Origin of the sequence: uncultured Thiohalocapsa sp. (genome assembly GCF_913062725.1) — a bacterium.
Classification (GTDB): domain Bacteria; phylum Pseudomonadota; class Gammaproteobacteria; order Chromatiales; family Chromatiaceae; genus Thiohalocapsa.
Window position 1 is genome coordinate 1 of the sequence record NZ_CAJXWY010000014.1, and the last position, 57,671, is coordinate 57,671.

46 protein-coding genes and 1 other RNA gene (1 of these 47 running past the window's edge) are annotated in these 57,671 nt (G+C 67.9%); 21 read left to right on the plus strand and 26 right to left on the minus strand.

The window, feature by feature from the left end:
• Positions 1-279 precede the first annotated feature (279 nt).
• Both QZ588_RS05445 and QZ588_RS05450 read left to right on the plus strand, forming a co-directional pair.
• Positions 280-891, plus strand: a complete 612-nt coding sequence (locus QZ588_RS05445) for an Hpt domain-containing protein (protein ID WP_295540658.1) — start codon at positions 280-282, stop codon at positions 889-891.
• Complete coding sequence (locus QZ588_RS05450; RefSeq protein WP_295540660.1) at positions 888-1,874, plus strand: diguanylate cyclase; 987 nt, start codon at positions 888-890, stop codon at positions 1,872-1,874. The genes QZ588_RS05445 and QZ588_RS05450 overlap by 4 nt, the downstream gene beginning before the upstream one ends.
• 3 nt (positions 1,875-1,877) lie before the next feature.
• On the opposite strand, the gene minE is transcribed toward QZ588_RS05450, so the two are convergent.
• The 8 genes from minE to ffs form a co-directional block, all read right to left on the minus strand.
• The gene (minE, locus tag QZ588_RS05455; RefSeq protein ID WP_295540662.1) at positions 1,878-2,141 is read right to left on the minus strand and encodes a cell division topological specificity factor MinE; all 264 of its coding nucleotides are present in this window, start codon (positions 2,139-2,141) and stop codon (positions 1,878-1,880) included.
• Between the two features lie 3 nt (positions 2,142-2,144).
• A complete protein-coding gene (gene minD, locus QZ588_RS05460) occupies positions 2,145-2,954 on the minus strand; it encodes a septum site-determining protein MinD (RefSeq protein ID WP_295540664.1) in 810 nt (269 codons plus the stop codon).
• An 82-nt stretch (positions 2,955-3,036) separates the two neighbouring features.
• Positions 3,037-3,834 (minus strand): septum site-determining protein MinC, encoded by a 798-nt coding sequence (minC, locus tag QZ588_RS05465; RefSeq protein ID WP_295540666.1) that lies wholly within the window; start codon positions 3,832-3,834, stop codon positions 3,037-3,039.
• Between the two features lie 208 nt (positions 3,835-4,042).
• Positions 4,043-4,390: a histidine triad nucleotide-binding protein gene (locus QZ588_RS05470; RefSeq protein WP_295540668.1), complete on the minus strand. Its 348-nt coding sequence runs from the start codon at positions 4,388-4,390 to the stop codon at positions 4,043-4,045.
• A gap of 45 nt (positions 4,391-4,435) precedes the next feature.
• A complete protein-coding gene (gene recR, locus QZ588_RS05475) occupies positions 4,436-5,032 on the minus strand; it encodes a recombination mediator RecR (protein ID WP_295540669.1) in 597 nt (198 codons plus the stop codon).
• A 34-nt stretch (positions 5,033-5,066) separates the two neighbouring features.
• Positions 5,067-5,390 (minus strand): YbaB/EbfC family nucleoid-associated protein, encoded by a 324-nt coding sequence (locus QZ588_RS05480; protein WP_295540670.1) that lies wholly within the window; start codon positions 5,388-5,390, stop codon positions 5,067-5,069.
• Positions 5,391-5,523: 133 nt separating this feature from the next.
• Positions 5,524-7,356, minus strand: a complete 1,833-nt coding sequence (gene dnaX / locus QZ588_RS05485) for a DNA polymerase III subunit gamma/tau (protein WP_366929534.1) — start codon at positions 7,354-7,356, stop codon at positions 5,524-5,526.
• Between the two features lie 190 nt (positions 7,357-7,546).
• Positions 7,547-7,643: signal recognition particle sRNA small type (ffs, locus tag QZ588_RS05490), an RNA gene on the minus strand.
• A 195-nt stretch (positions 7,644-7,838) separates the two neighbouring features.
• On the opposite strand from ffs, the gene QZ588_RS05495 reads away from it, so the two are divergent.
• Positions 7,839-9,146 carry a hypothetical protein gene (locus tag QZ588_RS05495; protein ID WP_295540671.1) on the plus strand — a complete coding sequence of 436 codons (1,308 nt, stop codon included), beginning with the start codon at positions 7,839-7,841 and terminating at the stop codon, positions 9,144-9,146.
• Between the two features lie 83 nt (positions 9,147-9,229).
• Here QZ588_RS05495 and QZ588_RS05500 read toward each other — a convergent pair whose 3' ends face one another.
• Positions 9,230-9,979: an SDR family NAD(P)-dependent oxidoreductase gene (locus QZ588_RS05500; RefSeq protein WP_295540673.1), complete on the minus strand. Its 750-nt coding sequence runs from the start codon at positions 9,977-9,979 to the stop codon at positions 9,230-9,232.
• A gap of 228 nt (positions 9,980-10,207) precedes the next feature.
• Here QZ588_RS05500 and QZ588_RS05505 point away from each other — a divergent pair, with 228 nt between their 5' ends.
• Positions 10,208-10,984 carry a protein-L-isoaspartate(D-aspartate) O-methyltransferase gene (locus QZ588_RS05505; RefSeq protein WP_295540675.1) on the plus strand — a complete coding sequence of 259 codons (777 nt, stop codon included), beginning with the start codon at positions 10,208-10,210 and terminating at the stop codon, positions 10,982-10,984.
• A gap of 3 nt (positions 10,985-10,987) precedes the next feature.
• Positions 10,988-12,289, plus strand: a complete 1,302-nt coding sequence (manA, locus tag QZ588_RS05510) for a mannose-6-phosphate isomerase, class I (RefSeq protein WP_295540676.1) — start codon at positions 10,988-10,990, stop codon at positions 12,287-12,289.
• Positions 12,290-12,327: 38 nt separating this feature from the next.
• On the opposite strand, the gene QZ588_RS05515 is transcribed toward manA, so the two are convergent.
• Positions 12,328-14,904, minus strand: coding sequence for a penicillin-binding protein 1A (locus QZ588_RS05515; RefSeq protein WP_295540677.1), 2,577 nt, complete (start codon positions 14,902-14,904; stop codon positions 12,328-12,330).
• Between the two features lie 198 nt (positions 14,905-15,102).
• On the opposite strand from QZ588_RS05515, the gene QZ588_RS05520 reads away from it, so the two are divergent.
• Positions 15,103-15,774, plus strand: coding sequence for a CerR family C-terminal domain-containing protein (locus QZ588_RS05520; protein WP_295540679.1), 672 nt, complete (start codon positions 15,103-15,105; stop codon positions 15,772-15,774).
• A 167-nt stretch (positions 15,775-15,941) separates the two neighbouring features.
• Here the strand turns inward: QZ588_RS05520 and QZ588_RS05525 are convergent, their stop codons facing one another.
• The 5 genes from QZ588_RS05525 to QZ588_RS05545 all read right to left on the minus strand — a co-directional run bounded on the left by QZ588_RS05525 (position 15,942) and on the right by QZ588_RS05545 (position 20,863).
• Positions 15,942-16,373: a DUF971 domain-containing protein gene (locus QZ588_RS05525; RefSeq protein ID WP_295540680.1), complete on the minus strand. Its 432-nt coding sequence runs from the start codon at positions 16,371-16,373 to the stop codon at positions 15,942-15,944.
• A 150-nt stretch (positions 16,374-16,523) separates the two neighbouring features.
• Positions 16,524-17,573, minus strand: a complete 1,050-nt coding sequence (hemH, locus tag QZ588_RS05530; protein ID WP_295540681.1) for a ferrochelatase — start codon at positions 17,571-17,573, stop codon at positions 16,524-16,526.
• A gap of 367 nt (positions 17,574-17,940) precedes the next feature.
• Positions 17,941-18,492, minus strand: coding sequence for a hemerythrin domain-containing protein (locus QZ588_RS05535; RefSeq protein ID WP_295540682.1), 552 nt, complete (start codon positions 18,490-18,492; stop codon positions 17,941-17,943).
• A gap of 144 nt (positions 18,493-18,636) precedes the next feature.
• Positions 18,637-20,421 (minus strand): TrkA family potassium uptake protein, encoded by a 1,785-nt coding sequence (locus QZ588_RS05540; RefSeq protein WP_295540684.1) that lies wholly within the window; start codon positions 20,419-20,421, stop codon positions 18,637-18,639.
• Positions 20,422-20,479: 58 nt separating this feature from the next.
• Positions 20,480-20,863, minus strand: coding sequence for a DUF6394 family protein (locus tag QZ588_RS05545; RefSeq protein WP_295540685.1), 384 nt, complete (start codon positions 20,861-20,863; stop codon positions 20,480-20,482).
• 202 nt (positions 20,864-21,065) lie between these two features.
• Here QZ588_RS05545 and QZ588_RS05550 point away from each other — a divergent pair, with 202 nt between their 5' ends.
• Complete coding sequence (locus QZ588_RS05550) at positions 21,066-22,043, plus strand: alpha/beta hydrolase (protein ID WP_295540687.1); 978 nt, start codon at positions 21,066-21,068, stop codon at positions 22,041-22,043.
• Here QZ588_RS05550 and QZ588_RS05555 read toward each other — a convergent pair.
• The 3 genes from QZ588_RS05555 to thrC all read right to left on the minus strand — a co-directional run bounded on the left by QZ588_RS05555 (position 21,995) and on the right by thrC (position 25,773).
• The gene (locus tag QZ588_RS05555; RefSeq protein WP_295540689.1) at positions 21,995-22,258 is read right to left on the minus strand and encodes a hypothetical protein; all 264 of its coding nucleotides are present in this window, start codon (positions 22,256-22,258) and stop codon (positions 21,995-21,997) included. The two genes, QZ588_RS05550 and QZ588_RS05555, sit on opposite strands and share 49 nt — an antisense overlap.
• 134 nt (positions 22,259-22,392) lie before the next feature.
• Positions 22,393-24,102 carry an alpha-isopropylmalate synthase regulatory domain-containing protein gene (locus QZ588_RS05560; protein WP_295540691.1) on the minus strand — a complete coding sequence of 570 codons (1,710 nt, stop codon included), beginning with the start codon at positions 24,100-24,102 and terminating at the stop codon, positions 22,393-22,395.
• A gap of 285 nt (positions 24,103-24,387) precedes the next feature.
• Positions 24,388-25,773, minus strand: coding sequence for a threonine synthase (thrC, locus tag QZ588_RS05565; protein ID WP_295540693.1), 1,386 nt, complete (start codon positions 25,771-25,773; stop codon positions 24,388-24,390).
• Positions 25,774-26,451: 678 nt separating this feature from the next.
• Here thrC and QZ588_RS05570 point away from each other — a divergent pair.
• The 7 genes from QZ588_RS05570 (at position 26,452) to QZ588_RS05600 (ending at position 35,593) form a co-directional block, all read left to right on the plus strand.
• Positions 26,452-26,706, plus strand: a complete 255-nt coding sequence (locus QZ588_RS05570; protein WP_295540695.1) for a DUF4212 domain-containing protein — start codon at positions 26,452-26,454, stop codon at positions 26,704-26,706.
• A 14-nt stretch (positions 26,707-26,720) separates the two neighbouring features.
• Positions 26,721-28,526, plus strand: coding sequence for a sodium:solute symporter family protein (locus QZ588_RS05575; protein WP_295540696.1), 1,806 nt, complete (start codon positions 26,721-26,723; stop codon positions 28,524-28,526).
• Between the two features lie 294 nt (positions 28,527-28,820).
• Positions 28,821-30,686: a putative nucleotidyltransferase substrate binding domain-containing protein gene (locus QZ588_RS05580; RefSeq protein WP_295540699.1), complete on the plus strand. Its 1,866-nt coding sequence runs from the start codon at positions 28,821-28,823 to the stop codon at positions 30,684-30,686.
• A 58-nt stretch (positions 30,687-30,744) separates the two neighbouring features.
• Positions 30,745-31,422, plus strand: coding sequence for a 3'-5' exonuclease (locus QZ588_RS05585; protein WP_295540701.1), 678 nt, complete (start codon positions 30,745-30,747; stop codon positions 31,420-31,422).
• Positions 31,423-31,629: 207 nt separating this feature from the next.
• Positions 31,630-33,075 (plus strand): Asp-tRNA(Asn)/Glu-tRNA(Gln) amidotransferase subunit GatB, encoded by a 1,446-nt coding sequence (gene gatB, locus QZ588_RS05590; RefSeq protein WP_295540703.1) that lies wholly within the window; start codon positions 31,630-31,632, stop codon positions 33,073-33,075.
• Between the two features lie 205 nt (positions 33,076-33,280).
• On the plus strand, positions 33,281-34,885 hold the full coding sequence (locus QZ588_RS05595) for a multiheme c-type cytochrome (protein WP_295540705.1): 1,605 nt from the start codon (positions 33,281-33,283) through the stop codon (positions 34,883-34,885).
• Between the two features lie 12 nt (positions 34,886-34,897).
• Positions 34,898-35,593 carry a c-type cytochrome gene (locus QZ588_RS05600; protein ID WP_295540707.1) on the plus strand — a complete coding sequence of 232 codons (696 nt, stop codon included), beginning with the start codon at positions 34,898-34,900 and terminating at the stop codon, positions 35,591-35,593.
• A 13-nt stretch (positions 35,594-35,606) separates the two neighbouring features.
• Here the strand turns inward: QZ588_RS05600 and QZ588_RS05605 are convergent, their stop codons facing one another.
• The 4 genes from QZ588_RS05605 to QZ588_RS05620 all read right to left on the minus strand — a co-directional run bounded on the left by QZ588_RS05605 (position 35,607) and on the right by QZ588_RS05620 (position 44,903).
• The gene (locus tag QZ588_RS05605) at positions 35,607-40,826 is read right to left on the minus strand and encodes a DEAD/DEAH box helicase (protein ID WP_295540709.1); all 5,220 of its coding nucleotides are present in this window, start codon (positions 40,824-40,826) and stop codon (positions 35,607-35,609) included.
• Between the two features lie 240 nt (positions 40,827-41,066).
• Entirely contained in the window at positions 41,067-42,605 is a 1,539-nt protein-coding gene (locus QZ588_RS05610) for an AbgT family transporter (protein ID WP_295540711.1), read from the minus strand.
• On the minus strand, positions 42,602-42,835 hold the full coding sequence (locus QZ588_RS05615; RefSeq protein WP_295540713.1) for a hypothetical protein: 234 nt from the start codon (positions 42,833-42,835) through the stop codon (positions 42,602-42,604). The genes QZ588_RS05610 and QZ588_RS05615 overlap by 4 nt, the downstream gene beginning before the upstream one ends.
• A gap of 79 nt (positions 42,836-42,914) precedes the next feature.
• A complete protein-coding gene (locus QZ588_RS05620; protein ID WP_295540715.1) occupies positions 42,915-44,903 on the minus strand; it encodes a sigma 54-interacting transcriptional regulator in 1,989 nt (662 codons plus the stop codon).
• A 586-nt stretch (positions 44,904-45,489) separates the two neighbouring features.
• Here QZ588_RS05620 and QZ588_RS05625 point away from each other — a divergent pair.
• The 7 genes from QZ588_RS05625 to QZ588_RS05655 all read left to right on the plus strand — a co-directional run bounded on the left by QZ588_RS05625 (position 45,490) and on the right by QZ588_RS05655 (position 53,505).
• On the plus strand, positions 45,490-46,989 hold the full coding sequence (locus QZ588_RS05625; protein WP_295540717.1) for a CmpA/NrtA family ABC transporter substrate-binding protein: 1,500 nt from the start codon (positions 45,490-45,492) through the stop codon (positions 46,987-46,989).
• A 75-nt stretch (positions 46,990-47,064) separates the two neighbouring features.
• Positions 47,065-47,895 (plus strand): nitrate ABC transporter permease, encoded by an 831-nt coding sequence (ntrB, locus tag QZ588_RS05630; RefSeq protein ID WP_295540718.1) that lies wholly within the window; start codon positions 47,065-47,067, stop codon positions 47,893-47,895.
• Between the two features lie 5 nt (positions 47,896-47,900).
• Positions 47,901-48,881, plus strand: a complete 981-nt coding sequence (locus QZ588_RS05635; protein WP_295540719.1) for an ABC transporter ATP-binding protein — start codon at positions 47,901-47,903, stop codon at positions 48,879-48,881.
• A gap of 43 nt (positions 48,882-48,924) precedes the next feature.
• Positions 48,925-50,349: a GTP-binding protein gene (locus tag QZ588_RS05640; RefSeq protein WP_295540721.1), complete on the plus strand. Its 1,425-nt coding sequence runs from the start codon at positions 48,925-48,927 to the stop codon at positions 50,347-50,349.
• Positions 50,350-50,357: 8 nt separating this feature from the next.
• Positions 50,358-51,479 carry a hypothetical protein gene (locus QZ588_RS05645; protein WP_295540724.1) on the plus strand — a complete coding sequence of 374 codons (1,122 nt, stop codon included), beginning with the start codon at positions 50,358-50,360 and terminating at the stop codon, positions 51,477-51,479.
• A gap of 321 nt (positions 51,480-51,800) precedes the next feature.
• Positions 51,801-52,454: a HupE/UreJ family protein gene (locus QZ588_RS05650; protein WP_295540725.1), complete on the plus strand. Its 654-nt coding sequence runs from the start codon at positions 51,801-51,803 to the stop codon at positions 52,452-52,454.
• 190 nt (positions 52,455-52,644) lie between these two features.
• The gene (locus QZ588_RS05655; RefSeq protein ID WP_295540727.1) at positions 52,645-53,505 is read left to right on the plus strand and encodes a sulfurtransferase; all 861 of its coding nucleotides are present in this window, start codon (positions 52,645-52,647) and stop codon (positions 53,503-53,505) included.
• A gap of 126 nt (positions 53,506-53,631) precedes the next feature.
• Here QZ588_RS05655 and QZ588_RS05660 read toward each other — a convergent pair whose 3' ends face one another.
• The 4 genes in view from QZ588_RS05660 to QZ588_RS05675 are tightly spaced (at most 11 nt apart) and all read right to left on the minus strand, a layout consistent with a single transcriptional unit that may run on beyond the window.
• Positions 53,632-55,323 carry a Na(+)/H(+) antiporter subunit D gene (locus QZ588_RS05660; protein WP_295540729.1) on the minus strand — a complete coding sequence of 564 codons (1,692 nt, stop codon included), beginning with the start codon at positions 55,321-55,323 and terminating at the stop codon, positions 53,632-53,634.
• The gene (locus QZ588_RS05665) at positions 55,316-55,576 is read right to left on the minus strand and encodes a hypothetical protein (RefSeq protein WP_295540731.1); all 261 of its coding nucleotides are present in this window, start codon (positions 55,574-55,576) and stop codon (positions 55,316-55,318) included. The genes QZ588_RS05660 and QZ588_RS05665 overlap by 8 nt, the downstream gene beginning before the upstream one ends.
• Positions 55,577-55,587: 11 nt before the next feature.
• On the minus strand, positions 55,588-57,087 hold the full coding sequence (locus tag QZ588_RS05670) for a monovalent cation/H+ antiporter subunit D family protein (protein ID WP_295540732.1): 1,500 nt from the start codon (positions 57,085-57,087) through the stop codon (positions 55,588-55,590).
• A protein-coding gene (locus QZ588_RS05675) for a monovalent cation/H+ antiporter subunit D family protein (RefSeq protein ID WP_295540734.1) crosses the window boundary here: on the minus strand, positions 57,084-57,671 show its 3' end. 912 nt of this gene lie beyond the right edge of the window; 588 of the gene's 1,500 nt are visible here — the last part of the coding sequence; its start codon lies off the right edge, out of view; its stop codon occupies positions 57,084-57,086. The genes QZ588_RS05670 and QZ588_RS05675 overlap by 4 nt, the downstream gene beginning before the upstream one ends.

Genomic DNA, 57,671 nt, shown 5'->3' on the forward strand with positions numbered 1-57,671 from the left:
GCGGTTGATCGGCGCATCGCACAGATGGACATCCGGCATCACCAACGACGTAAGGACATCGAGCGATATTACAGGGATAATGATCCTGACGGCGCGAATGATACTGGTTGAGTCAGGGGAGCGGAATTAATCTAACAAAGTAGTACTAGCAAGGTCTTCAGAGCCAGGCTGCCCGCAAACGGCTTGCGACCCCTGAACTGAAGATCGGTCCGTCGTCTGACAGCCGCTGACCTCGATCCATCACAACAAGGATTGAAACCTCCAACGTCGAAAGACGCCATGCACGGGCCCGCGGCCGCCATGACACCACCCCACCCCTTTGACCTGGAGACAACCCGGCGGCGACTGGGCAACGACGAGGCGCTGCTGCGAGCGCTGTTGAGATCGTTCCGGCAATTCGCCTGCGACTGGCCCGCCGAGTTTGCCGCCGCCCACGCCCAGGGCGATCACGACGCCGGCGTGCGCTTGGCCCACACCCTGAAGGGCGCCGCGGCCAATGTCGGCGCGGTGCAGGTTCAGGCCGCTGCGGCTATGCTGGAAGCAGCCCTGGTCGCGGGGCCGAGCCGGCGCGCCTGGATGGCCGGGTGGCCGACTGCCTGGCCGCACTCGAGACCGCGCGTGCCGCCTTGGATGACGATGGCCACGCAGAAACCAGTGCAGGCGGCGCGGGGCGGTAGCCCCGATCTGGCGGGGGCACGCGCCGACCTGGCCGAGCTGGAAGCGCTGCTGCGCCACCACCGTCTGGTGTACGACCCGTTGCTCGTACGCCTGCGCAGTCATCTCAGCGGCTATACTATGGGCGATCTCGAACGGCTGTGCGCCCAGATCCAGGCCTTCGACGACAAGCGCGCATTGGCGACGCTGATTGTGATGCGAGAACGACTGCGATGATCGATTTCGACGCCGACGGCGTCGACTGCAGGCTGTCTTTGGTGGGCGCCACGCCGGGTCGGCCGCGCCTGCTGCTGGTGGATGACGACCCAACCAGCCTGCGTCTGGCCGCCGGCATCCTGGATGCGGACTACGCTCTGCGCGTGGCCACCTGCGGTGGCGACGCCCTGGCACTGATCGTCGACAGGCCTGAGCTGATCCTGCTCGATCACCATCTGCCGGATATCGACGGCCTGGAGGTCTGTCGCCGGCTCAAGGCCGATCCACGCAGTGCGAATATCCCGGTGATCTTCATCACCGGCAACCAGGATCCGGTGCTGGAGGCGGCGGCACTGGAAGCCGGCGCCGTCGACTTTGTCACCAAGCCCTATTCGACTGCAGTGCTGCGTGCGCGCGTGCGTACCCACATCGCCCTCAAGCGCAAGACCGACCTCCTTGCCCAGTTGGCCTGGCACGATGGCCTCACGGGCGTGGCCAACCGGCGCACCTTCGACCAGCGGTTTCAACAGGAGTGGCGCCTGGCCCAGCGCCACCAGACACCCCTGTCGCTGGTCATGATCGATGCCGATCACTTCAAGGCCATCAATGATGACTTCGGCCATCAGGCGGGTGACCAATGCCTGCGTGACATTGCCCGTTGTGTCGCCACCCAGCTCAGGCGTCCGGGTGATCTGATCGCGCGCTATGGTGGCGAGGAGTTCGTGCTCTTGCTGCCAAAAACCGACGCCGCCGGTGCCAGCCATGTCGCTGAGGCGATCCGCGTCGCCGTCGAGGGCGCCTTCGCGCGGGCCGCCGACGCGGGTGGCGACGCTCCACGTCTGACCGTGAGTGGTGGTTGTGCCACCCACACGCCCGCGGTGGGCGATGCGCCGGAGGTCTTGCTACAGCTGGCCGATCGCAACCTGTATCGCGCCAAGGCCGCCGGGCGCAATCGTGTGGAGCCCCCGCCGACGACCGCCGGCCCAACGCCGGCGCCTTGGTGACAACTAACTGCGGCTGCCGTCCGGCAGCACGATGTTGAGCTCCAGAAATTCTTGCTCGTCGTCCTGCTCGTAATTGACCGATACGGCATCGAGGTCGACTTCCACGTATTTGCGGATGACCTCAAGGATTTCCTGCTGGAGCTCGGGCAGGTAGGACGGGCGGTTACGAAACGCCCGGTCGTGCGCCACCAGAATTTGCAGCCGCTCTTTGGCAACGGACGCCGAGCCTCTGGGGCGGTTGGAGCGGAAAACGTCGAGTAGACCCACGGTTTACCCCCGGAAGAGTCGGCTGAAGATGCCCTTTCGCTCCGTTGCAAGGAACCGCATCGGCAGATCCTCGCCGAGATAGCGTGCCACCATGTCGTTGTAGGCCTGTCCGGCATTGGATGCGTTGTCGAGCACCACCGGGATGCCGGCGTTCGAGGCGTTCAGCACCGCCTGCGATTCCGGAATCACGCCGAGCAGGTTGAGCGACAAGATCTCCTGCACGTCGTCGACGCCCAGCATTTCACCGCGCTCCACCCGATCCGCGGAGTAGCGCGTCAGCAGCAGATGCTCTTTGATGGGCTCGTCGCCCTGCTTGGCACGCCGCGATTTGCTGGAGAGGATGCCGAGCATGCGATCGGAGTCCCGCACCGAGGAGACTTCCGGGTTGGTGACCACCACGGCGTCGTCGGCGAAGTACATGGCCATGGTGGCGCCATGCTCGATGCCCGCCGGTGAATCACAGACGATGTAATCGTGTCCCTTGCTCAGTTCTTCAAGCACCTTACCGACACCTTCGGGCGTCAGGGCTTCTTTGTCGCGGGTCTGCGACGCGGGCAGGACGTAGAGGCTGTCGCAGCGCTTGTCACGAATCAGGGCCTGGTTCAGATTCGCCTCACCGTTGATGACATTGACGAAATCGTAGACGACGCGCCGCTCGCAGCCCATGATGAGGTCCAGATTGCGCAGGCCGACGTCGAAGTCGATGACCACGGTGCGATGACCCCGCTGTGCGAGGCCCATGGCCATCGCGGCGGCGGTGGTGGTCTTGCCAACCCCGCCCTTGCCCGATGTGATGACGATAGTTCTGGCCAAAGAGATTCTCCAAAGCGCTGATTTGAAGATGATTATTACGATTCAATCGACGCGGCTTCCGGCATGCCCGGCAACTGCCGTCTCAGCCCATCGGCTCGATACGCAGTACGTCATGATCCAGGAACACCTGGACGCTGTGGCCCTTTAACTCCGCCGGAATATTTTCACTGACCCGGTAATGGCCGGCGACGGAGACCAGCTCCGCCTGAAGATCACGGCAAAAGATGCGCGCACTGAGATCGCCCTGCAGACCGGCAATCACTCGCCCGCGCAGCGGGCCATAGACATGAATGTTGCCGTCCGCCATCAGCTCGGCGCCGGAGCTCACGGGTCCGACCACCGTCAGGTCGCCGCCCGCGGCATAGATGCGTTGTCCAGAGCGCACGGGTCGGTCGATCAGCAGCGAGCCGACATGGCCCGGCGCCTCCGCCGGCTGTGCCTGGACTTCGGCGGCCGGCGGGCTCGCCGCCGGTGCGGCTCGTTCGGCCCAGGGCTCCGCCGCCGCGCGGGACGTGCGGCCGTTATCGCCGAGGATGGCCAGTTCCATGGCGCGGGCGGCCTCGTTTTGCTGCGTGCTGCCCCCGCGCACGCCGACGGGGATCATGCCGAGCCCGCGCAGCACGCCCACCAGCTGTGGAAAGGCAACGCTGCCTCCCTGCGGCGGCAGCGCGCCCAGCTCGATGACCACGGGCGCGTTTTGGAAAAAACCGGGCGCCTGCTCCACCTTCGGGGCCAGTTCGGCTTCCACGGCGTCGATGTCGAGCGCCAACAGCCGGATCACCGGCAGGGTAAAGCTCGAGGCCCTAAGCTCGAAGGCGGGGGCTTTCTGGGTACCAGGGTTGCTGTGGTCGACGCTGTCGGGGACTGTTTGCACGGCCATCGGCGGGGGTTTGGACTCCTTGGGCTCTCCTTGAGACAGGCACCGAGCGGCGCCCCAGCGTAAATCGGCGCATGCTAACCCCTGGCGCAGAAACCTGGAAGCCACAACGGCTGTCCGGCGGTTAGCATGCGGCGCGATGTCGGTCTTCGACCGGCATTGCACGGCCGTCGGCGGCCGTGCGGGCGTTGGCTACGGGGGTGGCCCGCCGTCAGCCCGGCGGCCACTGCAGCGGCCGGCCACCCAGCAGATGGACGTGGAGGTGATACACCGTCTGACCACCATCGGCGTTACAGTTGATGACGGTGCGATAGCCGTCTTCGGCGAAGCCCTCCTGGGCGGCGACTTTGGCGGCGGCCAGGAACAGCCGGCCGATGAGCTCGGCATCGTCGGGGCCGGCATCGTTCAGTGTCGCAATGGGCCGGCGCGGGATCACCAACACATGGGTGGGCGCCTGGGGGTTCAGATCGCGGAAGGCCACCACATGCTCATCCTCGTAGACGAGGTCTGCGGGGACCTCGCCGCGGGCGATCTTGCCGAAAATGGTGTCGTTGGACATGGCGAATACACTTTTAATTAAGGTGAGAGCACGCAGCGCTACGAATCAGAAGCCTGTGCGTCCGGCGAATGCGTGCGCCAGGGTGCCACCATCGACGAACTCCAGCGCCCCGCCCAGGGGTACGCCGTGCGCGATGCGGGTGATACGCACCCCGCTGCCGGCGGCGAGGTCGTTGATGTAGTGCGCCGTGGCGCTGCCTTCCACGGTGGGGCTGATGGCGAGGATGGCCTCGCGCACCTCGCCACCGTGCAGGCGCTCACCGAGCAGTTCCAGGCCCAGTGCTTCGGGGCCGATGCCGTCGAGGGGCGATAACCGTCCGCCGAGCACGAAGTAGCGCCCGCGGTAGTCGGTGGCCTGCTCGATGGCGGCGATGTCCGATGGCTGCTCGACGATGCAGAGGATGGCGGCATCACGCACGGGGCTGGCGCACAGGGCACAAAGCTCGCGCTCGGTCAGCGTGCGGCACTCCCGGCAATGACCAATGCGCGCCATGGTTTCGGCCAGCACCCGGGCCAAGTGCCGACCGGCGTCGCGATCGTGCTCGAGCAGATGAAAGACCATCCGCTGGGCTGACTTGGGACCAACACCCGGCAGACAGCGCAGGGCCTCCACCAATTGCTCCAGCAGACTCGACTCGGACATTGCTCGGTACCGCAAACCCCATCGGGGTGCAGGCTCAGAACGGCAGCTTCATCCCCGGCGGCAGGGGCAGACCACTGGTGATATCCGCCATCTGCTCTTTGGTGCGCTCGCCGACACGGCGCACCGCGTCGTTGGCGGCTGCGGCCACCAGATCCTCCAGCATCTCTTTGTCGTCGCCCATGAGCGTCGGGTCGATCTGCACCCGCTTGATCTCGTGTTGGCAGGTCATGGTGACCTGCACCATACCGCCGCCGGCCTCGCCGGTGACCTCTTCTTTTGCGAGCCGCTCCTGCGCTTCCTTGAGCTCGGTTTGCATCTTTTGCGCCTGCTTCAGCATGTCGCCCAATGCGCCTTTCATTTCACTACCTCTCGGTTGTTCGTCGTCGGGGGCGCAGGCCGCGCCGGCGCCCGTTGCTCACCGCACCTTATCCGCTCAAATGGCCGTCGCGTCCAGCGCGGCTCCGCACCCACGGCTGCCGGGTAGCGCTGTTTCAGGCGCAGTCGTTGGGGCGGATGCTGCCCGGCACCCAGTCGGCGCCGAAACGGCGTTTCAGCGCCGAGGCGACGGCATCGGTGTCCATGGTGGCTTCCGCCGCCGCGACACGCTCCGCCGCGCTGCGGGCCTCGCGCCCGGCCGGGGTCTCGGCCAGCAGTTGTGCGCCGGTTGGTTGCTGTGCCGGCGCCGCGCCGGCGTCGCCATCGGCCTGGGTCACATCGATGCGGAGTGCCACCTCGCCGCCCAACCCCGCCGCGAGGGCGGCGGCGAGTCGCTGTTCGGCACCGCTGGCACGCAGATTCGCCAGGGAAGCGGCCAAGCTCAGGCGCAGTGTCCTGCCGTCCCAGGACGCCAGCGCGCAGTGCGTCGCCAATTGCCGGGTGAGCCCTTCCAGCGGCAGGGATGCCACCAGCCGATGCCAATCATCGGCGTCGCGCAGCGCCGGCGCTGGCATGGCGCCCGCGGCGGTGCGTGGTGCGCTCTGAGCACGCGTCGCCGCCACAGCGGGCTGCGACGCGCCGGCCTGCCCAGCGGCGGGGTCGATGCCCGCGGCGGCATTGGCGACGGCGGCGTTGGCGGCGGGCCTGGCCCCGTGCACCGGCGCCGCGCGGGTCTCGGCGCGCGGCGACGTGACGGTTGTGGATACCGCGGGGCCGTCGCCTGCGGGGCCGCCGCCGCCACCAGCGCCGCCAGCGCCGCCAGCGCCGCCACCGGCGTCGTCATCGGCACGCGCAGGCCGGAAGGCCAGCGCCCGCAGTAGCACCATCTCGAAGCCGGTGCGCGGGTCCGGCGCCAGCGGCAGATCCCGCTGCCCCGTCAGCAGCACCTGATAGAACAGTTGCACGTCCTCGGCGGGAAGCGCGGCGGCGAGTCGACGCAGTGTCTCGGCGTCCGGGTGGTCAGCGGCCACCGACGTCGGCACCTGCTGGGCCAGGGCGATGCGATGCAGCAGCGTGATGAGCTCCGTCAGCACCGCGGCGAAGTCCGGCGTCAGTTCCATGAGCCGATCCACTTCCGCCAGCACGCGCTCGCCGTCGCCGGCCGCCAGCGCCGCCACCAATGCCGGCACCAGGTCTCCCGTGTGGGTGCCGAGCATCCGGCGCACATCGTCGGCCTGCAGCCTGCCGCCACCGAAGGCGATGGCCTGGTCCAGCAGACTCAGGCCATCGCGCATGCTGCCGTCGGCGGCGCGGGCCAGGAGCCCCAGGGAGGCATCGTCGCAATCGATCCCCTCGGCGGCCAGCACCTGGCGAAAGCGGCCCTCGATCTGCTCGGGCAGCAGGCGCTTGAGGTGGAGCTGCAAACAGCGCGAGAGCACCGTCGCCGGCAGCTTCTGCGGGTCCGTGGTGGCGAGCACGAACTTCACATGCTCCGGCGGCTCTTCCAGCGTTTTCAGCAGCGCGTTGAAGCTGCTGGCGGAGAACATGTGCACTTCGTCGATGAGATAGACCTTGTAGCGCCCGCGCACCGGCGCGAAGGGCACGTTATCCAGCAGTTCCCGGGTCTGGTCGACCTTGGTGCGCGAGGCGGCATCCACCTCGATGAGGTCCACGAAGCGCCCGCCGTCGATCTCCTGGCAGGTGGCACAGGTGCCACAGGGGGTCGGCCCCACACCCTGCTCGCAGTTCAGGGTCTTGGCGAGGATGCGTGCCAGCGTCGTCTTGCCGACGCCGCGGGTGCCGGTGAAGAGGTAGGCGTGATGCAGCTGGCCGCGCTCGAGGCCGTTGGAGAGGGCCTGGACCACATGGCCCTGCCCCACCAAGTCGGCGAAGGCGCGGGGGCGCCATTTGCGGGCGAGCACCTGATAGGTCATGGGCTGGTCGGGCACGCGTGCGCCCGCTCGAAGAAGATCCGCAACATGGTCGCAGTGTAACCCAGCGGTGGCGGTTGCTCAGCCAAACTCTGACTTGGGGAATCAGCGGAGGCACGTGCCATGCGAGCCGTCGCCCGTTGTTGCATTTGGACGGCGGCGAGGCCCGGTGCCTTGTAAGAATGCGCGAATCATAAGGGGCGGCGGGCGCCACCAGCCACACCCCGGCACACACTGCCACCGCTGCGGCTGCTCCCTTCCGGGCCTGACCGGATTCACGGTTTCGCGTTGCGGGGGGACCGGTGGTGCCCACCATTGATCAGCCGTGCGGACAGCGCCGCACGCAATGGTGCAAGGTATCAGAGCATACCGAGGTCCACAAGCAGCGGCGTCGCGGGCAACGCTTTCGAGTCGGGGCGACGCCGGGGGTATCCAGTAGAATCTGCAAGCCCAAACCGCGAAGACCCCCGACCCTAGCGTCCAAACGATCCATGCTTCGAATGCCGTTGCTCCTGCTCGCCTTATTGCCGCTGCCCGCCGTCGTGCCCGCACAGGACCGGGCCGCCGACGTCGGCGCTGAGACCGCGGATACAGCCACCGCAGACCTCACCGACAGGGCGCTCGAGCTCTGGCAGCGATCGACCCAGCAGGCGGACGCCTGGTGGGAGCGCTCCCGCGACACCGCCGGCGAGTGGTGGCAGCGCTCGCGCCAGGTCTGGGACAGCGCCCGGGACTCTTTGACACCCCAAGAACGCGACGCCTTCGGCGAGGTCTGGATCAACGTCGTGCCCAAGCTGGAGGAGACGGTCGCCCTGCAGGAGGCGCAACGGGACTTGCCCGAGAGGGCATGGTTCCGACGCGACCAAGACGATGCCCAGACGGAGATCGACGCCTTGCTCGACGCCGCCGTCGGCATTCTGTCCACCTCCCCGGTGCAGCGCTACCGCGAGCGCATCGGCGCCTTGGAGCAGACCATCGCGAACGCGCGCGCCGATATGGACCGCTTCCGCAAGGCGCGGGTGGCGGCCCCCGAGCAATCCGTGATGGAGCGCAGCGTGAGCGATTACGACCGGCTCATCGACGAGCGGGCGCAGACCATCGCCCGTGCCGAACAAGCGCTCGCGGCCATCAAGCAGCAATTCGCGGCGGAGCTGCGCGGCATGGGGCTTGAGCTCTCGGACGAGCAGCTGGAGTTCCTGCTGTCGACGGTGGTGGGCGACAACATCGTCGACCTGGGTATCGTCTTCGACAACGTCAAGGCCGTCACCGCGCAGCTGGAGGCCTTGATGGCCGAGAGCGGCGAGGATCTCGACAGCGCCCGGCGCTACTACGGCATGTACCTGGTGCTGCTGCGCGCCCTCAACCAAATGCACCTGGACGTGGAGCAGGCCATCGATCAGCGCTACGTTCCCGAGATCAACGACATCGCCGGCCGTGCCCGACAGCTGTCGGCGGAAACCCGCGCGCTCAAGCGCGAGCACCCGCAGAAAGCGGCCATCCTGGACGCCAATCTGGAGGCCCAGCAGCTGACCCTGCGGGCCGCCGATGTCTATCGCCGTTATCTCAAGGAGCAGGGCCAGCAAGTCGCCGCCGCCCGTGAAGCGCTGCAGCGGGACATCGCCGCCGCATGGAACACCTACGAGACCGTGCGTGTCTCCGGCGAGCTGGTGGACCTGGTGCAGTCCAGCCAGCAATTGCTCGACGGCCTATTGCGCCGACAGGTGCCGGCGCTGCAGCCGTTTCAGAACCTGCAGATGCAGCGCGAGCTCTCCAAGCTGACCGAGCAGCTGCGTGCCAGCGGCGGGTGACCGGCGCTACACCGATGTTGCCGGGCGCATCGGCGCCGTCGGCGCCGTCACGGACTCACGCCGGCCGCACCGGCGACGACATGCTAGCCGTGCTCCAATGGCAGGGTCGTCAGCACCGGCGCGTCGGCGGCGGTGACGGGATCGAAGGCGAGCTCCAGCATGCGGTCGGCGACGAACGCCGGCGAGCTGAAGGCGTCCCTGGCCTTGAAGTCCAGGAACTTCTGTACCCGCGGAAACTGCTGCGGGGAGCAGCTGCGGATCAGTGCCTGCATCTCGGTGTCGATGATGCCGGGGGCGACGGCGTGCACGCGCACACCGCCGTCGGCCTGTTCCAGCGCGATGACCTCGCTCATGCGCTCGACGGCGGCCTTGCCGGCGCAGTAGGCGGACCAGCCGGCGTAGGCATTGCGTGCGGCGCCAGAGCTGATATTCAGCAGCACGCCGTCACCGCCACGCGCGTGCACATGGCGGATGAAGGCGCGGCTGCCGTTGAAAACGCCCGTCACGTTCACCTGGAGATGCAGCGCGACCTGCGCCGGATCATTCTCGTGCAGCGGACCGATGGGCACCAGCAGTCCGGCGTTGTTGATCCACAGATCCACCCGGCCGAACCGGGCGACGGCTTCGGCACAGAGCTGCGCCATGGCCTCGGCGTCGGTCACGTCGGCGGCCTGGGTGAGGAGACTGGCGGCGTCGCCCGCCAGCTGCGGGCGATGGCGGGCGCAGGCGGCCACCCGCAGCCCCCGCTGCAGGAACCGCGTCGCCAGCCCCGCACCCAGCCCGCGGCTGGCGCCGGTGATCACCGCCGTCTTGTCGGTCAGATCCATCGTCATCGCCCCCTCGTCGTCAGGTAGAAGTACAGCAGGGCCGGGCGAGCTATGCGGGCCCTGGCCAACAGCATACGGGTGCGGCTGCGTGGGCGCATCATCGGGCGCAGCGGTGCACGTTGGTGCGACGGCTGTGGGCGGTGCTACTATTCAAGCGTGCCCCGCCAGGGCTCCGTCTGCAATGACCGTTGCGCAGCCGTTGCGCAAGGGCGCTTTCGACCGACGGCCGCCGCCATGCACACATCTCGCCGCCCACAGCGTCCGTCAGCCCTGCTCGCGCCGGTGCTGCTGCTCGGCATCGTCGGCATGGGCCTCGCCGCCGGCCTGCTCCCCGCCGACGACGGTCCCTCCGAGGCCGCCCGCCAGCGCATGGTGGACGCCATCGAACAGCATGTCGCCACCACTGCGGCGTCTCTGGGCACCGACCAGCTCGACCCGGCGGTGATCCAGGCCATGCGCCGCGTCCCCCGCGAAGCATTCGTGCCGCCGGCGCTGCGCAGCCAGGCCTATCAGGACAGTCCGCTGCCCATTGGCGCGGGCCAAACCATCTCCCAGCCTTACATGGTCGCGGTGATGAGCCACCTGGCCGGGGTCGAGGCCGGTGACCGGGTCTATGAGCTGGGCACCGGCTCCGGCTATCAGGCGGCGGTGCTCGCCGCCATGGGCGTGGAAGTCTACAGCGTCGAAATCGTGCCCGAGCTCGCCGAGCGGGCCGCCGCCACGCTGCAGCGCCTGGGCTACGCCAACGTCCATGTGCGTGCCGGTGACGGTTATTTGGGATGGCCCGAGGCGGCGCCCTTCGACGCCGTGGTGGTCACCGCCGCCCACCCGACGATCCCCGAGCCATTGATCGAGCAGCTCGCGGTGGGTGGGCGCCTGGTGATGCCCGTGGGCGCCACACACGCCATCCAGCAGCTCACCCTGCTCACCAAACAAGCGGACGGTCGCCTGCGCGAGCGTGCGCTGCTGCCGGTGCGCTTCGTTCCCATCACCGGCGACAACGCCCGTTGAGCCATGGCGGCGGCCAACGGCGGCGGCTCGCGCGCAGACCAACGCCTGGCCGCGGACGCCATCGCCGCCTACGCCCGCAAGCCCCATCCGGTGGCGCTGTGCTGCGGCGTTCACCACTACGGCTGGGGCGACCGGCGTTTCATCCCGCAACTGCTCGGCGCCGAATCGCCGGCGGTCGAACCGCAAGCGGAGCTCTGGATCGGCGCCCACCCCGATCTGCCCGCCACCGCCTGCCTGCATCCCGCCCGGGTACCACTCGATGTGCTCGTCGCCGCGCTGCCGGAGGCCGTGCTCGGGGCCGCGATGGTCGCACGCTTCGGCGCCACCCTGCCCTTCCTGTTCAAGGTGCTTGCGGCGGCGACACCGCTGTCGATTCAGGCCCATCCGAACCGCACACAGGCGGCGAATGGCTGTTTGCGCGAGGACCGCCTCGGCCTTGCGCTGAACGATCCCGGACGCAGCTATCGCGACCGCAATCACAAGCCCGAGCTGCTGGTGGCGCTGACGGACTTCCATGCGCTGCGCGGCTTTCGCCCGCTGGAAGCGATCGCCGCAGAGCTGGTGCGCTGGCCGTCCCTGGCGGATCTGGGCCGGCGTTTCGACGCCAGCACGCACGGGCTGCGCACCCTGTACGCGGAGTTCATGCGCCTGCCGCAGGCGGCCGTCGACGCACGCCTGGCGCCGCTGGTGACGGCGGCGCAGCGCAGGTGCTCAGACCCCAAGGATACGAGCCGCGAGCGCTGCCGCTGGCTGCTGGCGGCGCACCGGCGATACTCCCCGCGCGGTCACTACGACCGCGGCCTGCTGTCATTCTTGCTCCTGAACCTGCTCCACCTGCGTCCGGGGCAGGCCATCTTTCTGCCCGCCGGCGAGCTGCACAGCTATCTGCAGGGCGCGGGCCTGGAACTGATGGCCAACTCCAACAACGTGCTACGCGGTGGCTTGAGCGCCAAGCATATCGACGTCGATGCGCTGCTCGAGGTGCTGCGCGTCGATCCGCATGTACCGCGGATCATGGCACCGCAGACGGCGGCGCACGATCCGCGCTGGCAGATCTACGCGCCGCCGGTGGCGGAATTCTCCCTGCGGCGGCTGCGGCTGGGGGTCGGCGACGCGGCACCACTGGAACCCCATGCCGTGATGCTCGGGCTGGTGCTGGATGGGACGCTCCACATCGACGGCGCGGCCTCGCGACTGCGGCTGCACCGCGGCGGTACCTGCCTGTTGCCGGCGGGCGCCCAGTTGCAGATCACATCCCGCGGCGGTGCGGATCTCGCCCTGGCGACGACCGCCGCGTGCGGTTGACGGCGGCATCGGCCGGCGCCCGGCGGCGCTGCGCCGGCTCAGAACAATTCGTCCATCACCCGCGGGGCGCGGCGCCGGGAACCACGCCCATCGGCTCCGTCGGCGTTCGCGTCATCGCCGGCGGCGGCGTATTGCACCGGATCCGGACCCAGGGTCATCAGCGCGTATTCGCTGCGAATGTGCTCCAGCACGCCGCCGCCGGTGGTCGCCTGGCCCGTGGTCGCGCTCACACGCACGGGCACCATGCCCTCGGGACGCTTGATCTCGGCGATGGGCTCGTCCGCCAGTGCGTCCGCCATGAACTCGACCCACATGCCGAGCGCCGCCGTGCCACCCCATTCACCGGCACCGAGGGGCCGGTTGTCATCCATGCCCATCCAGGCGACGACCACGAGCCGGGGCATGTAGCCGGCAAACCAGGAGTCGCGCGAATCGTTGGTGGTGCCGGTCTTGCCAGCCAGGTCGGAGCGTCCCAGCCGCCGCGCACGCTTCGCCGTGCCATCCGTGATGACATCCTGCAGCATGGAATGCATGTTGTAGGCAATGCGCGGATCCAGCACCTGCTGCGCCAGCGGGCTGTCGGCGGCGTCCAGCCCCAGGGTTTGGGCCGCATCTGCCTCCGGCTCCAGCCAGCAGTCGACACAGGCCCGCGGCGGCTCGGCCTGGAACAACAGATTGCCCGCGGCGTCTTCGATGCGCTGGACGATATGCGGCTCGACCCGGTAGCCACCGTTGGCGAACACCGCATAGCCCGCCGCCAGCTGCAACGGCGTCGAGCTGCCGCTGCCCAGGGCGAGCGCGTAATTGCGCGGTATATCCTCCATGCCGTAGCCGAACCGTTGCAGAAAATCCCGCGTATAGTCGATGCCCATGCGGTGCAGCTGATTGACGACGGCGAGGTTGCGGGACTTGGCGAGCGCCACCCGCATGCGAATCGTGCCCATGTACTTGTCATCGGCGTTCTTCGGACGCCAGCGCCCGAAGCTGGTGCGGGTATCGCTCATCAGGCTTGCGGGCGTGTAGCCTTTGCCCAATGCGGCGGCGTAGACGAAGGGCTTATAGGTCGAGCCGGGCTGGCGGCGGGCGTCGGTGACCCGGTTGAACTCGGACCATTCGAACGAATAGCCGCCAGAGACGGCGCGAATGGCACCGTCGGTGGGCGACACCGCCACCAGGGCGCCGCCCACGGTGGGTACCTGGGCGAGGATCCAACTGCCCTTTTTGTTCTGGCGCATGCGGATGACGTCGCCGGCGGCGACGACCCGGTCGACGCGGGATTGCCGTCGACCCTTGGCGTTCTCGTTGATGTACTCGCGCATGTGGCTGACCTGCCACAGGCGCAGCTCGCGGGTCGCGCCACCGCCGAGGTAGACCTGGGCCGCATCCGCATCCGCCTCCAGCACCACGCCCACCGGCAGATCGGGCACGACTGGACGCTCGGCGATGTAGGCGTCCAGCGCCTGCGGGCTCATGTCGGCAACACGCTCGAGCCGGTCTTCCGGTCCGTGGTAGCCGTGGCGGCGGTTGTAGTCCATGAGGCCGCGGCGCAGCGCCCGATCGGCATCCGTCTGCAGGGTCTCGTCGATGGTCGTGATGACCTTCAGCCCGAGGCGGTAGGCCTCCTCCTCACCGAAACGATCCACCATGGCCTGGCGCGCCATCTCCGCGGCATAGCCGGCCTCGAACTCGACGGGGGTGACATGGCCTTCTGCCGTCACCGGCGAGGCCCGGGCCGTGCGGTGCGCGGCTTCGTCGATGTAGCCGAGCCGCAGCATGCGGTCGAGAATCCAGTCCCGACGCTCGCGTGCGCGCTGCGGGTCCGCCAGCGGATTGTTGGCGGACGGCGCCTTGGGCAGGCCGGCGAGCATGGCCATCTGCGCCAGCGTCAGCGCGTCCAACGGCTTGCTGTAGTAGAACTCGGCGGCGGCGGAGATGCCGTAGGCGCGGTTACCGAAGAAGATCTTGTTCAGATACAGCTCCAGGATCTGCGCTTTGCTCAGGGTGGCTTCCATGCGCATGGCGAGCATGATCTCCGTGAGCTTGCGCTTGACCGTCTTCTCGGGTGTCAGGAAGACGTTGCGCGCCACCTGCATCGGGATGGTGCTGCCACCCTGGGTGGCTGCTCCGGCCCGCGCCACGGCGTAGGCGGCCCGGGCCAGGCCGATGACGTCGATGCCGCGGTGGGCGTAGAAGCGGCTGTCCTCGGCGGCGAGGAAGGCGTTGACCAGGTCGGGCGGGATGTCTTCGAAGTCCACGGCGCGGCGGCGCTGCGCGCCATACTCGGCCATGAGGGAGCCGTTGGCGGTGTAGATCCGCAGCGGTTCCTCGAGCTTGATCTCGAGCAGCGCCTCCACCGCCGGCAGCTCATCCTGAATGCTGCCGAGCAGCACGGCCGCGCCGAGGAGCCCGATCAACGCTACGTCCAGGGGTAGGGCCAGGGGCGTGGCCACCAGGCGCGCAAACCAGGTCGTGACGCCGAACGGGGCGTGACGCCGACGCGTGGCCTGCGGCGGGCGCGGCCCGCCGCCGCGGGCGGCCGTGTGGCCGACGACCTGCGTCTGCGTGCGATCCGGGCGGGCGGTCGTCGCGGAAGGGGCTGATTTGTTCGTGCTCAAGGCCTGTGACCGCTGCTCGTGGGCAAGCGCCGCGACGGCCGGGCCCGTGGCTGGGCTGCGGCGGTGTGCGGACATCCGCTTGATGGTACATCAGTGCCCACGCAGCGGACCAGGCGGAGGACGGCGGGCGCGCCCCCACCGTCGCTTGGGTTAAACTCCCGTTACCAGAGACCCAAACGGCAGGTCGGGCGCGGGCGCGTGGCACAACGGGCAGGGGCAACGGCGAACGGCGGCGGCACCCGCGAGCGCCTTCTGGAGGCGGCGCTGGAGGTGTTCGCCGAGCATGGCTACGAGGCCGCCACCATTCGCGAGATCTGCAGCCGCGCCGGCGCCAACGTCGCCGCGGTCCACTACCACTTCGGCGATAAGCGGCGGCTCTACGAAGCCATCTACGGCACCCTGTTCGAGACGCTGCGACAACGCCGCACGGACTTTCTCCCCGCCGACGCGCCCGCGGCCGAGCGCCTGCGGGTCTATATCCGCGCGCTGTTCGAAGAGATCTTCTGCTGCGCCGGCAACACCGAGCGCCAGGTGCAGCTCAGCACCATCTATCTCACCGAGATGGCGAGCCCGAGCGAGGTGCTCGATCGCATCGTCGCCGAGCATCTGGAGCCCGATGCACGTGAGCTCTACAGCATCGTCGGCGAGTTGTTGGGGGACGGGCCCGATGATCCGCGCACCATCGATTGCGCCGCGAGTGTGATCGGCCAAGTGCTGTACTACCACCACGCGGGCCCCATCATCAGCCGGCTGCACCCGGAGCGGCCCCCGGTGCCAGAGCGACTGGAGCCATTGATCGAGCACGTCTGGCGTTTCGCGCTCGCTGGCATCGAGCGTTGCGCCATGACGAGCGCGTCGGGCGACGGCTAGGCCCACCGCCGGGCGGCGGCTCCTGGCCCCATGGCACGCTGCTCAGTCGAGCCCCCGGCGACGGGCCGGGGGCTTGGGGGTCGCGCGCAACAGGGGCTGCGGGAATGCTGAAGGTTTGGGGCCCGCGGGCGGATCAGACGCATGCCAGCGCCTTCTGCGGCCCACTCTCAGACGGCGTCGTGGGCTGGCAGCGTGGCTGGCTGTTCGCCGCGGGCCCGCATCGCCTCGAAGGGGTCGTCGATCGAGCGCCTGCGGCCGACCTCGGCGAGACGGCTCAGATAGTCCTGCCACAACGGCTGCCAGCCGCGTCCGAGCTTGTACAAGTATTGCCAGTCGTACAAACCGGATTTGTGGCCGTCATCGAAGACGATCTTCACCGCATACGTGCCCACCTGTTGGATATCGCGGATGTTGACGTACTCCTTGCCCACTTGCAGCTTGGCTTGGTCGGGTGTGTGACCGCGCACCTCGGCGGATGGGGAGTATACACGCAGGTATTCGCAGGGCAGCCGAAAATGCGCGCCGTCATCGAAGCTGATCTCCAGCACGCGGGCGGACTGATTGAGCTTGAGCTCGGTGGGGAGGGGATGCTTGTCCATAGGATTTGTCCGGCGGCGCTGCCCGCACGGACGGCGCCTGACATTGGGTGTTGGCTTGATGCTCCGGCGGAGACAGATACGGACGCCGGCAGCCGATGACAACCGCATCCGCCGGCGGCGGGCGCGCGGCGGGACGTTGCGGTGATGGCGTCACCAGTCTTCGGCGATGCCGGTCATCTCCGGCCAGCCACAGGCGTGGCGCTCCACCAGCCCCAGCATCATTTCCAGGTGCCGCGGGTCGTCATTGAGGCAGGGAATGTAGTGATACTCCTCACCGCCGGCCTCGAGGAAATATTCGCGGTTCTCCACGTCGATCTCCTCCAGCGTTTCCAGACAATCCGCCGAAAAGCCGGGTGCGATCACATGCACCTGCTTGACGCCATCGCCGCCCCAGAGCTTCAGGGTTTCGTCCGTGTAGGGCTGGAGCCATTCATCGCGACCAACGCGGGACTGGAACGACACCAGCCAACGGTCTTCCGGCAGGTCGAGGGCCTCCACCACCATCCGTGCCGTCTTGTGGCAGTGACAATGGTAGGGATCGCCGGCCATGAAGTATTTCTTCGGAATACCGTGGAACGAGAACAGCAGCCGCTCGGGCTCGCCGTGCTCGTCCCAGTAGGCGCGGATGCTGTGCACCATCGCGTCGATATAGTTCGGGTCGTCGTGGTAATGATTGATGAATCTCAGCTCCGGCAGCCAGCGCCAGGTGCTGAGCTCGTCGGTCACGGCGTCGAACACCGAAGCGGTGGTGGTGGCGGAGTACTGCGGATAGAGGGGCAGCACCAGCAGACGTCGGACATTGGCCTGCTTGAGCCGCTCCAGTGCATCCGACACCGACGGCCGCCCGTAGCGCATGCCGAGCTCCACGCGGACCCCCTCGCCGAAGCGGGCATCCAGCAGGGCGCGCAGGCCATTGGCCTGGCGCTGGGCCACATCCAACAGCGGCGAGCCGCGCTCGGTCCAGACGGATTGGTAGGCGCGTGCCGAGCGACTCGGGCGCACCCGCAAAATGACGCCGTGCAGCACCAGCCACCAGATGGGGCGGGGTAGCTCCACCACCCGCGGGTCGTTCAGAAACTCGGCAAGATAGCGGCGCACCGCCGTTGGCGTGGGGGCATCGGGTGTGCCGAGATTCAGCATGAGCACACCGAGACTCTCGGGGGTGCCGTGCTCAAAGCCAGGTACGTTCTTGTATCGCATGGTGTCGCGAGCGTCAGGTATTCCCTGCCGGCCGTGTTGTCAGGGGGAAGTCGGGGCCTGGGATGGGCGGCATGGCATCGTGCGACCGACGCCGGTGGCCGGCGGCGCGCCGGCGATGCGCTGCGCCTCCCACGAACAACATCGGGGCAGACTCGGCGCAGACAACAGGCCGATCAGGACAATCCGATGTCCGCCGCCATGCCCACCGCCATGCCCACCGCCATGCCCACCGCATGACCGGGCGCCGTCACGAGCGCTAGAGGCAGACGGGCTCGCTACCCCCGGGCCCTGACGAACGCCTCGAGACGCCGCCGCGGCACGGGCCGAGAGCAGCGTGGCTCCCGGCCCGACCCGGCCCAGCGTCATCTCATTGCCTGATCTCGGCCTGCAATTGCCCGTAGAGGGCGCGAAAGCGCTCCGGGTCGGCCTGGCCGAAGACCGGATCATCGGCCGTTGGCGCCCGCGCCTGCAGCTCGGCCCAGTCGGCGTCGGTGAGGCTCGCCAGCGCGATGGGGAAGGCTTCTTCGTCTTCGAGGCGCATGTGCTCGCGCAGCGTCGCCAGCAGTTCGCGCCCCTGCTGCTCGACCTCCTCGCGGGGCAGCACCTCCTCATGGACGATACCTTCCAGCGATTCCCTGAAGCGGCGATTCAGTTGTGCCAGCGACTCGTGCTGGAGCATGAGCCGACGCAAGACATCATGGCCCTGTCCAGGCTGCGCCAGGAGACGCTCGAAAATCAGGTCCTCGCTCGGATGATGCACCTGATCGGCGTAATCGATCATATACTCCAGCAGCTCGCACATGAGCCCATAATCGGGCTCGGAGCCGTCGTGGAAGCGGTCTAGCATGCCCTCGAGCATCACCATCAAGTGCGCGAGCCGGCGGTGGTCCTCGACCAGTCGGTCCAGTAAAGCGTTCATGGCGATCTCCGGATGATGGGATGGCGGCTGGCGCCGATGGGCTGGGCCGCCGCGGCGAGCCCCGACCATATGACAGCGGCGCGCGGGATTCAAACACATACGCCCCGGCCCAACAGGCCACTGGCGGCGGTCCGAGGCGCCGCTTCAATCCCTGTTGTTCCAGTCGACCGGGCTGTCGTCACGCGGATGCTCGGGCAGTGCGGCGCCCTCCTTCGGCACCGCATGTCGTCGACGCTGCAGCCGCAGTAACCATTCCCAGACGACACCGCGCGGCGGACTCGCGCCATGCAGCACGTAAGTGAGCGCATGCAGGTTCTGCAATGTCCACAGCATACTCGAGCGCGCACCACTGCGACCGCAGAACAACAGCTCGTCACCTTCGCGTAAACGATCATCGAGATCGGGCAGCAGGGTGCGGCCGTGCTCGCGGCGGCGCATGAGCACGACCGCCGGCAGCCGGCAGCCGCGATCACGCGGGTCGCGCACCAGGTCTTCGATCTTCGGCAGCGGCTCCTGTGGCCGCAGCCGCAGCAGTGCGTAGGCATCGTCGGCGTCGATGCGCACCTGCCAGACCTCCGGCACTTGATCTTGCACGAGTGCGGTGATTCGGGCGATGAGCTCGCAGGCCCAGGCGTCGTCCTCGAAGCGGGCGTCGTGCACGAACTCCGTCAGCAGCGGTGTGCCCAGCAGGACCCGGATGCGGTTCGCCACGATCAGGCTCGGGTGCATGATGATGTCCGCATCCACGGCATCGAACAGTTGCCGATTCATTAGCTGGTTCTCCCGCAGCACGGTGAAGAGCCCGGGATTCAGCGCCTTGGCGGTCATGACGATGCTCAGGTTGTTGGCGTCGTTGTCGGTGCCGGCGATGATGCCGACGGCGCGGTGGATCGCCGCCTGCTCCAGGGTGTGGGCCTCTGTGCCCGGGCCGTGCACCAGGGCACAGTCGGGCTGGTCGGTGCGCTCCGGATGCGCCTCGATCACCACCAGCTCGAGATCCTGCTGCCTGAGGTGGTTGTAGAGCGCCTTGCCGAAACGGCCATAGCCGCAGATGACCCAGAGTCCATGCGTCGGCGGATGGGCCGACTCGCGCAGCGGGCTGCCGCGCAGCTCGCCGAGCCAGTCCGATAACAGGGTCAGACAGGGTGCCTGCAGCGCCGTGGCGAAATAGCTGGCGAAGGTATCGAAGGGGTCATAGATGTGATCGGTCCCGAAGGAGGCCATGTTGGCCTCGATCTCGTGGGAATCGGCGCGGCAGATGACCTGAGCACCCGGCTGCAGCAGTTTCGCGGCGAGGGCCACCCGCAGATTGACCTCGTTGTCCGAGGTCAGCGCGAGCACGCCGCGGCAGTTCGGCAGTCGCAGCCCCGCCAGCAGCAGGGCGTCGGGGTGGCGTACATCGGCGTGCAGCGCCGGGACGTATTCGCGCAGGCTCTCGAGCTTCAGCAGGTTCACGCGCTCCGCGCTGCTGTCGAGCACCACCGCGCGCTGGCCCCGATCGGTCAAGGCCCGCACCAGACCGCTACCGGTCTGGCCGTAGCCGCAGATCAGGTAGAAAGGGTCGGGGATGTTGCGCACGCGCCGGCCGAAGCGCCCTTCCCGGATGGCCCGCTGCAGGGTCTTGTCTTGCAGCAGCGCGATGAGGGAGCCGATGGAATAGAGCCAGACGATGACCGTCGCATAGACGCAGAAGGTCACCCAGATGCGCTGGGCGCCGGTGAGCGGATACGGGATCTCGCCGAAACCGATGGTGGTTGCCGTGTAGCTGACGAAATAGAAGGCATCGAAGAAGCTCAGATGCACGGTGTTGCCCGCCGTGTCCTCGCCGGGGATCGCCACCAGCCCGGTCATGGCCACCGTGTAGGTCACCAGCAGCGCGAGCAGCGGCGCCCGCATGCGCCGGAAGATCAGAAAGACGATGTTGTCCATGGGCGGGCGGACAGCGGAGGGTGTTGAGGCGAGGGGCAGAGGCCGCCGTGGGCCGCGATCAGCGACGCAGCATCACCGTCTCGACGATCAGCAACACCACGGAGACCACATTGGCCACAACCGCACCCACCGCCAGGGAGACCACGCTCGCGAGGGCATGCGGCGTGAAGCCCGCCGCCGTGCCGTGCGCGGCGATGGTCCAGACCAGCGCACCGGCGATGAGCTGTAACATGGCCACCAGGCTGGTGGCCAAGAGCACGGCACCCATCTGTGTGCGATCGCCGAGCTTTAGCACCGTAGCAATGGCATTCACCACCACCACCGCGGCGAACTCCCACACGTGGTGATGGCCCGGCTCGTCGATGTCGCCGAAGACGAAGCCGACGTTCAGGGTCAGGGCCAGGAGAATGAAAAAACCGAAGACGACCTTTTCCGGATTCACCTGTTTACTCCAATCAGACAACATGGCCCGGACAGCATGACCCGGACAACATGACCCAGCGCGCCCCGTGCTGCACGGGCCGACCGCGCGACCCCAGCGTGGGCCGCGCCGACGCAAGCCGCGCCAGTGAGGCGGCGCATCATCGGCGCAGCGGTGGGGCGATTGCAACCATCGCCGTGCACAGACCACAGGACATCGCAGCATGACACAACAGCGCCCCCCGGCCGGCAGTAGCACCCCCGCAGCAGCGCAACTGCCGCCGGCACTCTCGGCACCGCTGGCGCAGCTTCACACCCGCAGCGCCGGGCGCATCGCCTACTACGCTGACACCACGGCCGACGGCCGGCCACTGCTGCTGGTTCACAGCATCAATGCGGCCCCCAGCAGCTTCGAGGTCAGGCCGCTGTTCGAGCACTTCCGCGGCGAACGCCCGGTCTATAGCATCGAGCTGCCGGGATTCGGGCAGTCCGAGCGCAGCGACCGCGTCTATTCTCCGGCCCTGTACGCCGACGCCATCGGCGCCGTGCTGGCGCAGGTCATCGGCCGGCCCGCGGACGTGCTGGCACTGTCGCTGAGCGCGGAATTCGCCGCTCGCGCCGCACTGGCGGCACCCGAGGCCGTGGCCTCGCTGGTGTTGATCTCACCGACGGGCTTCAGCGCCCGCGCCATGCCGGGCCCCAACACCGGCCGCGTGGCCTATCGGGCCCTGAGCCTGCCGTTGTGGCGCCAGCGGCTGTTCGACCTGGTGGCGTCCAAGCCCAGCATCCGCTACTACCTGAGCAAATCCTTCATCGATGCGGCACCGCAGGCGCTGGTGGATTACGCCTACAGCGCCGCGCACCAGCCGGGGGCACGCTATGCGCCGCTGTATTTCCTCTCCACCCAGCTCTTCACCCGCGATGCCCTGTCGGCACTCTACGCCAAGCTCACGCAAATGCCCGTGCTCGCCATCGCCGACCGGGACCCTTATGTCACGTTCGAGCAGCTGCCTGAGTTTGCGGCGGCCCGGCCCAATTGGCGTCATGAAACATTAGCGCCGCACAAGGGCCTGCCGCACTGGGAGCACCCGCAGGCCACCTGCCGGCTGCTGGAGGCCTTCTGGCGCGGGGATCAGTCGCCGGATGGTGGCGATCAGCCGCCGCCGGAGCGACGTCCCAGCAGCAGTGCAGCCCCCAGATAGAGGGCGCCGCCGATCACCAGCGTCGCTTCGGCGGCGACGAACCAGAGGACGAACAGAAAGCCCACCTGTCCCCATTGCAGGCCGTCGCCGCCGGCGGTGGCGACCTCCCCTGGGGTCTGATGCAAGAAGGTGATGGCGGTCATGATGAACGCGATCATCGCCGACCAGGCCATGGAGATGGCGAGCAGGGACGGGACTTTGCTGGTGCGTGGCATGGTTTTGGCTCGGTTGGTGACACGACGCGGCGGCGGCGCGTCGCGGTGGAGGCTGCGGGTGATTGCCGGGCGTGGAGCTTTCGGCCCCGGCGGTGCGCCGCCGACGGCGACACGCAGCAGAGGCCGAGGATCGATCAGGCGACGGACTGGGTCGCGCTTGTAGGCTCGGCGCCGGACGCCGGGGCCGCGCCATCGGCCGCACGCTCGATCTCAGTGAGGGACCAGTGCACGACGAGATTCAGCATCCGCATCGTTGCGTTGATGGACGCGAACACCTGGTTCGCGTGCACCCCGCGGGTCTTGAACTCACCACCGCGCCTGCCGCCGAAGCCACCCCCGCCGCTCGGGGCATCGGGCAATCCCGGTGCTTCGCTGCCGGGCGCCGTCGCCGGGCCGGGCGCCGGCACACCGCCGCGGTGGGCCCAGGTGATGGTGCACTCGGTCAAGGCATCGGTGCGACCGCCCTTGGGGATGCGCACTTCGTAGTCCAGCAGCCGCGGCAGGGTGAGGCCGGCGCGAGTGGTGATCTCCGCCAGCGCCCGGTTGAAGGCATCGAAGCCGCCGTTACCGCTGCCGGCGGCGGTGTGCACCGTATCGTGCAGGCGCAGCTTGATACTGGCGGTGGACTGCAGGCCCAGGCTCGAGGAGACGTTGCAGGCGAGGAGCTCGGCGTGGTTGTAATCGCTGGAGTCCAGCACCTCGGCGATGATAAACGGCAGATCCTCGAACGTGATGCGCTTCTTGGAGTCGCCGAGCTCGACGATCCGCGCCAGCACCTTGCGCTGCTGCTCCGCGGACAGCTGCACACCCAGACGCTCCAGGTTCTTCGCCAGCGAGGCCTTGCCCGCGAGCTTGCCCAGGGCATACACCCGGCGGCGGCCGAAGCGCTCCGGCGACAACCTGGTGGCGTAGAGCCCGCCCTTGTGGTCGCCGTCGGCGTGGATGCCGGCGGTTTGGGTGAAGACATCCTCGCCGACGATGGGCGCGTTGTCGGCGATGCGCTTGCCCGAGAAGTACTGCACCAGCTCGCTGGCGCGCGCGAGGTGCTGCTCGTCGATGGACAGCGCCATGCCGAGCTGGTCGCGCAGGTTCACCACCACCTCGGCCAGTGAGGCGTTGCCCGCGCGCTCGCCCAGGCAATTGACCGTGCAGTGCACACAGGCGGCGCCGGCCTGGGCGGCCGCCACCACGTTGGCGGTGGCGAGGCCGTAGTCGTTGTGCGGATGAAAATCGAAGCGGCAGCCCGGGAAGCGGCGGATCATATCCATGATCGCCGTGAAGACACGCTCCGGGGTCATGACCCCCAGGGTGTCAGGCAACATGAAATGCTCGACGCCGCTCTCGCACAGACGCTCCATGAATGCGTAGACATAAGCGCGATCGTCGGCATAACCGTTGGACCAGTCCTCCAGGTACAAATTGACCCTGAGGCCGCGCTCGCGTGCCAGCGCCACGTTGCGCAGGATGTCACCGGCATGGGCGTCCAGCGTCTTGCGCAGCTGCGTCTCGCAGTGCTTGCGGCTGCCCTTGGCGAGGAGATTCATGACGCCACCGCCGGCGTCCCGAATCCAGTCGATGCTCTTGCCGTCGTCGACGAACCCGAGCACCTCCACCCGGTGATCCAGGCCCTTGTCCCGCGCCCAGTCGACGATGTGCGCCACCGCCGCCTGTTCGCCGCGGGAGACACGCGCCGAGGCCACCTCGATGCGGTCGAGGCGCAACTGCTCGAGCAGTACCTGGGCGATTTGCGCCTTCTCGTCCGGCGAAAAGGCGACGCCCTGGGTCTGCTCGCCGTCGCGCAGGGTGGTATCGAGAATCAGGATTTGGCTCTGGTCGGTGCTCATGGTCTCGCTCTCCGGCCCGGCATCCGGTCTTGCGGGGTATGGTGCTGGCGGCGTCCGCCGCGCCGCGGGCCGCCTTGGGAGGACGGCGCCCGGCCCTGCCCGCGGGCGTCGCCGGTCTTCGCCAATGGCGGCCGGGGAAGCGCCGACTCACCGGCGTTTACCTGCCGGGGCAGGATGCCCCGCCCTGTCCGGCGGCACAAGCCGCCGGCGATGCGGAAACCGGGCAACGGCGATTTCCGGCGCCGTGCCATGCTTGGCCGCAATGGCCAACAACCCGCGCTCGCCTCACGCGGTGGCGAGGGTGGCCTCGATGTGCTCGCGCAGCGCGACATCGCTGGCCTCGAGCTCGTCACAGCGCACGGGCTTGTCCATCAGTCCGGACAAGGCCGGGGGCGGCGGCGCTTCGCGGCCGATGGCCTCGCGCACGGCCTCGTTGAACTTCGCCGGGTGCGCCGTGGCCAGCACGACGGTGTCCGGTGCATCGCGCGATGCCGCGGCACCCACGGCGGTGTGCGGACAAAGGATGTAGCCGCTGGCGTCGAAGGTCTCACGCATCTGCGCCAGGGTGTCGGCATCGCTCACCGCGGCGGCGGCGAAATCGGCGCGCACCTGTCCGAGGCGCTCGGGCTCGACGGTCAGCGCGCCGGTTTGCTCCAGGTCCGCCAGCTTCGCGCGCACGGCGGCGGGATCCTGGTCCAGGAGATAATACAGGTATCGCTCGAAGTTGGACGCCACCTGGATGTCCATGGCCGGGCTCAGCGTATGGAACACCTCGCCCTTGGCGTAGACACCATCGGCGACGAAGCGCGTCAAGATGTCGTTACGATTGGTGGCGATGACCAGCCGATCCACCGGCAGACCCATGCGTCTGGCCAGGTAGCCGGCGAAGACGTCGCCGAAGTTGCCGGTGGGGACCGCGAAGCTGACGCCGCGCGCCGGATCGCCGCCGGTGATTCGGCCCCAGGCGTAGAAGTAGTAGACGGTCTGCGCCAGAATCCGCAGCCAGTTGATGGAATTGACGGCGCCGAGGCAGTGTTGCGCCTTGAACTCCAGATCCTGGAACAGGGTCTTGACCAAGTGCTGGCAGTCATCGAAGGTGCCGTGCACGGCGATATTGTGCACATTGGCGTCCAGCACCGTCGTCATCTGCCGCTCCTGCACCGGCGAGACCCGGCCTTTCGGGTGCAGGATGAAGATGTTGATGCGCGGCTTGCCACGCACACCGGAGATGGCCGCGGAGCCCGTATCCCCGGACGTGGCGCCGAGGATATTGAGCCGGCCCCCGTCTCGCTCCAGCAGGTATTCGAACAGATTGCCCAGCAGTTGCAGCGCAACATCCTTGAACGCCGCCGTCGGCCCGTGGAAGAGCTCGAGATACGTGCGCCCACCGGCTTCGCGAAGGGGCGTCACCTCCGGATGCGAAAAACCGGCGTAGGACTGATTCACAAGCCGCGCGAGGTCTTCGCGTGGAATCTCGCCGCCGACGAAGGGCGTCATGACCTCCAGCGCCAGGGCCTGGAACGGCAACTGCGACCAGTCCCGCAGCATATCGGCGCTCACCTGCGGCAGTTGCGCCGGCACCAGTAGGCCGCCGTCGGTGCCGAGCCCCATCATCAGGGCATCGGCGAAGCCGACCGGCGCGACGCCGCCGCGGGTGCTGATGTAGTGCATGTAGCCTCCTCGCTGATGCGCTGGGCGGGCTCGGCGGCCAACGGCCGGGGACGGTACGAAACCCTGCAAGTTAGGCAAATCCCGCGACGGGCGCAAGCTCGGCACCCCCGCCTCAGCAAGATCGCACTCGGGCCAGGACACTCGGGCCGGGATCGGTATCGGGCCCATCGCGTGGCATCCGATACCCCATCGGCGACGCCGCCCCGAGCGGCCTTGGGCAACATCAAGGCCTGAGCGCCGCGGACAAAATCCCTGCAGCAACGCCGGGCTCGAGGCCACACACCTTTGTTTTTCAGGTTTTTTAGAGCCACGGCAGCAGCGGGCCTGGTGGCCGGCCAGACGCGCCGGGCAGTCTCGCCCTGCCCCGGCGCATCCGCCCACTGCCACCCGCAGCAAACACGAAACCGCAACATCCGGCCAAAATAATCATAATTATTGATTTGGCGAGCCCTGCACTGCGTCCGCCGACGTTGACACCTCATGAGTGCCAGCAACACAATGCGCCGGCAGCCATGTCCTCGCCCTGCGCGCGGTCATGGACTATGACAACAACGCTGAGGGGTCGCGCAGGCCAGCCCGTGCGCTGCGGTATTTTGTGTCGGGCCGCCATCGTCGGCCTCCCGCCGAGCGTCCACATCCAGCCAATCGATTCCTGTCTCAGAGGGAGGGACAACACCGGTGACACCCGAAAATCGCGCCGCCTATTGGAAGGCGAATGTTCGATTATTGTTCATTCTGCTTTTCTTTTGGTTCATCGTCTCCTATGGTCTCGGTATCATCCTGGTCGAGCCACTCAACAGCATCCAGATCGGCGGCTATCCGCTCGGCTTCTGGTTCGCACAGCAAGGCTCCATCTATGTCTTCCTGGTCCTTATCTTCATCTACGCCGCAGCCATGAACCGGCTGGACAAGAAGTTCGACGTCGACGAGTAATGGGAGCCTGAGCCATGACCAATCTCGATATCTGGACCTATTCCGTCGTCGGCTTCACCTTCGCCCTGTACATCGGCATCGCCATCTGGGCGCGCGCCGGCACCACCGGTGAGTTCTACGTCGCCGGCAAAGGCGTACATCCCGTGGCCAACGGCATGGCCACCGCGGCGGACTGGATGTCCGCGGCGTCGTTCATCTCCATGGCCGGGCTCATCGCCTTCAACGGCTACGGCGCCTCGGTCTTCCTCATGGGATGGACCGGCGGCTACGTGCTGCTGGCGCTGCTGCTGGCGCCCTACCTGCGCAAGTTCGGCAAGTTCACGGTGCCGGAGTTCATCGGTGATCGCTACTACTCGCAGGCGGCGCGTATCGTCGCGGTCATCTGCCTGATCCTCGCCTCCATCACCTACGTCATCGGACAGATGAAGGGTATCGGCGTGGCCTTCTCGCGCTTCCTCGAGACGAGCTACGAGCTGGGCCTCTACATCGGCATGGGCATCGTCGCCGTCTACGCCGTGCTCGGCGGCATGAAAGGCATCACCTACACGCAGATCGCGCAGTACGTGGTGCTGATCCTGGCCTACACTATTCCGGCGATCTTCATCTCCCTCGCGCTCACGGGCAACCCGCTGCCGCAGATCGGCCTCGGCGCCGGCTATGTGGAGAACGGTGCCCAAACAGGCATGACGCTGCTCGCCAAGCTCGACCAGGTCGTCACCGAGCTCGGCTTCAAGGAGTACACCACACAGGTGATGGGCAGTTATCTCAATATGTTCGCCTACACCTTGTCGCTGATGATCGGCACCGCGGGGCTGCCCCATGTCATCATCCGCTTCTTCACCGTGCCGAAGGTCAAGGATGCCCGCTACTCCGCCGGCTGGGCGCTGGTGTTCATCGCGCTGCTCTACACCACGGCCCCGGCGGTCGGCGCCATGGCGCGACTCAATCTGATGGATACTATCCAGATCGGACCCGTGGGCAGCGAGGAGGGCAATCTGCTCTACGAAGATCGCCCAGAGTGGTTCAAGAAATGGGAGGCAACCGGTCTGTTGGCCTGGGAGGACAAGAACGACGACGGCCGTATCCAGTACTACAACGATCAGAACCCGGCATTCGACGAAAAGGCCGAGTCGTTCGGCTGGAAGGGCAACGAGATGGTCAAGGTGGACCGCGACATCATGGTGCTCGCAAACCCCGAGATCGCCGGCTTGCCCAACTGGGTCATCGCGCTGGTGGTGGCTGGTGGTCTCGCCGCCGCACTCTCCACCGCCGCCGGTCTGCTGCTCGCCATCAGCTCGGCCATCTCCCATGACCTGCTGAAAGGCGTGTTCATGCCTGGCATTTCCGAGCGCGCGGAGCTCAACGCGGGACGTCTGTCGATGATCTTCGCCATCATCGTCGCCGGCTATCTCGGGCTCCATCCACCGGGCTTCGCCGCGGGCACCGTCGCCATCGCCTTCGGGCTTGCGGCATCGAGCATCTTCCCGGCGCTCATGATGGGTATCTTCATGAAGAAGATGAACAATGCCGGTGCCATTGCCGGTATGCTCGCCGGCATCACCGTGACCCTGCTCTACGTGTTCCAGCACAAGGGGATCTTCTTCATCCCCGGCACCGCCTTCCTGATGCCGGAGCTGGGCATGGGTCCGGATTGGTTCTTTGGTATTTCACCAAATGCCTTCGGCGCCGTCGGCGCGGCGGTGAACTTTGTCGTCGCCTTCGTGGTGGCGTCAGTCACCAAGGCACCGCCGGAGCACATCCAGCATCTGGTGGAAGATGTGCGCGTGCCGCGCGGCGCCGGCGAGGCCACCGGTCACTGAGTCCAGCGCCGAAGACCCAGCGCTGAAAACCCAGCGCTGAAGACAACGCCAACGCACCTGTTGAAGCCCCGCTCCGGCGGGGCTTTTTGATGCGCTCGACACGACTCGCATCACCGCGTGAACGAAGCGGATTCGTGCGCTTCCGCAGCTTGCGGCTCACCGCGGAAAATTGCTGTATGCCGCGTGTTTTTTGATCTATCGCAGCCGCGACGGGTGCCCGGTTGCGAAGAGTGCGATATGTTGCGGCGGTCCGGGCGCGGTGGTTTGCGCCTGCTCCGCAACCACGAGGCAGCGATGGACGTCGAGCTCATCGAAATCCGCGAATTTCTGGCCAGTCACTCTCCCTTCGACCGCCTGCCGGACAGCGCGCTCGACGCCCTGCCTCAGCGGCTCTCGGTGCGCTACCTGCGCCGCGGCACACCCTTTCCACCAACGGATGACGACAGCCCCTGTCTGTATATCCTGCGCCGCGGCGCCGTCGAGCTGCGTGACGACGGCGACAACCTCATCGGCAAGCTCGCCGAGGGTGATCTGTGTCCGTCGCCCTGCGGGCAGGGCGGCCTTGGCATGGAAGGCCTGTCCGGGCAGACCGCCGAAGACACCCTCGCCTATCTGCTGCCCTGCGAGGTGCTGGACCGCCTGCGTGGGGCGCACACCGAGTTTGCGAGCCACTTCGATGCGTCCATGTCCGATCGGCTGCGTCGCGCGCTCGACACCATCAAGGATGATGCCACCGGCACCGCGCTGATGACGGTACAGGTGGGGGAGCTGCTGAATCGCCCGCTGGTACACGGCGGGCCAGACATCAGCATTCGCGACGCGGCCCGCATCATGAGCGAGGCCCGCGTCTCCTCGCTGGTGCTCACCGACGGTGACCGCCTGGTGGGCATGATCACCGACCGGGATCTGCGCAACCGCTGCCTCGCGCTGGGGGTGTCACCGCAGGAGCCGGTGCGCCGCATCATGACCGAGCGCCTGCATACGGTGCGCGAAGACACCCTCGGCTTCGAAGCGCTCATCACCATGTCGCGCCTCAATGTTCACCACCTGCCGGTGCTCGACGAGCGCGGCGTGCGCGGGGTCGTGTCGACGTCGGACCTGGTACGCATACAAAGCGCTAATGCCGTCTATCTGGTGGGGGATATCCGCAAGGCCGAATCCCTGGACACGCTGGCGAGCATCAGTGCGCGGCTGTCGGAGCTGCAGATCCAACTGGTGCACTCCGGCGCCACCGCAAGCCAGATCGGCCAGGCCATCACCGCCGTCACCGACGCCATCACCCTGCGGCTGCTGGAGCTCGCCGAGGCGGAGCTCGGCGCGCCACCGGTGCCCTATTGCTGGATGGCGGGCGGCTCCCAGGCGCGGCGGGAGCAGTCCTCGCACTCCGACCAGGATAATGCGCTGCTCATCGCCGACCATCTCAAACCCGAGGATGATGCCTACTTCAAGGCGCTCGCCCAGCGGGTCAACGACGGACTCAACGCCTGCGGCTACGTCTACTGCCCCGGTGATGTCATGGCCAGTAATGACCAGTGGCGTCAACCGCTGAAGATCTGGACCAAGTACTTCAACACCTGGATCAAGCGCCCGGAGCCCATGGCGCTGATGCTCTCCAGCGTATTCTTCGACCTGCGCCCCATTCACGACCCAGCGGGCCTCTTCAACGAGCTCGCCGAGCGCATCCATCACATGTCGAGGCAGGAGACCATCTACATCGCCTACATGGCCGCCAATGCGCTGAAGCACCGCCCGCCGCTGGGCTTTTTCCGCAAATTGGTGCTGATTCGCGGCGGCGAGCACGACCAGACCTTCGATATCAAGCACCGCGGCATCGTGCCCATCGTGGATCTGGCCCGGGTCTATGCCCTCTCCGCCGGACTCGAAGACATCAACACCATCGAACGCCTCAAAGCTGCGGGCGAGGCCCGCGCGTTGAGCAAAGACGGCGCCGCCAACTTGGTGGATGCCTATGAATTTATCGGGACCCTGCGGATGCGCCATCAAGCCGAGCAGCTGAAACGTGGCACCCAGGCGGATAACTTCCTATCGCCGGACGACCTCTCGCCGCTGGAGCGCGGCCATCTCAAGGACGCCTTCGCCCTGATCCACACCATGCAGGAGTCCCTGGGCCAGCGCTACCAGGCGGGGCGTTTCGCCTGAGGGCGACACCTGCTCGGCCGCCCCTGGTGCACGCATCCGCTGACGACATCACCCGCCTATGAGCGCCCTGCCCCTGGATTGGCGTCGTCGCTGGCGCTTGCGCCGGCTCGCGGCATGCCCGCTGCGGGACTATCTGGCCGCGCCTTTCCCGCAGCCGGGCTGCGACTACAAGGCCGTGGAGTATGTCGCCGTCGACCTGGAGACCACCGGTCTCAACGCCCGCCGGGATCAGATCCTGAGCATCGGCTGGGTGCGCATCACCGGCAACCGTATCCATCTCGACAGCTGTCGCCACCGGTTGGTGCGTGTGACCGGCGATATCCCCGCCGACAGCGCCGTGATCCATCAGATCACCGACGACGAAGCCGCTCGCGGCCTGGAGCTCGCCAGCGCTTTGCCTGAGCTGTTGGCGGATCTCGCCGGGCGCGTGCTCATTGCTCATCATGCCAGGGTCGAGCTGGGCTTCCTCGACGCCGCCTGCAGGCGTCTTTGGGGCAAGGGACTGCTGGTGCGCACCGTCGACACCCAGGCGGTGGCTCGCCGCTTGCTGGAGCGCCGTCAAATCCCGTTCAAGGCCTCGGACCTGCGCCTGCATGCGCTGTGCGAGCGCTACAACCTGCCGCGCCATGGCGCCCACAATGCGTTGAGCGACGCCTTCGCGGCCGCCGAGCTCTTCCTCGCACAGGCGGCACATCGCGACAACGGGCATGGCATGCAGCTCGGCGATTTCCTGTGAGGCCGCAGGCGGTCGCCCACCGCCAGCTCCGCCATGGCGCCGGCTCCGCCATGGCGCCGCCGCGCCGGCCGTCTGCGAAGGCGTGCATCGGCGCCGCTCGTGCGTCGGGCTGCGCCGAGCGGTGACGTCACCCGGCCGATTGCGGGATACTGCGAATTTCGCCGCAGCCTCGGGCGGCACAGACGCAGACGCAAGCGACACAACACCATGCAGTGGGAACCCGTGATCGGGCTGGAGATCCACACCCAGCTCGCGACGCAATCCAAGATCTTCTCCGGCGCCGCCACCGCCTTCGGCGCCGCCCCCAACACCCAGGCCTGCGCCGTGGATTTGGGCTTTCCCGGCGTGCTGCCGGTGCTGAACGAGGGCGCCGTGCGCCGCGCCGTGCAATTCGGCCGCGCCATCGGCGCCGAGATCGCGCCGCGCTCGGTGTTCGCGCGTAAGAATTATTTCTACCCGGATCTGCCGAAGGGCTACCAGATCAGCCAGTACGAGCTGCCCATCGTCGGCCGCGGCGAGGTTGAGATCGTCCTCGACGACGGCAGCGTGAAGACCATTGGCATCACCCGCGCCCACCTGGAGGAGGATGCCGGTAAGTCGGTGCATGAGGATGGCCGATCGGGTGCTGGCGGCATGACCGGCATCGACCTCAACCGCGCCGGCACACCGCTGCTCGAGATCGTCTCCGAGCCGGATCTGCGCTCGCCCGCCGAAGCCGTGGCCTACGCCCGAAAGATCCACCAACTGGTGCGCTGGATCGGCATCAGCGACGGCAACATGCAGGAGGGCTCCTTCCGCGTCGACGCCAACATTTCGCTGCGGCGCAAGGGCGAGGAGCGCTTCGGCACCCGCACCGAGATCAAGAACATCAATTCTTTCCGGTTTCTGCAGAAGGCACTGGAATTCGAGATCGAGCGCCAGACGGACGTGTTGGAAAATGGCGGCACGGTGATCCAGGAAACGCGCCTCTACGACGCCGACAAGGACGAAACCCGCTCCATGCGCACCAAGGAAGAGGCCAATGACTACCGCTATTTCCCCGACCCGGACCTGCTGCCGGTGGAGCTCGACGACGCCTTCATCGCGCAGGCCACAGAGGACCTGCCAGAGCTGCCCGACGCCATGCGGCACCGGTTCATGGACACCTACGGGCTCAACGATGCCGACGCGGCGCTGCTCACCTCGAGCCGGGCCATGGCCGGCTACTTTGAGCAGACGGCCAGCCTCTGCGGTGAGGCGAGACAGGCCGCCAACTGGATCACCGGCGCACTGGCGGCGGCGCTCAACAAAGCCAACCTGGAGATCGCCGCCAGCCCGGTGGACGCGGCGCAGCTCGCGGGGCTGATCAAGCGCATCCAGGACAACACCATCTCCGGCAAGATCGCCAAACAGGTCTTCGAGGCCATGTGGGCCGGCGAAGGCGCTGCGGACCAGGTGATCGCGGCCAAGGGCCTCGAGCAGATCACCGACACCGGCGCCATCGAAGCGATGATCGACGCCATCATCGCGGCCAACCCCCAGCAGGTGGAGCAGTACCGAGCCGGCAAGGAGAAGGTGTTCGGCTTCTTCGTCGGCCAGGTGATGAAGCAGAGCCAGGGCAAGGCCAACCCACAGCAGGTCAACGCACTGCTCCGGGCCAAGCTGAAAGGCTGAAGATCAGTTTCAGAATCAAGCCCCTAGCGACGTATCAGGGTAATGCTGAGACGAATGGGGGTAAATCCCTATATGTCAGCATGGTAGTCAGGCCGCGCCTTTTGGTCTACTTTGTGCCGGGAACACGCTACAACAACCGTCAACCGCCGGAGTTTCGGGTGCAACCGAAGCCACTGAGCGGCCAATCACCGAAGGAGACCAAGCGATGCGCCACACCGTTCATCACGGTCGCGCGCGGCGTTATCTAGCGCTCGCGACACCCCTGCTCTGCGGCTTTCTCGCCTTGCCGGGCATGGTACTGGCGGAAGCCGCCCCCGGCGCCCAGGCGTCGGAAGCCGACGCCGACGGCCGCCGCTTCCCGCCCAGCTACATCACCACCGCCGACGGCCGCAACGTCCACCCCGAAGACTGGACCGACCCCAGGCTCTGCGGCCAATGTCACACGGAGCAGTACCAGGGCTGGAACGGCTCCATGCACTCCAATGCCTTCAAAGACCCGGTCTTCCAGGCGCTGTGGGCCATCGCCGAGAAGGCCGACCCCAACAACCGCAACCACTGCGGTGGCTGCCACACCCCCATCGGCACCGCCACCCAGACCGTAGAGTTCGACCCCGACGCCGGTCTGCACGGCGCCTTCAGTGCGCCGCCCGTGGCGGAAATGGGGGTCTCCTGCGACGTCTGTCACACCATCTCGGGCACCAACCTGCAGAAGACCGCCGTGCTCGAGCACGGCAACACCTCCATCGTGATGGACCCGGGCAACGTCAAGCGCGCCAACCTGCCCAACGCCACCTCGCCCTATCACGAAACCGCCGATTCCGAGCACCACGGCGAGTCCGACTTCTGCGGCAACTGCCACAACATCTTCCATCCCGGCAATAACTTCCCCATCGAGCGCACCTACGACGAGTGGAAGTACTCCGTCTATGCCCAGAACGACATCCACTGTCAGGATTGCCACATGATGCCGGTGGAGGTCGCCAACCGGGTCGCCGACGAAATGAAGCCCCCGGAAGCACTGAATGAATCCTCCATCGAGGGCTTCGCCGGGCTCGGCGGACCCTGGCGCAAGGTGGTCCACAAGCACGGCTTCGTCGGCGGCAACGCGGTCATCACCGCCGCCATGAACAACGAGTTGGCCGACTCCGACAACCCCGTTGATCTGGGCCGCGGCAGCAACTACGACGAGGCCATCAAGCGTCTGCAGAGCGTCGCCTCGCTGAAGCTGTATGTCACCCAAGAGGACGGCCAGCTGCACCGGGCGAAGGTCAAGGTCACCAACGACCGCGCCGGTCATCACCTGCCCACCAGTCTCACGGAAATCCGCCAGGTCTGGCTGGAAGTCGTGGTCACCGACGACCAGGGCCGCGAGCTGATGCGCAACGGTAGCCTGGATGCGCAGAACGAGCTGCCCAAGGACACCGTCATCTTCAACTCCCATGCCGTCGACAAGGACGGTAAGCACACCCACTACCCCTGGGAGATCGTGCGCTTCTCCACCCGCAACACCATCCCGCCGAAGGGCTACAAATACGGCAAGTACTGGTTCAACGTGCCGGAAGACGCCCAGAGTGTCACCGTCAACGCCAAGCTCCACTACCGCTCGTTCGCACAGGGGCTCGCCGATGAGCTGCTCGGCGAAGGTGCGGTGACCGTCCCCTCGGTGCAGATGGTCGAGCTGGAAGAGACCTATCCGGTGACTGAGCTGGCGGCCGCCAAGCAGGCGCTTGACGGCGAACAGGCAGCCGCGCCGGCGCCACAGGCCGACACCACCGCTGCGACCACCGCGGTCGCGGATGCAGCGCACTGAGGGGGTGAACCGATGACCAATTCATTTGCAGACCACTTGCAGACCCTCGGGCGCCGCGGCGCCCTGCTCCTTGGCATCGCCCTGTTGAGCGCACCGGCGCTCACCGCTGCCGACGACGACGGCTTCGTCTGGAACCGCGCCATGCTCGATATCATCGAGTCCGGCGATGTCGAGCGCGGCCGCCAGATCGCCGAGGACAAGCGCTGCAGCAAGTGCCACGGCGATCTCGGCATCCCCGAGGACGACGAAACCCCGAGCATTGCGGGGCAGGTCGCGGCCTATCAGTTCAAGCAGCTGGTGGACTACAAGGCCAAGGTGCGCGATGCGCGTTCCATGTACAAGGTGGCCCGACGGCTGGAGCTGCAGGACTTCGCCGATCTCGCCGCCTACTTCGCCACGCTTGAGCCGGAGCCGCCGGAGGGCAAAACGGCTCCGCCGCTGCTGGTCACCCAGGGCGACACCGACCGCCTGCTGCTGCCCTGCAACGTCTGCCATGGTGAGCAGGGCGAAGGCATGGGCCTGCAGGTACCGGCCCTGTCGGGGCAGAAGATCGACCACTTCATCGAGACCATGGTCGCCTACCGCGACGGCGAGCGGGCGAACGATGACTTCGGTCGCATGCGCTTCATCGCCAGCCAGCTCTCCGAGGAGGAAATCACCACCCTGGCCGCCTACTACGCGGCAGCCCCCGTGCCGGGCGACGAGTAATACCGCCGGCAGTTCAGCCCCGCGGCCCGGCACAGGCAATGGCATTGGGATCACGGCCGGTGCCGCTGGGGCGGAAACGCGCCGGGGCCAGGGCATCGTAGTCGGACTCGAAGCCGGCGGCCAGGAGGGTGTCGCGCAGGGGCGATTCCAGCGCCGGCTCGCCGTCGATGTGCTGGATGAGCAGGCGCTTGCGCCCGGATGGGATACGGTGCAGTGCGGCGGCGGCGAGCGCCAGCTCGCGGCCGCCCGCCGTCAGGCTCGCCGGGAAGCTCAGGAGTTGGCGGCCGTTGGCAGCCAGGTACAGCACGGGCTTGCCCGCCACCAGGATGAGCCAGGCGCCGGCGCTGCGCTTGGGGCTCTGCCTGGCGACACCGTTGCCTCGGGTCTGGGGTTGCTCGGGCGTGCCGGCGGCACTCGCCGGCCAGTCCAGTAACGTCCCATAAGGATTGGCGGGATCGGCGGCGGCGAGGATGCGCACGTCGTCCTCGGTGTAGCCGTCCATGGGCTGCTCGTCCTCGCGGGCCGCGCGCAGGCGCTCCACGGCGCCGGGCAGTGCGAACTGGGCGCCGGATAAGCCCTCGACGAAATGGCCGCGGCGCACCTGGCCACCTTCCTCCAATTCTTTCAGCATCTTGTAGAGCGGGCCGAAGCCGCCCGGGATACCCTCGGCGGCGACGGCCTCGCGGCTGACCACGCCATAGCGCTCCAGCAGCAGACGGGCGCTGAACAACACCCGCTCGGTGTCGGTGATGTCGTCATCGGCGCCGAGGTCCGCCACCAGCGACCAGCGCCCGCCCGCGAGGCCGCCCGCCATACCAACACCACCGCCGCGGCCGAAGCCGCCGCGCAGCCCGGCGGAGGCATGGGCGCGGGCGGTGTGTCGGCCGCCCCGCCCCGGGCCCGTCCGCCCACCGAGCCGGCCCCCTGCGCCGGCGCCCTTGCCCTTGCCGGCGGCTAGCGCCCGCAACGGCGCGAAGGTGTCGTTGGTGACCAGTCCGTCCCACACCAGGTCCCAAAGCGCGGCGTCGAAGGCATCCCGGCCGGCGGCGGCGGCGCCGGCGCGCGCGAGCAGCGGCTCGGCGGCCGCCTGCAGATCCATGAAGAAGCACGCTCCCCGACGCCGCAGCTGCACGAGCAGTGCCTCACGCAACGCCCCGCCCAGGTCATCTGCAACCGTCCCGGGGCCGCCGTCGGCGCCAGCCGGACCTGCGTCGTCAGCAGACGCTGAACCCGCGGCCCCAGACCCCGGATCGGTGCCCCTCGCCGGTCCCAGTCCCAGGTTCTCGCGCCGATACACGGCGATCTTCCCGTCCTTCGGTCCGGCGGCCCCGCGTCCGACCCAGACGATCTGCCCGGTGGCGGCCAGCATGTCGAGGTCGTCGGAGCGGTAGCCTTGCACGCGCGCCGGTAGCAGCACCCGGTCCAGCTGGGTCCAGGTCACGGCGAGACCTTCCAGCTGCAGCAGGGCCTCCAGCAGCTGCTCGCGGCCGTCGCGGCCCTGACGGCCGCCGGCGGCGCCAAGGCCGTGCCAATCCGGCAGGAAGCGGCCGAGGGTGGCGCCGTCCACCGGCGCCACCTCGTCCCGGGCGCGGGCCAGGGTCCGCCGGCGCAGCCGGCGCATGACCTCCGCATCGCACCATTCGGGCTCGCTGCGCTCGGTGAGCACGAGGGGGCGCATCTCGCCGTGCACCAGCTCGCCGCGGCTTTCCAGCAGCTTCAGCACCGGCGTCAGCTGCGCCGCCGGCAGCCCCAGGCGGCGGGCGAGCTGCTGCACCGGGAAGGGTCCGTGGGTGCGGGCGTAGCGGCGAATCAGCTGCTCCAGCGGCGCCTCGGTGGGGGCGATGAAGGTCTCCGGCAGCCCCGGCGGCGGCACGCTGCCCAGGGCGTCGCGGTACAGCCCCGCGTCCTCCGCCGCGATCCAGCGCTGCTCGCCGGCGACGGCAATCCGCACCGCCCGGCGCTGACGGCCCAGCTCCACCAGCCAGGCTTGCGCCAGCCGGTCTGCCTCCAGTCCAGCACCGTCCAGCTCACCGGCAGCCTCGCCGGCCCGATCAGCCGGCGCCCCAAACCCGAGCCCAGGCGCGGCATCGGGCCACGGATCGCCGCCATCGCCGGACCCGTCATCCGGCTCCGCATCCCCGGCGCCGTTACCCTGTGTGCTGCCCGCCGCACAGCGCAGGGCGATCTCCGCCTGCGTCAGATCCCCCAACCGCCGCAGCAGATCGTGCACCTCGTTCGCATCCCGCGCCCGCCGCTCCGGCGTCAGGTGCGCCAGCTCCGCCTCCACCTCTTCCAGCACCCGCGGGTCCAGCAGCTCGCGCAGCTCCGCCTGCCCCAGCAGCTCCGCCAGCAGGCCGCGGTCCAGGGTCAGCGCCTGGGCACGGCGCTCGGCGATGGGGGCGTCCTGCTCGTAGATGTAGGCGGCCACATAGGCGAACACCAGTGAGCGGGCGAAGGGCGAGGCGCTGGGTGTTTCCACCTCATGCACCCGCACCGCGCGGGACTGCACCGCCCGCAGCAACTCTTTGAGCCCGGCCAGGTCGAACTGATCGCTCAGCGCCTGGCGGTAGGTCTCGAGCACCACCGGAAAGCCCGGAAAGCGGCGCACCACCGCCAGCAGGCTCGAGGCTTTCAGGCGCTGCGCCCACAGCGGCTGGCGGCCCTTGGCGGAGCGCCTGGGCAGCAGCAGCGCGCGTCCGGCGTTCTCGCGGAACAGGCTGGCGAACAGCGCGGTGTCGGCCAGCTGCTCGGTGATGCGGTCTTCGATCTCGTCCGGGGGCGGCAGCAGCGCCATCAGGTCCGGCAGCTCGTCGCCGTCGGCCATGCGCAGGACGATGCCGTCGTCGGTGTACATCACCTGGATCTCGAAGCCCTCGCGGCGCTCCAGCTGCCATTGCAGGGCCATGGCCCAGGGGGCGTGGATGCGGGCGCCGAACGGGGTCAGGATGCAGATGCGCCAGTCGCCCAGCTCGTCCCGGAAGCGCTCGATGACGACGGTGTGCTCGTCCGGCACCTTGCCCGTGGCCGCGCGCTGCTCGTGGATGTAGGCGGCCAGGTTGGCGGCGGCGAAGTCGTCCAGCGGCGCCTGGCGCCTGATCCAGTCGATGGCGTCTTGCGGATCGCGCCGGGCCACCTCGCGGCAGAAGGCGCCGACGGCGCGGCCCAGCGCCACCGGCCGGCCGGGGCCGTCGCCGCGCCAGAAGGGCAGCTTGCCGGGCTCCCCCGGCGCCGGCGAGACGACCACCCGGTCGCGGGTGATCTCCTGCACGCGCCAGGTGGAGGCGCCCAGCAGGATGCACTCACCGGCGCGGGTCTCGAACACCATCTCCTCGTCCAGCTCGCCGATGCGCGGGCCGTCGGCGCCCAGATGCACGGCGTAGTTGCCGCGGTCGGGGATGGTGCCGGCGTTGAGCCGGGTGATCATCGCCGCGCCCTTGCGCGGGCTCAGCACATCGTTGGCCCGATCCCAGGCGAGCAGCGGCTTGAGATCGGCGAAATCGCTGGACGGAAAGCGCCCCGAGAGCATGTCCAGCACCGACGTGAGCGCGGCACGGCTCAAGCTCAGGTAGGGCCCGGCGCGGTTCACCAGGCGTTGGATCTCGTCCACCGTGCGCTCGCCGGCCACACAATGGGCGGCGATCTGCTGCGCCAGCACATCCAGCGCGTTGGCGGGCATGCGAAAGGGCTCCAGCTCGCCCTTGAGCATGCGACCGGCGATGACGGCGCACTCCAGCAGATCGCCGCGGAACTTCGGAAAGATCCGCCCGCTGCTCACCTCGCCGACACCATGGCCGGCGCGGCCCACCCGCTGCAGCCCGCGGGCCACGGAGCCCGGTGACTCCACCAGCAACACCTGATCGACGCCGCCCATGTCGATGCCCATCTCCAGTGAGCTGGTGGCGACGATGGCCTTGAGCGTGCCGGCCTTCAGGCCGTCCTCGATCTGCGCCCGCTGCTCATGGCTGACGCTGCCGTGGTGGGCGCGCACCAGCTCGGCGGTGTCCAGCCCGGGGCCCGCAGCCGCTGCAGGGTCGCCGCCGGCGCCTGCGGCATCGTTGCCGGAGGCGACCGACGCGTCCAGATCCGCCAGTTCCTCGGCGCCCGCCAGCATGGGGTCGATACCATCAGCGCCGCCGGTGCCCTCGTCTGCTCCGTCGCCCGCCCAAGCATCTGCCCCCGCCTCAACCTGGCCACCATCCGCCGCGCCGGTGAGGCGCTCCAGATGGGTCTCGTTCAGGCGCCGGCACAGCCGCTCCGCCAAGCCCCGGCTGTTGACGAAGACGATGGTGGAGCGGTGCGCCAGGATCGCGTCCAGCAGCGCCGGGTAGATGGCCGACCACATGCCCTTCTCCGCCGGCGGGCGCGCCACCTCCCGGGCATAGAGCTCGCCGAGGATCGGGCCGCCGGGGGCATCCAGGCCGGGCGCCTCGGGCGGATGCTCCATGTCCGGCACCGGCACACTGATGCTGAGGTCCAGCCGCGGTGGCGCGGCGGCGTCGACGATCTCCACCGGCCGCTCGCCGCCGAGCCAACGCGCCGCCTCCGTCAGCGGCTCCACGGTGGCGGACAAGCCGATGCGCTGCGGGTCCGCCCCGCCCGCCGCTTCCACCAGCGCCGTCAGCCGCTCCAGCGACAGCGCCAGGTGCGCGCCGCGCTTGCTGGACGCCAGCACATGCACCTCATCCACGATCACCGTCTGCACCTGCGCCAGATGCGCCGCCGCCCGCGAGCCCAGCAGCAGGTACAGCGACTCCGGCGTGGTCACCAGCATCTCCGCCGGATCCTTCAACTGCTGCGCCCGCTCCCGCTGGGAGGTGTCACCGGTGCGGATCGCCATCCGCGGCATCGGGCGCTCTTGCCCCAGCGCCGCCGCGGCGGCGCCGATGCCCGCCAGCGGCGCCCGCAGATTCCGCTCGATGTCGTAGACCAGCGCCTTCAGCGGCGAGATGTAGAGCACCCGAGTGCCCGCCGGACGCGCCTCCTCTCGGTCACCGATACCGGCCTCCGATGCCGCGGCCGCCAGGCCCTTGGGCCCGGCCCCCGGAGCATCTCCGCCCATCAACCGGTCGATGGACCACAGGAATGCGGCCAGCGTCTTACCGCTGCCGGTGGGCGCCGTGATCAGCACATGCCGGCCGGCGGCGATCACCGGCCAGCCGGCGGCCTGGGCGTCGGTGGGGCCGGCGAAGTTCTGGCGGAACCAGCGGCGGGTGGCGGGGCTGAAGATATCCATTCCGGCGCAGATGGGGGCTCGCGGCGGCGAGTCCGACGCCGGGCGCGTGTCCCATCGCCGCCGGCGCGCTTCAGGCCTCTGGAGATGATCCGGTGCTTTGGCAGCCACGGTGCCTTTGCTCAATACCCTGTCGCCATGAGCCACCCACTCAGCAAGCCGCCATCGGCCTCCAAAGCTTCCGTTGGCACGGCCTTAGCGCACACCTCCGGTTCCCAGCGCCGGACGTGATTGATCCGGCGCTCACCCGGCGGGCGGATAAGTGAGCTCTCCGCCCGGCCCCAGCGGCCAGCCGACGATGATCCAAACCCCGAGCAGCGCGGCCCATACCGGCGCGAACACCAGGGTATAGGGCAGCATCAGCGCCAGCAGGGTGCCGAGTCCGGCGTCCGGGCGGTAGCGGCGGATGAAAGCAAGAATGATGACCAGATAGGGATTGAAGGGCGTGATGCCATTGGTCACCGAATCGCCGACGCGATAGGCGGCCTGGGTCAGCTCGGGGCTGACGCCGGCCTGCATGAGCATCGGCACGAAGACCGGCGCGAAGAACGCGTACTTGGCGCTCGCCGAGCCGATGAGCAGGTTGCCGGCCATCACCACCACCATGAAGCCCAGCATCAGCGCCGCCGGCGCCAGCGCCAGCTCGGCGAGCCAGCCACCGCCCACCACCGCCAGCATCTCGCCGAGTCGGGAATGGCCGAAGCAGGCGATGAACTGTGCCGCGAAAAAGGCCAGCACCAGGTAGGGGCCCATGGTGCGCATGGTCTCGCCCATCATGTCCACGGCGTCGCGGTCGCGCCGGATGCTGCCGGCGCCGATGCCGTAGGCGAGCCCCGTGCCCAGAAAGACCACCAGCAGGATGGGCACCAGCGCCTCCATCCAGCGCGGGAACCGGGCGCCCTCGCCGGCCAGGGGTGCGCCGGGGATGAGCACGGCGGCGAGCAACAGGGCCAGCAGTGCCAGGAACGTCCAGCCGGCGAAGCGCAGCCCCCGATCTTCGTCATGCGCGCCGGCAACGCCTGACACCAGCGCCGATGCGCCGCCGCCGGCCCGCTCGGCCGCGGTTGGCCGGGGCAGCCGCGGCTCCACGAAGCGCCAGGTCACGAAAGCCCCCGCGGCCGTCAGCAGGAAGGTCGAGGCGATCATGAACCACCAGTTTGCACTGATGGCCACTGCGTAGCGCGGGTCCAGCAGCTGCGCGGCGGCGGTGGAGAGCCCCGCCAGCAACGGGTCCAGGCCGGTGATGAACAGGTTTGCCGAGAAGCCGCAGGTGACGCCGGCGGTGACCGCCGCAATGCCCGCCAGCGGCGAGCGCCCGGCGGCCAGAAAGAGCGCCCCGGCCAGCGGCGGCAGCACCACGTAGCCCGCGTCCAGCGCCAGCGATGACAGCACGCCGACGAAAACCGTCATGGGCACCAACAGCGGCCCGGGGGCGGCCGCCAGCAGCCGGCGCAGCAGCACCGGCAGCAAGCCCGCACGCTCGGCGACGCCGATGCCGAGCAGCCCCACCAGCACGAGGCCCAGCGGCGGGAATTCGACGAAATTGTCTACCAGGCTGGAGAACAGCCACCAGAGGCCGTCGGCGTCCAGCAGACTGACGGGCCGGATGGGCTCGGTGACCAGCTGGCCGTCACGCTGCAGCGTGCGGGAGACCTCCCAGCCGAGCCAGACCGCCAGCTGCGAGAGCAACATCACCAGCAAGGTGCCGAGCGCGAACAGCGTGGAGGGGTCGGGCAGCCGGTTACCGACCCGCTCCACGGTGTTGAGCCAGCCGCCGGTCATGGCTCACCACCGGCGCCACCGTCGGCCGGACCATCGCTTTGGCGGCCGAGCGTCATTTTGTGGCGCTCGATGTGCCGCGAGCCGAAGAAGTCCCGCATCGCCAGCGCCGCGACGCGGATACGCGCCTCCTGGTGCGGATAGGCCGCCAGTTGCTCCGCCACCCAGTCGTCCAACGCCTGCTCCAGCGTGGCACCGGTAAACACGAAAACCCTGTCTGCAAACGCCGTCATGGTCTCTCGAGCGCGTTCTGTGGTTGTTGCCCTGTCTGGCGCAGCGGCCGGCGCTTGGGGATGCAAGCAGCCGCGGCGCTCAGTCAGTGGCGCTGCGCTTCGGCGGCTTCTCGATCCCCAAACGCTTGATCCTCGAAGCCAGGGTCGTCGGCTTGAGCCCCAGGCGCTCGGCGGCGCCGCCGGCGCCGAAGACCTTGCCGCCGCTGGCCTCGAGGGCGGCGATGATCATGGCCCGTTCCTGGGCGCGGCGCTCGGCTTCCGTGCTCGGCGGGCCGACTGCGGTGCTACCGGGGATAAGCTGCGGCGGCGAGCGCTCGGGCGTCGCTGCGCCCGTCGGCAGGTCGATCACCAGCCGGTTGCCGGTGGAGACGATGAGCGCCCGCTCGATGAGGTTCTCCAGCTCCCGCACATTGCCGGGCCAATGGTACGCCTGCAGGCGCTCGACGTCGGCGCGGGAGAGCTGCAGCCCGTCACGGCCGTGGCGGCGGCTGATCTTGCCCAGGAAGTGCGCCGCCAGCAGCGGGATGTCTTCCGGTCGCTCGCGCAGGGGGACGGACTCGATGGGAAAGACATTCAGCCGGTAGAACAGGTCCTCGCGAAAGCGCCCGGCGGCCACTTCCTGGTCCAGGCGGCGGTTGGTCGCAGCTACCACACGCACGTCGACGCTGCGGGTGCGGGTATCGCCGACGCGCTCGAACTGCCCTTCCTGCAACACCCGCAGCAGCTTGCCCTGGAGCTCCAGCGGAATCTCACCGATCTCGTCGAGGAAGAGCGTGCCCTGGTCGGCCAGCTCGAAGCGCCCGACGCGGTCCGCCACGGCGCCGGTGAAGGCGCCGCGGACATGACCGAAGAACTCGCTCTCGAACAGGTCCGCCGGCACGGCGGCGCAATTGACGCGGATGAGCGGGCGGTCGCCGCGGCTGCCGGCGCCGTGGATGGCCCGGGCGATGAGCTCTTTGCCGGTGCCGGACTCGCCGGTGATGAGCACGGGCGCCTGGGTGGGCGCCACCAGCTCGATCTTGCGCACCACCTCTTGCACCGCGCGCGAGCGCCCGACGATCTCGCGGTAGTTGGTTTCCTCTTTCAACTCCTGCTGCAGATAATCGTTTTCCAGCTCCAGGCGGTGCTTGAGCTGTTCCAGCTCGGCCATGGCGGTGCGCAGGCGCGCTTCGGCATCGCGGCGGTCGCTGATATCCCGGAAGACGATGACGGCACCGATGATGCGCCCGCGGTCCACCACGGGGGTACTGGTGTACTCCACCGGGAAGCTGCTGCCGTCCCTGCGCCAGAAGACCTCATCGTCGCGGCGGTGCACGGCGCCCTCGCGAAAGGCGCCATAGATGGGGCATTGCTCGGCGGCGTAGCAGGTGCCGTCCGCATGGCTATGGTGGATGGTGGCATGCATGCCGTGGCCCACCAGCTCCTCGGCGGTGTAGCCCAGCATGCGCGCCGCGGCCGGGTTCACGAAGGTGGTGATGCCGTTGCCGTCGACGCCGTAAATGCCCTCGCCCGCCGCCCGCAGGATGAGCTGATTGTCCGACTCGATGTCTGCGAACAGCCGCTCCACCCGCCGCCATTCCGACAGGCCGCTGCGCAGGTAGGCGCCGGCATCGGCATGCAGCTCGCGCCGCCGCACGATGGTGAGGTCGCGCGCCGTCACCAGCATCAATGCACGGTCGGCGGCGACGCCGTCGAGCACCACCCGCCGGGCGTTGTATTCCAGCGCCAGTCGGGCGCCATCCGGCAGTTCGCCGCTGAGGCTGTCGGTCCAGCATTCGCCGCGCTCCAGCACCGCCTCGGTAAACACCACCAGGGCACCGCGCTCGCCGCTGTGCAGCGCACTCGGCGCCAACGCCAGGAGCTCGGCGCGACTGCGCTTGAGCAGCACACAGGCCTGCGCGTTCACCTCGACCATGCGGTCGGCGAGCGGGTCCCAAAGCAGCTGCGCATCCGGATGCAGCTCGAACAAGGCGCGGAAACCCTCGGGGCTCAGCGCCGGGGCACAGGTGCGCCGCACCGCATCGGCGGCACGCAACCCGATGCCGGTGGAATCGGAGCACGCTGTCATGGCTTACGCATTTTCGTGGTACCGCGACGCAATTTCGTGGTCTACGAGATTTCGTAGCAATAAACGCTCGCTCCCAGGGCGGTCGACCGCCTGCAGCAATGGCCGCATCGCGGCGTCCCCGCGATTGCTCACGGGTGGCGACGCCACAGACGGCAGCCGATACGGCGCTACCCGGGTGATGTGACCGGATCCTCCCATTATCAGACGCTTAGGCCGATACCTCAGTCAATGGCGACATGCCCTGCCAGACCAGTCAAAGCGGACCGGTTGGGCCTCACCGGGACATTTGCCATTCATCTGGCATGCCACGTGCTTCACCAACCAGGAAGGCCCGGCGAGGCGGCCGTTTTTGCAGATGTCCTGCTCATCGCCCCGCACGGGCAGCGCTCAAGGCGCGGCGGGCATGCACCCTCAGATGGCAGGCCGGCACGCCGTGCACGACACTCAGCAGCCCGTCGACAACCGCTGCGCCAATCGCAACGCCTGCGCCCGATGCAACCGCTGCGCCGAGCACACCCGTTTCGCCAGCCGGGGCGTCGCAGGCGCGGCCGTCAACCCTCAGCACATCGTCACGAAGGGGAAATCGATGTCATACCGAAGTTTGGGCAATCCCTACGACGCCAACGCCGATCTCCAGCACGGACCGGCCTGCAATTGCCCCATTTGTGTGTTCAAGCGCGAACAGGACGTCAGCGTCTACGAGTGCTCCGAGTCCGAGATGACTGAGCGCTTGGAACGGGCAGTGTTCGAGGACGCCGCGACGGACAGCCAAGCCGGTTCGTCCGCCCTCGCCGCCGCCGGCGCCACCCGTCGCGAGACCTTCGACGCCCCCGACGACATGATGGACCGGGCCATCGAGAGCGCCATCGTGCGTGGTGTCTTTGGTCACAACGATCTCAGCCGCCGTCAGTTCCTGGGCCTGGTGGGCGGCGGCACCCTCGCCAGCATTTTAGGCACCATGCTGCCCATGGAGAAGATCAAGGCCGCCGCCAAGGAGGAGATGGGGCAGCTCGAGAAGTCCAAGCTCAAAGTCGGCTTCGTGCCCATCACCTGTGCCACACCCATCATCATGGCGCACCCGCTCGGCTTCTACGAGAAGTATGGGCTGGACGTGGACGTCATCAAAACCGCCGGCTGGGCCGTCGCCCGCGACAAATCCCTGTCCGGCGAATACGACGCCTCGCACATGCTCACGCCCATGCCCCTGGCGATGACCATGGGCGCCGGCTCCACAGCCGTGCCCTACCGCATGCCGGCCGTGGAGAACATCAACGGCCAGGCCATCGTGCTGCACAACGACCACAAGGACAAGCGCGATCCGAAGGACTGGAAGGGCTTCAAGTTCGGCGTGCCCTTCGACTACAGCATGCACAACTTCCTGTTGCGCTACTACGTCGCCGAGCACGGCCTGGACCCGGATCAGGACATCCAGATCCGTGTGGTGCCGCCACCGGAGATGGTCGCCAACCTGCGTGCCGGTAACCTCGACGGCTTCTTGTCGCCGGACCCCTTCAACCAGCGCGCCGTTTGGGAGAAGGTGGGCTTCATCCACATCCTGACCAAGGATATCTGGCCGGGCCATCCCTGCTGCGCCTTCGCCTGCTCGGACGAGTTCGCCGAGACCATGCCCAACACCTACTCGGCGCTGCTCAAGTCCATCATCGATGCGACCCACTACTCGCAGAAACCTGAGAACCGCAAAGAGATCTCGGCGGCCATCGCGCCGAAGAACTATCTCAACCAGCCGGTGCCCGTCATCGAGCAGGTGCTCACCGGGCGCTTCGCCGATGGTCTTGGCAACATTCAGGATGTGCCCGACCGCATCGACTTCGATCCCTTCCCCTGGCATTCCATGGCGGTCTGGATCCTCACGCAGATGAAGCGCTGGGGCTACGTCGAAGGCGACATCGACTACAAGGCGATCGCCGAGCAGGTGTACCTGGCCTCGGATGCGGCGAAATACATGAAGGAACTCGGCTACGAGCCGCCGGACAAGACCTACGAGACCTACACCATCATGGGCAAGGAGTTCGATTGGACCAAGCCCGATGCGTACGTCGAGAGCTTCGCGATCAAGCGAGGCTAACAGGAACGCGCCGGCGCCGACGGGGCGCTCCGCCCCGTCGCTGCCGGCGACATTCACCCGAGCCAAAAACGAGCCATGCTGCAATCACTGAATGCACGCGCCTTACTGGTTTCGCTGGTGCTGCTGGTCGTCACCCTCGGCCTCTGGCAACTGAGTCACGAGTCCCCCGAAGTGGACACGGAGATGACCGAGTACGAGCGGCTCATGGGCGGTGCCGACCAAGAAGCCCGGGTACCGCCGCCATCACAGGTCATTGGCCTTGCGGTGGAAGAGCTGTCGAACCCATTCTATGACGCCGGCCCCAACGACAAAGGTATCGGCATCCAGCTGGGCTACTCCATCTACCGCGTGCTCACGGGCTTTGGCCTTGCGGCACTGCTGGCTATCCCCCTGGGCTTCCTGATCGGCATGTCGCCGCTGATGTACAAGGCTTTGAACCCGTTCATCCAGATCCTGAAGCCCATTTCGCCGCTGGCCTGGATGCCCCTGGCGCTTTTCATCATCAAGGACTCCGAGACCTCGTCCATCTTCGTGATCTTCATCTGCTCCATCTGGCCCATGCTGATCAACACCGCCTTCGGTGTGGCCGGCGTGCGCAAAGACTGGGTCAATGTCGCGCGCACCCACGAGCTGACACCCATGAGCACCGCTTTCCAGGTGATCCTGCCGGCGGCGGCGCCTACCATTCTGACCGGCATGCGCATCAGCATCGGCATCGCGTGGCTCGTCATCGTCGCCGCGGAAATGCTCGTCGGCGGCACCGGCATCGGCTACTACGTCTGGAACGAGTGGAACAACCTGGACCTCACCAGTGTGATCTTCTCCATTCTGATGATCGGCATCGTCGGCATGCTGCTGGATATGGCGCTCGCCAGCGCCACCCGCCTCGTGCAGTACCAGGAGTGACGACCATGACCGAGCCACATTTTCTTGAGGTCAAGCACCTAGCCAAGCGCTTCGGGACCGATCACGGCGAGCTCACCGTCTTCGATGACGTCAGCTTCGGCCTCGACAAGGGCGAGTTCGTCTGCATCATCGGCCATTCGGGCTGCGGTAAATCGACCATTCTCAACGTCCTCGCCGGACTCGATTCGCCCAGCGGCGGCGAGGTCTACATGGCGGGCAAGGAGGTCCGCGGGCCGTCGCTGGAGCGCGGCGTGGTGTTTCAGAACTATTCGTTGCTGCCCTGGCGCTCGGCGCTCAGCAATGTGGAGTTCGGCGTGCGCGCGCGCTTTCCCGGCTGGAGCAAATCCCAGGTGCGCGAGCACAGCCTTCAGTACCTGCACATGGTGGGCCTCAAGGACGGCGCCGAGCACCGCAAGCCCGCCGCCCTCTCCGGCGGCATGCGCCAGCGCGTGTCCATCGCCCGCGCCTTCGCCACCCAGCCCCAGCTGCTGCTGCTCGACGAGCCCTTCGGCGCCCTCGATGCCCTCACCCGCGGCACCATCCAGGACGAGCTCCTCAAGATCTGCACCGAGACCCACCAGACCGTCTTCATGATCACCCACGATGTGGATGAAGCGATCCTGCTGGCCGACCGCATCCTGCTCATGACCAACGGGCCCTTCGCGCGGGTCGCCGAGTCCGTGAAAGTCAGCATCGAGCGCCCGCGGGATCGGACCACCATTGTCCACGACCCGGGCTACTACCCCATCCGCACCCATCTGGTGGACTTCCTGGTGTCGCGCTCACGCGAGCTGTCCGAGCGCGACGATGCGGTGCGCGATGCGGGCCACAGCCGTGAGGCGCGCGCCCAGGCCCTGGCGCCGGTGGACGTGGACCCGGCGGCGGAGGCCCGTGCCCGGGCCGCCGGCGAAGCTCCGCCCGAGGCGCTCAGGACGTTGCACAGCACACCGGCGGCGGCGCCGCTCAAGGCCGTCAACGGCCGCTGAGTCAACCGCCCGAACGCACAACACGCACACCACTGGACCAACCATGACCGCATCCTGCGCCCTGGAGCGCGAGGGCTTTGCGCCCCGCACCGAACCCGATCCCACGACGGGAGCCAGCGATCCGCGCGTCCCCGTCACCGTGCTCACCGGCTTCCTGGGGGCCGGCAAGACCACGCTGCTGAACCGCATTCTGACCGAGCAGCATGGCCATCGCATCGCCGTCATCGAGAACGAATACGGCGAAATTGGCATCGACCACGAGTTGGTGGTGCAGACCGACGAAGAAATCTTCGAGATGAACAACGGCTGCATCTGCTGCACGGTGCGCGGGGATCTGATCCGCATCCTCGCCCGCCTGATGCGCCGCAAGCACAAGTTCGAGCGCATCATCATCGAGACCACCGGCATGGCCGACCCGGGCCCGGTGGCGCAGACCTTCTTCATGGACGAGGAGATGAAGGCCAAGCTCCGGCTCGACGCCATCGTCACCCTGGTGGACGCCAAGCATGTATCCCAGCACCTGGATGACTCCGACGAATGCCGCGCCCAAATTGCCTCCGCGGACATCCTGCTGCTGAACAAGGCGGATCTGGTATCACCGGCGGCGCTTTCGGCGCTGGAGCAGCGGGTGCGGGGCATGAATCGTCTGGCCCGAATACAGGCCACCGAGCACGGCGGCATCGACTTGGCCAGGGTGCTCGACGTCCGCGCTTTCGACCTCGATGCCCGCGCCACCGAGACGCCGGCGTTTCTGCAGGAAGAGTTGCCCTTCGAATGGGCCGGGCTCTACGACCTGGCGCCCGGGACCTATGATCTGGTGCTGGCCGGCGGCCCCGATCCCGCCATCGATCTGGTGCTCGCCGGCCCGGGCCTGGAGCATGAATCCATGCTCACGGACTGGAAGCGGCGCAGCATCCTGCTCTACTCCGGCGCCGCCGACACCCGCAGCGGCAGCCCCGACGACGCCCCGGCCGAGCCCGGCGAGACCCTGTATCGGCTCAGTGTCGATGAGACCGACGGCGCCCGGCTGCGACTGAGCATCCCATCCGCCGGCCGCTATGTGCTGCTCACCCAGCACCTGCCGGAAGAATTCGACCTGCGGCTGACCGACGCCGACGGCGCCCTGCTGGCACCGGTGGCCGAGCACCGTTATGCGAGCCCCCACGAGCATGACGACAGCGTCGGCTCGGTGGGCGTGCGCGGCGGCGAGCTGGATCCGAGCCGCTTCGAGCAGTGGATCACCAACCTGCTGCGTACCCGGGGCCCGGACATCTTCCGCACCAAGGGCGTGCTGGCTTTCCGCGACCGGCCGAACCGCTTCGTCTTCCAGGGCGTGCACATGCTCTTCGACGGCGATGACGGCAAGCCCTGGGGCGACGCCGAGCCGCGCGGCAGCGAGCTGGTGTTCATCGGTCGCAACCTGGACCGCGCCGAGCTGACAGCGGGACTCAGCTGGTGCTCGGCCTGACCGCCCCCTTGCGAACCCTGCTCGAGCAGCGCTGGCGGCGGCAACTGCCGGAGGCGGTGAGCGCCCTGCGCTGGCGGCCCGCCGGCTGGAGCCATGGCGCCGGCGAGGCACTGCTCGCCGCCAGCGCCGATGGATGGATCCGCTGCCATGCCGGCATGGACGGTCACGAGCATCTCGCCTGGCAGGCGCACGATGGTGGTATCACCGACCTCTGCCTGAGACCAACGCCGCCGCAGTCCGACCAGGACTTGTCTGCGGTGCTCGCCAGTGCGGGCGAGGACGGTCGGGTCGAGCTCTGGAACGCCCGCGGCGGCTCGGTGGCAACTCTCGCCGAGGAAGCGAGCTGGGTCGAGCACCTGGCTTGGACCCGGGACGGCCGACTGCTGGCCGCGGCCGCCGGGCGCAGCATCCACCTCTGGCGGGACGAGGAGTCCCTGGGCTTTTGGTACGACGCCAACCGCTCGATCTTGGCGCTGGCCTGGGCGCCCGACGGCAAACGCCTGGCCACCGCCGCCAACAAGGGACTGTACCTGTGGCGGGTGGGCGGTGAGGCGCCGGTGCAATTGCTGCAGTTCCCCGGCGCGCCCGTGGTGCTCGGCTGGCGCCCGGACGGCAAGGCACTCGCCGTCGGCACCCAGGACGGCTTCCTCCAGGTGTGGCGGCAGTCCGGTCGCAGCCGGGGCACACGGAAAGCCGGTGGCTCGTCTGCGCTCACCATGCGTGGCTATCCGGCCAAAGTCAGCTGCCTGCAATGGCACCCGACCCGCTCCCGGGTCGCCACCGCCGGTGGTCAGGACCTGGTGCTCTGGGATATCCCGGCCGCGGGCGAAGGCAAGCCGACACCGCTGCGGCTGCATCGAACCGCGGTCACGGTGCTCACCTACGCCCCGGACGGAACCCTGCTCGCCTCCGGCGACCGAGACGGGCGGGTGTGCATCTGGTCCGATGACGGCGCACCGCTCCAGTCCCTGAGCCTGAACGCCGAAGTGGCCTGTGCCGTCTGGAGCGGCGACGGGTCCGCCATCGCCTTCGGCTGCACCGACGGTGCTGTCACGGTACTGGACATCACCGCCGCCGCCCGGACCGATGACCAGCCTGTGGCACGGTCAGCCGCAACCGGTGGCCACTGACGACATGCTCTGTGCCCGGCGTAGAGCGATGTCCGGCGCCAGCCCCGGCGTGCAGAGCGGCGGCCGGCGGGCGTTGCGACAGCCGCGATGCGGTCATCAAGGCTACAGCGCCAACATCCAGTCGGCAAAATCCGAAAATCCAGATGGGACGGGTCGACAAGTGCGTCGCACGACGCCGAGTCAACCAGAACAACGACACCCTGAGAGCGGCCAGAGGACAGCGGATACATCCCGCCTCAAGACGTCAAGACACCATGCGCCAGCCATGGCAACGGTCCCCGAAACCGCGCACAAAACCCCAACCCCCGAGGTAACTCGACCATGAGCCAATCCGCCCCTACTGCGCCTGTCAATGGACTCATCGCCCGCAGCACCACCGCCACCGCCGGCCTCCTGGCGGCGGCACCGGTGCTGGCACACCATCCCATGGGAGGCATGACACCCGAGACCCTGACCCAGGGCCTGCTCTCGGGTCTGGGCCATCCCATCATCGGCATCGACCACTTCGCGTTCCTGGTGGTGGCGGCCCTGTTGGCCTTCAGTGCCGCCGGTCTCGTCCGCTGGCTGCTGCCGCTGGCGTTCATCGGCGGCACCGTCGCCGGCACCCTGATCCATGTGCAGGCGCTCGGTATCCCCGCCGCAGAGCTGCTGGTGGCCGTGAGCGTGCTGGCCGGGGGCGCCCTGGTGGTATCCGGGCGCAGGCTCGGCGCCGGCGCCCTGGCGCTGTTGCTGGCGGGCGCCGGCATTTTCCACGGCTACGCCTATGGCGAGGCCATCATCGGCGCCGAGCAGGCCGTCTTGGGCAGTTATCTCGTCGGCTTTGCACTGATCCAGTACGCGGTCATCGCAGGCCTGCTGTTCGGCCTCAACCATCTCGCCGCCCGCTCCGAGGCCAAGACGGTCACACTGATCCGCGGCGCCGGACTGGGCGCCCTGGCCGTGGGCGGACTGTTCCTGGTGACCGGCCTCGTCTGAGCCGGCAACCGCCCCATCCGCACGGCGTCCCCGCCAGGGATGGCGGTCTCAAGCCGGTCCAGGCCGGTCTCCCCCACGCAGATCAAACCCTTTGCCCGCGGCGCGTTTCTGCGCGCCGCCCGGGTCTTCCTTGCTTGACGAAGGGCTCCAACCAAAGCCCCGGACCCAAGCCCAGCACGAGCGCAGTACCATGCACGAGAACACCCTCATCTCCCCCGAGCAGCTCCAAACACTGATGACCTCCCTGCCCACGGTCGTCATCGACACCCGCGCCCCCGGCGCCTACGCCAAGGGCCACATCCCGGGCGCCGTCAACATCCACGAGATCTTCACCTATCTCGCCACGTCAGACACCGAGGGCATGGCCACACTCAAGGGCAAGTTCGCCGAGGCCTTCGGTGCCGCCGGACTCTCCGGCGAGGAAGTCGCCGTGCTCTATGAAGACACCATGAACTCCGGGTACGGCCAGTCCTGCCGCGGCTATTTCCTGCTCAAGTACCTGGGCTACCCCAAGGCCGTCGTGCTGCACGGCGGCTACCAGGCGTGGCTGCACGACGGCTACGAGACCAGCACCGAGGTCGTCACCCCGCAGCCCAAGACCTTCCCCGTCGACGACGGCGCCGCCGAGATCATGCTGGACAAGGACGCCATGCTGAAGGCGCTCGAAGACCCGTCCATCATCAAGCTCGATGTTCGCGACGTGGACGAGTGGGTGGGGATCAGCTCAAGCCCCTACGGCGTCGATTTCTGCCCCCGCAAGGGTCGACTGCCCGGCGCCAAGTGGCTGGAGTGGTATCGTGTGATGAAGCCGGGTGATGATGTGCCCGTGTTCAAGACCAAAGACGAGCTCGCCGCCGAGTTCCAGAGTGTCGGCATCAAAGCAAGCTCCAAGGTCTACCTCTACTGCTTCAAGGGCGCCCGCGCCTCCAATACCTACGTGGCGCTGAAAGAGGCCGGCGTGGAGGATGTCGGCATCTACTTCGGCTCCTGGAACGAGTGGTCGCGGGACCCGTCGCTGCCCATCGATGACAGTCGGCCGACGCTGAGTTGATGGACCTCATCCCCGGGGCGCCGGCTTCGGCCGGACGCCGGGGCCCGCAGCGCTTGCGCGGCGTTCACCGCCTTCAGCCCCCCAACCCGCCATAACCGACACCCGCGAGACCGCGGGCATCCCCCGTCAGAGCAGGTAAAGCAGCAATGTGAACCCCAGCATCAGTGCCACCCAGAGCACCATGCTGCCGGTGGGCCAGGTGCGGGCGAGGATGCCATGGGGGCCGTGATGGGTATAGAGCAGGCGGATCTGCCGTCGCGCCCAGCCCAGGGCCTGCGCTTCCAGCCGGTCGCGGGCCTCCGCCGTGCGCCCGGTGAATTCTTCCGCCAGCGCATGCAGGAATTTGCGGTAGAACCAGTCGAAGTCGAGGCTGATGGTGAGGGTGCGCTTCATCTGCGTCAGCAGCACGAAGAAGGCAAAGCCGGCGAACAACAAGAGCTGCAGCTGACTCACCACGTGCTCGACGGTGTAGGCCTGGTAGTCCACCGGATACGGCAGGATCGCGTAGAGGGGAGCCGGAAACAGCCCCAGGCCGATGCACAGCACCGAGAAGATGGTCATGGCCCGACGCGTTTCGATGGGCGGCTCCGGCGGGCGCAGGCCCGAGTCCTTCTGGAAGAAGACGAACCAGGGAAACTTGATGCCGGCGTGCAGGAAGACGCCGGCGGAGGCCGCCAGCAACAGCAGCCAGACCACCAGCAGCCCCTCATGGGCCGCCGCCGCCGTCTCCAGGGATTTGGTCACGAAGCCTGATGTGAACGGGAACGCCGAGATGGCCAGGGCGCCGATGATGCCGTGCATGGCCGTGCGCGGCATGGTCTGGAACAGCCCACCCAGGTCCGTGCACTTGCGCTTGCCGGTCATCATCAGCACACCGCCGGCGGACATGAGCAGCAGGGCCTTGTAGATGATGTGCGCAAAGGCATGCGCCGCCGCGCCGTTCAGCGCCAGCTCGGTGCCGATGCCGATGGCACAGACCATGAAGCCCACCTGGTTGACGATGCTGTAGGCCAGGATGCGGCGCATGTCGTTCTCGAGCAGCGCGTAGAGAATGCCGTAGAACACCATGTACAGGCCGATCCAGATCAGGATGTCGGCGCCCGGAAACATCACCAGCAACGCGAACACGGCGGTCTTGGTGGTGAAGGCGGACAGAAACACCGTGCCGCTCGGCGAGGCCTCCGGATAGGCATCGGCGATCCAGGCCGACAGCGGCGGCGCGCCGGCGTTCACCAGGATGCCGATGAGCATCAGCACCGTGCCCAGGCTATTGGGTGAGAGAGCCTCGACGGCCAGGCTGCCGGTGGCCGTCCAATGGGCGATGATGCCGGCCATGAGCACGACACCGCCGAGCAAATGCACCAGCAGGTAGCGCAACGCGGCGCGGCCGGCGGCATCGGTGCCGGCGGCGAAGATGACCGCCGTGGAGCCGATGGCCATCAGCTCCCAGAAGATGAACAGGGTTACCAGATCGCCGGCGAAGGTGACGCCGATGGCCGAGCCGGCATAGACATAAGCCGCCACCAACTCCAGCGTGCGCGCCTGATGCATGGCGTAGAGCCCGCCGACGAAGGCCATGAGCGCAAACACCGTGGCGAACAGCCGGCCCTCGGCGCTCGCGTGCACCGGATCGAGCTGGACATCCAGAAAGCCTGCGGGCAACGCCGCGCCGTCCGGCACCAGCCAGACCAGCGCCAGCGTCAAGAGCGGCAAGCCGAGCAGCAGGCTGCGGCGCGCGCTGCCGCGCAAGGCCGGAATGAACAACGCCCCCAGCACCATGACCAGCGCCGGGGGCAGCGGCGGCATGAGGTCAATCATCGTAATAGTCGTCCGGACGCTTCAGGAAGATACCCAGCACTTTGGCCGCGACCACCATGGCGGCGCAGGTGGCAAAGCCATACCAGGCATAGAAGCCGACACCGGCATCGAGCCGGAAGTCCGTGCCCGGAAAATGGGCATGGTGATGCACGAACAGCTCCGGCAGCAGTACCAATCCCAGGATCAGGTATTGGATCAGCCAGAGCTTGCCCCGGTTTTGCTTGCGGTACAGCCAGTGTGTCTGCGCTGACATGGCGGATCACCTCATCCGGCGGCGGGCGCACTGCGGCCCACCATCTCGTTGGCCAGTTCCAGCGGCACCTGATGGAACAGGAAGAGCAGCACCGTCAGCGCCGCCGTTGTGGTAACGGCGATGACGATGGGCAGGGGCGCTTCGCCGTGGTCGGCCGGATCATCGTCCGCCGGCCGGGCGAAGGCGCTGAAGACAATGGGTGCGAAATAGGCCGCGTTCAGCAGCGTGGACAAGACGATCACCGCGACGGCCAGCAGTTGCTCGGTCTGCAGTGCCCCCGCCAGGATGTACCACTTGGAGATGAATCCCGCCGCCGGCGGCACGCCGATCATGGACAGGGCGCCGATGGCGAAGGCCGTCATGGTCCAGGGCATGCGCCAGCCGATGCCGCGCAACTGTGAAACCTCGGTCTTGTGGCTGGCGGTGTAGATGGCGCCGGCGGCGAAGAACAGGGTGATCTTGCCGAAGGCGTGGGCGACGATGTGCAGCGCCGCGCCCACCACCGACAGCGGCGCCAGAATGGCGGCGCCGAGCACCACATACGAAAGCTGACTCACGGTGGAATAGGCCAGCCGCCGCTTGAGATTGTCCTGACGCAGCGCGATCACCGAGCCGACGATGATGGTGAAGGCGGCGATGTAGAGCAGCCATTGCGCCGCCGGCACCGCCTGCAGCGTGTCGATGCCGAAGGTGAAGACCATCACCTTGACGACGCTGAAGACGCCCGCCTTCACCACCGCCACCGCATGCAGCAGCGCGCTCACCGGCGTCGGCGCCACCATCGCCGCCGGCAGCCAGCGGTGGATGGGCATCAACGCCGCCTTGCCGATGCCGTACATGAACAGGAAGAACAGCAGCCCCACCGTCGCCGGCGGCAGGGCCGGGGCGATGTTGGCCAGCAGGCCACCCGGCATGAATTCGGTGCTGCCGGCGATGGCCTGGGTCCAGATCACCGCGGGCAACAGCAGCCCGATGGAGGTTGCGATGAGGAGACCGAGATACACCCGACCACCGGCGCGGGCCGCATCATTGCCCTTGTGCGTGACCAGCGGATAGGTCGACAGGGTCAGGATCTCGTAGAACAGGAACAGCGTGACCAGGTTCGCCGCGAAGGCCACACCCATGGTGGCGAACAGGGCGACGGCGAAGAAAACGTAGAAGCGGGTCTGATGCCGCTCGGCGTTGCCGCGCATGTAGCCGATGGAGTACACCGAGTTGATCGGCCACAGCAGCGATGCGACCGCGGCGAACAGCATGCCCAGCGGCTCCACCCGAAAGGCGATGGCGATGCCGGGCAGGGGCTGCGCGAACACCCACTCCGGACGGGCCCCGGCGAGCACCGCCGGCAGCAGGCCGAAGACGGTCAGCAACAGGAGGCCGGCCGTGACCAGGGTCACCCCCTCGCGCAGGTTCGCCCGGCGCCCGCTGGCCCAGATGCCCACGGCCCCCGCCAGCGGCAGCGCCAGGGCGAGCACGATGCGCGGGGCATCGCCCTCCATGCCCGGGATCATGGGGCACCCCCACCAGCGCCGAGGCCAGCGCCGAGGCCGGCGGCGATGTCACCGGCGAGCCCCACCGTCAGGCCGGTGGCGATGCCAAAGTACAGGTTGGCCGCCACCAGCAGCCAGGTGGGCACCAGCAGCGCCAGCGGCGCCTCGCGCACCGGCGCCGCGTCCGCCGGGCGCACGCCGAAGTAGGCGGTCTCCACCACACGCCAGATGTAGACCACCGCCACCAGCGAGGTCACCAGTACCAGCACCACCACGGGCCACCAGCCGTTCTCCAGTGCCGCCAGGATGAGGTACCACTTGGAAATGAAGCCGACGGTGCCAGGGACGCCGATGAGGCTCAGTCCGCCGATGACGAAGGCGGCCATGGTCCAGGGCATGTCGCGGGCGATGCCCGCGATGTCCTGCAGCCGGCTGCCACCGAGGCGGTAGACCAGGGCGCCCACGGCCAGGAATAGCGCCCCCTTCATCAGCGCATGGTTGAACAGGTGCAGCAGCGCCGCCGTGAGCCCGGTGACGCTCATGGCGCCGATACCGAGCAGCATGTAGCCGATCTGGGCCACGGAGGAGTACGCCAGCATGCGCTT

Coding starts and splice junctions, on each gene's coding strand:
- QZ588_RS05445 (WP_295540658.1), top strand. CDS start 280: ATGCACGGGCCCGCGGCCGCCATGACACCACCCCACCCCTTTGACCTG.
- QZ588_RS05450 (WP_295540660.1), top strand. CDS start 888: ATGATCGATTTCGACGCCGACGGCGTCGACTGCAGGCTGTCTTTGGTG.
- minC (WP_295540666.1), bottom strand. CDS start 3,834: ATGGCCGTGCAAACAGTCCCCGACAGCGTCGACCACAGCAACCCTGGT.
- QZ588_RS05470 (WP_295540668.1), bottom strand. CDS start 4,390: ATGTCCAACGACACCATTTTCGGCAAGATCGCCCGCGGCGAGGTCCCC.
- recR (WP_295540669.1), bottom strand. CDS start 5,032: ATGTCCGAGTCGAGTCTGCTGGAGCAATTGGTGGAGGCCCTGCGCTGT.
- QZ588_RS05480 (WP_295540670.1), bottom strand. CDS start 5,390: ATGAAAGGCGCATTGGGCGACATGCTGAAGCAGGCGCAAAAGATGCAA.
- QZ588_RS05495 (WP_295540671.1), top strand. CDS start 7,839: ATGCCGTTGCTCCTGCTCGCCTTATTGCCGCTGCCCGCCGTCGTGCCC.
- QZ588_RS05500 (WP_295540673.1), bottom strand. CDS start 9,979: ATGACGATGGATCTGACCGACAAGACGGCGGTGATCACCGGCGCCAGC.
- QZ588_RS05505 (WP_295540675.1), top strand. CDS start 10,208: ATGCACACATCTCGCCGCCCACAGCGTCCGTCAGCCCTGCTCGCGCCG.
- manA (WP_295540676.1), top strand. CDS start 10,988: ATGGCGGCGGCCAACGGCGGCGGCTCGCGCGCAGACCAACGCCTGGCC.
- QZ588_RS05525 (WP_295540680.1), bottom strand. CDS start 16,373: ATGGACAAGCATCCCCTCCCCACCGAGCTCAAGCTCAATCAGTCCGCC.
- hemH (WP_295540681.1), bottom strand. CDS start 17,573: ATGCGATACAAGAACGTACCTGGCTTTGAGCACGGCACCCCCGAGAGT.
- QZ588_RS05535 (WP_295540682.1), bottom strand. CDS start 18,492: ATGAACGCTTTACTGGACCGACTGGTCGAGGACCACCGCCGGCTCGCG.
- QZ588_RS05540 (WP_295540684.1), bottom strand. CDS start 20,421: ATGGACAACATCGTCTTTCTGATCTTCCGGCGCATGCGGGCGCCGCTG.
- QZ588_RS05550 (WP_295540687.1), top strand. CDS start 21,066: ATGACACAACAGCGCCCCCCGGCCGGCAGTAGCACCCCCGCAGCAGCG.
- QZ588_RS05555 (WP_295540689.1), bottom strand. CDS start 22,258: ATGCCACGCACCAGCAAAGTCCCGTCCCTGCTCGCCATCTCCATGGCC.
- QZ588_RS05560 (WP_295540691.1), bottom strand. CDS start 24,102: ATGAGCACCGACCAGAGCCAAATCCTGATTCTCGATACCACCCTGCGC.
- thrC (WP_295540693.1), bottom strand. CDS start 25,773: ATGCACTACATCAGCACCCGCGGCGGCGTCGCGCCGGTCGGCTTCGCC.
- QZ588_RS05575 (WP_295540696.1), top strand. CDS start 26,721: ATGACCAATCTCGATATCTGGACCTATTCCGTCGTCGGCTTCACCTTC.
- QZ588_RS05580 (WP_295540699.1), top strand. CDS start 28,821: ATGGACGTCGAGCTCATCGAAATCCGCGAATTTCTGGCCAGTCACTCT.
- QZ588_RS05585 (WP_295540701.1), top strand. CDS start 30,745: ATGAGCGCCCTGCCCCTGGATTGGCGTCGTCGCTGGCGCTTGCGCCGG.
- gatB (WP_295540703.1), top strand. CDS start 31,630: ATGCAGTGGGAACCCGTGATCGGGCTGGAGATCCACACCCAGCTCGCG.
- QZ588_RS05595 (WP_295540705.1), top strand. CDS start 33,281: ATGCGCCACACCGTTCATCACGGTCGCGCGCGGCGTTATCTAGCGCTC.
- QZ588_RS05600 (WP_295540707.1), top strand. CDS start 34,898: ATGACCAATTCATTTGCAGACCACTTGCAGACCCTCGGGCGCCGCGGC.
- QZ588_RS05605 (WP_295540709.1), bottom strand. CDS start 40,826: ATGGATATCTTCAGCCCCGCCACCCGCCGCTGGTTCCGCCAGAACTTC.
- QZ588_RS05610 (WP_295540711.1), bottom strand. CDS start 42,605: ATGACCGGCGGCTGGCTCAACACCGTGGAGCGGGTCGGTAACCGGCTG.
- QZ588_RS05615 (WP_295540713.1), bottom strand. CDS start 42,835: ATGACGGCGTTTGCAGACAGGGTTTTCGTGTTTACCGGTGCCACGCTG.
- QZ588_RS05620 (WP_295540715.1), bottom strand. CDS start 44,903: ATGACAGCGTGCTCCGATTCCACCGGCATCGGGTTGCGTGCCGCCGAT.
- QZ588_RS05625 (WP_295540717.1), top strand. CDS start 45,490: ATGTCATACCGAAGTTTGGGCAATCCCTACGACGCCAACGCCGATCTC.
- ntrB (WP_295540718.1), top strand. CDS start 47,065: ATGCTGCAATCACTGAATGCACGCGCCTTACTGGTTTCGCTGGTGCTG.
- QZ588_RS05635 (WP_295540719.1), top strand. CDS start 47,901: ATGACCGAGCCACATTTTCTTGAGGTCAAGCACCTAGCCAAGCGCTTC.
- QZ588_RS05640 (WP_295540721.1), top strand. CDS start 48,925: ATGACCGCATCCTGCGCCCTGGAGCGCGAGGGCTTTGCGCCCCGCACC.
- QZ588_RS05650 (WP_295540725.1), top strand. CDS start 51,801: ATGAGCCAATCCGCCCCTACTGCGCCTGTCAATGGACTCATCGCCCGC.
- QZ588_RS05655 (WP_295540727.1), top strand. CDS start 52,645: ATGCACGAGAACACCCTCATCTCCCCCGAGCAGCTCCAAACACTGATG.
- QZ588_RS05660 (WP_295540729.1), bottom strand. CDS start 55,323: ATGATTGACCTCATGCCGCCGCTGCCCCCGGCGCTGGTCATGGTGCTG.
- QZ588_RS05665 (WP_295540731.1), bottom strand. CDS start 55,576: ATGTCAGCGCAGACACACTGGCTGTACCGCAAGCAAAACCGGGGCAAG.
- QZ588_RS05670 (WP_295540732.1), bottom strand. CDS start 57,087: ATGATCCCGGGCATGGAGGGCGATGCCCCGCGCATCGTGCTCGCCCTG.